This window comes from Parafrankia sp. FMc2 (assembly GCF_041008525.1).
GTDB lineage: Bacteria > Actinomycetota > Actinomycetes > Frankiales > Frankiaceae > Parafrankia.
Window position 1 is genome coordinate 1 of record NZ_JBFLUG010000070.1, and the last position, 41,510, is coordinate 41,510.

The 41,510-nt window shown below is 70.7% G+C and carries 36 protein-coding genes and 1 pseudogene; 22 read left to right on the plus strand and 15 right to left on the minus strand.

From position 1 onward, the window contains the following. Positions 1-105 precede the first annotated feature (105 nt). Positions 106-240, minus strand: coding sequence for a hypothetical protein (locus AB1460_RS22125; RefSeq protein WP_368963785.1), 135 nt, complete (start codon positions 238-240; stop codon positions 106-108). Between the two features lie 527 nt (positions 241-767). Between AB1460_RS22125 and AB1460_RS22130 the strand changes: the two genes are divergently transcribed. Next, the gene (locus AB1460_RS22130) at positions 768-1,364 is read left to right on the plus strand and encodes a hypothetical protein (RefSeq protein WP_368963787.1); all 597 of its coding nucleotides are present in this window, start codon (positions 768-770) and stop codon (positions 1,362-1,364) included. 77 nt (positions 1,365-1,441) lie between these two features. Here the strand turns inward: AB1460_RS22130 and AB1460_RS22135 are convergent, their stop codons facing one another. Continuing rightward, the gene (locus AB1460_RS22135) at positions 1,442-2,857 is read right to left on the minus strand and encodes a sensor histidine kinase (protein WP_368963789.1); all 1,416 of its coding nucleotides are present in this window, start codon (positions 2,855-2,857) and stop codon (positions 1,442-1,444) included. A 325-nt stretch (positions 2,858-3,182) separates the two neighbouring features. Here AB1460_RS22135 and AB1460_RS22140 point away from each other — a divergent pair, with 325 nt between their 5' ends. Next, positions 3,183-4,724: a LysM peptidoglycan-binding domain-containing protein gene (locus tag AB1460_RS22140; protein ID WP_368963791.1), complete on the plus strand. Its 1,542-nt coding sequence runs from the start codon at positions 3,183-3,185 to the stop codon at positions 4,722-4,724. A 57-nt stretch (positions 4,725-4,781) separates the two neighbouring features. On the opposite strand, the gene AB1460_RS22145 is transcribed toward AB1460_RS22140, so the two are convergent. From AB1460_RS22145 to AB1460_RS22155, 3 genes are all read right to left on the minus strand, one after another. Next, complete coding sequence (locus AB1460_RS22145) at positions 4,782-5,471, minus strand: histidine phosphatase family protein (protein ID WP_368963842.1); 690 nt, start codon at positions 5,469-5,471, stop codon at positions 4,782-4,784. Between the two features lie 85 nt (positions 5,472-5,556). After that, positions 5,557-5,751 carry a hypothetical protein gene (locus tag AB1460_RS22150; RefSeq protein WP_368963793.1) on the minus strand — a complete coding sequence of 65 codons (195 nt, stop codon included), beginning with the start codon at positions 5,749-5,751 and terminating at the stop codon, positions 5,557-5,559. A 235-nt stretch (positions 5,752-5,986) separates the two neighbouring features. Further along, positions 5,987-7,111, minus strand: coding sequence for a serine/threonine-protein kinase (locus AB1460_RS22155; RefSeq protein WP_368963795.1), 1,125 nt, complete (start codon positions 7,109-7,111; stop codon positions 5,987-5,989). A 372-nt stretch (positions 7,112-7,483) separates the two neighbouring features. Between AB1460_RS22155 and AB1460_RS22160 the strand changes: the two are divergent. The 7 genes and pseudogenes from AB1460_RS22160 to AB1460_RS22190 form a co-directional block, all read left to right on the plus strand. After that, positions 7,484-7,636 (plus strand): annotated as a pseudogene (locus AB1460_RS22160) (TetR family transcriptional regulator); the annotation flags it as partial. Positions 7,637-7,840: 204 nt separating this feature from the next. Beyond that, a complete protein-coding gene (locus AB1460_RS22165) occupies positions 7,841-8,566 on the plus strand; it encodes a Crp/Fnr family transcriptional regulator (RefSeq protein ID WP_368963797.1) in 726 nt (241 codons plus the stop codon). A gap of 207 nt (positions 8,567-8,773) precedes the next feature. Beyond that, entirely contained in the window at positions 8,774-9,709 is a 936-nt protein-coding gene (locus AB1460_RS22170) for a hypothetical protein (RefSeq protein WP_368963799.1), read from the plus strand. Between the two features lie 12 nt (positions 9,710-9,721). Beyond that, positions 9,722-12,169: a hypothetical protein gene (locus AB1460_RS22175; protein ID WP_368963801.1), complete on the plus strand. Its 2,448-nt coding sequence runs from the start codon at positions 9,722-9,724 to the stop codon at positions 12,167-12,169. Further along, on the plus strand, positions 12,166-13,005 hold the full coding sequence (locus AB1460_RS22180; RefSeq protein WP_368963803.1) for a hypothetical protein: 840 nt from the start codon (positions 12,166-12,168) through the stop codon (positions 13,003-13,005). The genes AB1460_RS22175 and AB1460_RS22180 overlap by 4 nt, the downstream gene beginning before the upstream one ends. Positions 13,006-13,181: 176 nt before the next feature. Continuing rightward, positions 13,182-14,495, plus strand: a complete 1,314-nt coding sequence (locus AB1460_RS22185; protein WP_368963805.1) for an OmpA family protein — start codon at positions 13,182-13,184, stop codon at positions 14,493-14,495. After that, positions 14,495-16,447, plus strand: coding sequence for a 2'-5' RNA ligase family protein (locus AB1460_RS22190; protein WP_368963807.1), 1,953 nt, complete (start codon positions 14,495-14,497; stop codon positions 16,445-16,447). The genes AB1460_RS22185 and AB1460_RS22190 overlap by 1 nt, the downstream gene beginning before the upstream one ends. Before the next feature lie 171 nt (positions 16,448-16,618). On the opposite strand, the gene AB1460_RS22195 is transcribed toward AB1460_RS22190, so the two are convergent. Continuing rightward, positions 16,619-17,434 carry a mycofactocin-coupled SDR family oxidoreductase gene (locus tag AB1460_RS22195; protein ID WP_368963809.1) on the minus strand — a complete coding sequence of 272 codons (816 nt, stop codon included), beginning with the start codon at positions 17,432-17,434 and terminating at the stop codon, positions 16,619-16,621. Positions 17,435-17,641: 207 nt separating this feature from the next. On the opposite strand from AB1460_RS22195, the gene AB1460_RS22200 reads away from it, so the two are divergent. After that, the gene (locus AB1460_RS22200) at positions 17,642-18,244 is read left to right on the plus strand and encodes a TetR/AcrR family transcriptional regulator (protein ID WP_368963811.1); all 603 of its coding nucleotides are present in this window, start codon (positions 17,642-17,644) and stop codon (positions 18,242-18,244) included. A 294-nt stretch (positions 18,245-18,538) separates the two neighbouring features. Continuing rightward, positions 18,539-19,117: a hypothetical protein gene (locus AB1460_RS22205; RefSeq protein WP_368963813.1), complete on the plus strand. Its 579-nt coding sequence runs from the start codon at positions 18,539-18,541 to the stop codon at positions 19,115-19,117. A 19-nt stretch (positions 19,118-19,136) separates the two neighbouring features. Here AB1460_RS22205 and AB1460_RS22210 read toward each other — a convergent pair whose 3' ends face one another. Next, positions 19,137-20,588, minus strand: coding sequence for a sugar porter family MFS transporter (locus tag AB1460_RS22210; protein WP_368963815.1), 1,452 nt, complete (start codon positions 20,586-20,588; stop codon positions 19,137-19,139). A 191-nt stretch (positions 20,589-20,779) separates the two neighbouring features. On the opposite strand from AB1460_RS22210, the gene AB1460_RS22215 reads away from it, so the two are divergent. Continuing rightward, positions 20,780-21,127, plus strand: coding sequence for a VOC family protein (locus AB1460_RS22215; protein ID WP_368963816.1), 348 nt, complete (start codon positions 20,780-20,782; stop codon positions 21,125-21,127). Positions 21,128-21,131: 4 nt separating this feature from the next. Here the strand turns inward: AB1460_RS22215 and AB1460_RS22220 are convergent, their stop codons facing one another. Then, positions 21,132-21,533 (minus strand): MmcQ/YjbR family DNA-binding protein, encoded by a 402-nt coding sequence (locus AB1460_RS22220; protein ID WP_368963817.1) that lies wholly within the window; start codon positions 21,531-21,533, stop codon positions 21,132-21,134. Between the two features lie 120 nt (positions 21,534-21,653). Continuing rightward, the gene (locus AB1460_RS22225; protein ID WP_368963819.1) at positions 21,654-21,794 is read right to left on the minus strand and encodes a hypothetical protein; all 141 of its coding nucleotides are present in this window, start codon (positions 21,792-21,794) and stop codon (positions 21,654-21,656) included. A gap of 401 nt (positions 21,795-22,195) precedes the next feature. Here AB1460_RS22225 and AB1460_RS22230 point away from each other — a divergent pair, with 401 nt between their 5' ends. Then, on the plus strand, positions 22,196-22,597 hold the full coding sequence (locus AB1460_RS22230) for an MmcQ/YjbR family DNA-binding protein (RefSeq protein ID WP_368963820.1): 402 nt from the start codon (positions 22,196-22,198) through the stop codon (positions 22,595-22,597). 64 nt (positions 22,598-22,661) lie between these two features. Here the strand turns inward: AB1460_RS22230 and AB1460_RS22235 are convergent, their stop codons facing one another. Beyond that, complete coding sequence (locus AB1460_RS22235; protein WP_368963822.1) at positions 22,662-24,608, minus strand: RecQ family ATP-dependent DNA helicase; 1,947 nt, start codon at positions 24,606-24,608, stop codon at positions 22,662-22,664. A 307-nt stretch (positions 24,609-24,915) separates the two neighbouring features. On the opposite strand from AB1460_RS22235, the gene AB1460_RS22240 reads away from it, so the two are divergent. The 4 genes from AB1460_RS22240 (at position 24,916) to AB1460_RS22255 (ending at position 32,026) form a co-directional block, all read left to right on the plus strand. Then, entirely contained in the window at positions 24,916-26,121 is a 1,206-nt protein-coding gene (locus AB1460_RS22240; RefSeq protein WP_368963823.1) for an amidohydrolase family protein, read from the plus strand. Positions 26,122-27,008: 887 nt separating this feature from the next. Next, on the plus strand, positions 27,009-28,151 hold the full coding sequence (locus AB1460_RS22245; RefSeq protein WP_368963825.1) for an ABC transporter substrate-binding protein: 1,143 nt from the start codon (positions 27,009-27,011) through the stop codon (positions 28,149-28,151). A 138-nt stretch (positions 28,152-28,289) separates the two neighbouring features. Further along, entirely contained in the window at positions 28,290-31,310 is a 3,021-nt protein-coding gene (locus AB1460_RS22250) for an ABC transporter permease subunit (RefSeq protein ID WP_368963827.1), read from the plus strand. Beyond that, on the plus strand, positions 31,307-32,026 hold the full coding sequence (locus AB1460_RS22255) for an ABC transporter ATP-binding protein (protein ID WP_368963828.1): 720 nt from the start codon (positions 31,307-31,309) through the stop codon (positions 32,024-32,026). The genes AB1460_RS22250 and AB1460_RS22255 overlap by 4 nt, the downstream gene beginning before the upstream one ends. An 82-nt stretch (positions 32,027-32,108) precedes the next feature. Here the strand turns inward: AB1460_RS22255 and AB1460_RS22260 are convergent, their stop codons facing one another. Next, positions 32,109-32,324 (minus strand): 2TM domain-containing protein, encoded by a 216-nt coding sequence (locus tag AB1460_RS22260; protein ID WP_368963829.1) that lies wholly within the window; start codon positions 32,322-32,324, stop codon positions 32,109-32,111. Positions 32,325-32,490: 166 nt separating this feature from the next. Here AB1460_RS22260 and AB1460_RS22265 point away from each other — a divergent pair, with 166 nt between their 5' ends. From AB1460_RS22265 to AB1460_RS22275, 3 genes are all read left to right on the plus strand, one after another. Beyond that, positions 32,491-33,297 (plus strand): alpha/beta fold hydrolase, encoded by an 807-nt coding sequence (locus tag AB1460_RS22265; RefSeq protein ID WP_368963830.1) that lies wholly within the window; start codon positions 32,491-32,493, stop codon positions 33,295-33,297. 13 nt (positions 33,298-33,310) lie between these two features. After that, positions 33,311-34,552, plus strand: coding sequence for an MFS transporter (locus tag AB1460_RS22270; RefSeq protein ID WP_368963832.1), 1,242 nt, complete (start codon positions 33,311-33,313; stop codon positions 34,550-34,552). 211 nt (positions 34,553-34,763) lie between these two features. Then, complete coding sequence (locus AB1460_RS22275; protein ID WP_420497339.1) at positions 34,764-35,984, plus strand: MFS transporter; 1,221 nt, start codon at positions 34,764-34,766, stop codon at positions 35,982-35,984. Positions 35,985-36,004: 20 nt separating this feature from the next. Here AB1460_RS22275 and AB1460_RS22280 read toward each other — a convergent pair whose 3' ends face one another. Beyond that, complete coding sequence (locus AB1460_RS22280) at positions 36,005-37,222, minus strand: CaiB/BaiF CoA transferase family protein (protein ID WP_368963835.1); 1,218 nt, start codon at positions 37,220-37,222, stop codon at positions 36,005-36,007. Between the two features lie 156 nt (positions 37,223-37,378). Beyond that, positions 37,379-37,912: a hypothetical protein gene (locus AB1460_RS22285; protein ID WP_368963837.1), complete on the minus strand. Its 534-nt coding sequence runs from the start codon at positions 37,910-37,912 to the stop codon at positions 37,379-37,381. A gap of 517 nt (positions 37,913-38,429) precedes the next feature. On the opposite strand from AB1460_RS22285, the gene AB1460_RS22290 reads away from it, so the two are divergent. Next, on the plus strand, positions 38,430-39,953 hold the full coding sequence (locus tag AB1460_RS22290) for a catalase (RefSeq protein WP_368963838.1): 1,524 nt from the start codon (positions 38,430-38,432) through the stop codon (positions 39,951-39,953). 250 nt (positions 39,954-40,203) lie between these two features. Further along, on the plus strand, positions 40,204-40,677 hold the full coding sequence (locus AB1460_RS22295) for a hypothetical protein (protein WP_368963843.1): 474 nt from the start codon (positions 40,204-40,206) through the stop codon (positions 40,675-40,677). Here the strand turns inward: AB1460_RS22295 and AB1460_RS22300 are convergent. After that, complete coding sequence (locus tag AB1460_RS22300) at positions 40,600-41,100, minus strand: DUF2254 family protein (RefSeq protein ID WP_368963839.1); 501 nt, start codon at positions 41,098-41,100, stop codon at positions 40,600-40,602. The genes AB1460_RS22295 and AB1460_RS22300 overlap by 78 nt on opposite strands. Beyond that, positions 41,097-41,510, minus strand: a 414-nt coding sequence (locus AB1460_RS22305) for a YidH family protein (RefSeq protein ID WP_368963841.1), incomplete at its 5' end; no start/stop codon positions are given. The genes AB1460_RS22305 and AB1460_RS22300, both read right to left, overlap by 4 nt.

The following is a 41,510-nucleotide window of genomic DNA, read 5'->3' on the forward strand; positions in this document are numbered from 1 at the left end:
TAGGAACCTCGATCATCCCGTGGGCGCCGCGTCCGCCTGTTCCCGGGCCGTTCTCACCGCGACGCCGTAGCCGCTACCAGCCCGCGACGCCAGCCGACACGCCGATCACGACTTTGTCGCAGCCCTGCCGGCGCCCGTCTCCGTCTTCACGATCGGCATCGTCAGGACCAGCTCCAACGGACGGAAGTCGAGGCGTGTGGTGCCGCCCTCGGAGTAGGCGACGACTCCGTTCCGCGCCATGATCTCGATCGTCGCCCGGTTGAAGCGGAAGACCTCGTAGGCGACGGGTGCCGGCGGAGGAGAGGTATCCGCGCTGGCGGCGTGGCGACCAGCACCGCGACGGCCAGGAAACCGGCGAGCAGACCGGTGAACGGTGCAAACAGGCGACGTAATTTCATGGATCCCTCCAGGGGCTTCCGGTCGCGCCGGAGAAAGCACGAACCCGTCACATGGACGCCATCCCCGGAAATATCCCTGAAAGATCTCTGTCCGGCCACTTCTAGCGGCATGAACAGGTCGGACATTCGCTGCCGTCGTCTCCGTCGCCGAGGAGACGTGTATGCGCCGATAGAGATCGGATCGCGTCTTCGGCGATGAACCTCCATGTCCCGGTACGAGGCCCGTGTTCCGATGAAGCGGACGTTACCTTCTGGCCGGGAACAAAGCCACGAGGGTGCCGGGTAATAAGTCCTGACAATCAGTGTCCGTCGACCTGGTGATGCCGTGGCAAGCGTTCCCTTGACTCGCAGAAGGGAACATTCATGAAAATGTGGACACGACGTGCGGCCAGGTATGCCGCCGTTCTCGCTGTCGCCGGGGGTGTGGCGATCGCGACGACCACGCCCGCCTCCGCGGCAACACCCAACACGGCCGTCGGAATCCAGGCGGCGGGAATCCTCCCCCTCGGGCCGCTCGTGGTCAGCACCTTCCCGGGCACCTCTCCCGTCATTCTGACGGGCGTCGATCTCCCACCGTTGCTCACCGTCGGCGCCGTCGGTGCCGAAACGGGCCCGACCACCGCCCACGCCGCGGTCGCCGGACTGTCCGTCTCCCTGCCGACCCTGGCCAGCGTTACCGTCGGCGCGGTCGAGTCGTCCTGCGCCTACGACCCGTCCACCGGCGACGTCACCGGCGAGACCGACGTCGCGAACGGGACCATCAAGCTCCTCGGCATCGAGACCGTGCTCGAGGCGGACCCGGCCCCGAACACGACCGTGACCCTCCCCGCCGGGCTGGGCTCGCTGACCCTGAACCAGCAGACGGTCGAGGCTGACGGCACTCTCGCCGTCAACGCGATAGCGATCGATCTCCTTGGACTCGAACACATCGTCATCGCGAGGTCGGTCTGCAACGACGCACCCTGACCTGACGACGACCTGATCCGGGGCCGTGCGTGCTGCTTTCTCCCCGACCGCGGGAGTGCGCACGGCCCCGGGCCGGGTCAGCTGCGTCGCGCCTCGACGCGGGTGGTCGGGAGGCGGACGTGGAGGGTGGTGTGCCCGGGGCGGCAGGCGGCGATGGTGATGGTGCCGCCGTGGCGTTCGGTGACGATGCGGCGGGCGATGTCGAGGCCGAGGCCGGTGCCCTGACCGACGCCCCTGGTCGTGAAGAACGCCTCGAACGCCCGGGCCGCGACCTCGGGGGGCATGCCGTGGCCCGTGTCGGTGATGTCGACGAGAACGGCGCCTTGTTCGGCGCGGGTGGTGAGAGTGAGGGTGCCGGTGCCGTTCATGGCATCGATGGCGTTGTCGATCAGATTCGTCCAGACCTGGTTGAGCTCGCCCGCGTGCACCTGGATACGGGGCACATCGGGAGCGTAGTCACGCACGACCGCGACGCCGGTGCCGAGGCGGTGCCCGAGGACCGCCACCGTGCTGTCGAGGCCGTCGGTGAGGTCGACGAGCTGCAGTGAGCCCCGGTCCATCTGCGAATAGGACGTGATGGCGGTGACCAGCCCGGAGATGCGGCGGGTCGCTTCGCCGAGCTCCGCCAGAATGCCGGTGGTGGCCAGGGTGCCGGCGATCCACTGCAGACCCGCCTGGAGCACCGGCCCGTCACCGAGCACGCCCGCTGCCCGGTCACACCAGGCGACGTCCACCCCCGCGGTGGCGAGCGGTGTCGCGATCGCCCACTCGTCCTCGACGCCATGGTCGGCGAGCCAGGCCGAGAGATCGTCCTCGAGGTCGGCCATGGCCAGCGGGGACAGGGACGCCGCGGGGGGTCTGATCTCGGCGCGCAGCGCGTCGAGCTCGGCGAACCGGTCGGCGGTGGGCCCGGCGAGCCCCCCTGACGCAAGCCGGGTGACGGCGCCCAGCACCGTCTGGAAGGCCTCCGTCACATCGCCGACGGCGCGGGTGGCGGCCGCCGCCGGGTTGTTGATCTCGTGCGCGAGGCCGGCGGCGAGGGTGCCGAGGGCGGCGAGCGACTCACGCTGGCGGGCCGTCGCCTCGATGGACCGCGCTGTCCCGTACACGCCCCGGATGAGATGGCTGCCGAACGGGAACCAGGAGTCGACCCGGGCCCGCAGGACGTCGGCGGGCACCCGGAGCACCCGGCCCGGCGCCGCACCCCGCCCGGTCGCCAGGTACACGCCCTGCTCGTCCCACGCCCGGAAGCCGCCGGCCCACCGGCCCGGCGCGTCCATCCGGCCGACCACGGACGGTTCACCGCCGAGCTGACGCACCAGGTCGATGGCCCCCTCGACCAGCACCCACCAGAAGTCCGCGGGATCACCCTCGCGGAACAGCTCGACACCCGGCTCGATCCGGACCTCACTGTCGCCGGCGGCAAGCTCCGCGAGCTGCTCGCCGGACAGGCCGGCAAACAGGTCGAGTTCACGAAGATCCTCGACCCGCATCAGATCGCCTCCCGCCAGCGGTGGCCCGCACCCGCGCACCCGCGAGCCCCACCCCCGGGCACCGGGCTCGGGGTGTGCCCACGAGCGAACCTATCGGCCTCCACCTGCCCGTGGACCAGGATGGACGGCCCAGCACCGGTGCCGAGCGGACCATCGCCCGGCCGCATCCACGCGGAAGGCGCGCCGGTATCCCACGTAATCGCGCCATTCACCTTGAACCGACATGCGTCACTCATCGGGTTCGAGGATTCGTCATCCTCGCTGCCGGTTTCGTGTAAATGTTGCGACGCCTGGCCCGCATGCCCCCGATGGATAGGTGTCGATCATGTCGCAACGAACCGGTACCAGGCTGCTGACGGCGGACGAGACCGCGACCGTCCGCGCGCTGCTGGGACTCCCGCTCCCGCCCGAGGTCGAGCCCGAGCCCGAGCCCACCAAACCCGAACCCGCCGCCGCCGCCGCGAAGGTCGTAAAGGCCGCGAAGGACAATCGCCATGCCTGGAAGGAGGCTCATCCGACGCAGGCGGCGCGGGAGGAGTTCGCCGGCGACCTCCGGATCGCGCTCAAAGCGGCCATCGACGCCAAGGAAGCCAGTATCAGCCGCAAGGAGAACGCTCGGGTCATCGACCTGAGCCACCTTCTCCCGGCCGCGGCGGCAGCAAAGGAGGTCGTCGACGAGTTCTTCGCGGAGTGGGTCGGGAACGCCCTTGTCCCCGCGGAGCTCGCTGCCACCAGGAGGAACTTCACGTTCACGGTCGGCGGCGATGCACCGACCATCGTCTCGATGGCCGACACGGCCACCCGGCGACGACTCGGCCGCATGACGGAGCCGGTCAACATGGTCGACTACCTGATGGGCACCGACGTGGTGCGGGCCCTGGCCGAGAAGCATTTCTTCCACTACCAGAACGGGACACCCGAGGAGAGGGATTTCTACCAGAAGTCGGTCGTCGAACCGTTCGTCGCGGACCACAGCGCAGCGCTCCTGCGCTACGAGGCCAGCGAGATGTCGATGTCCGATCCGAACACGGTCCGCATCTTCATCACGCCCTGGGTTCTCGACTGGGCCGCGGAGGAGGCCGAGACGGAGTCGATGGCCGTGGCGGCGAAGAAGTGGGACACGTTCGTCCTCCTGATCCACGAGTACATCCACGTCCTGCAGCACCCCCTGCTGCCGACGGCAACCCAGCGCAGTGTCGTCGTCCGCGAGGGATTCTGTGAGTATCTGGCGGTCAAGGTGACGCGTCACGTCGGCTCCTTCTCCGACGAGAGGATCCAGGATCTGAACAGGCGGATCACCGGTCAGGAGCACCACCGGCCCTCCCGCGCCTGGCTTCCCGACTACAGCCCGACTGCCGACTACGCGCCGCTCGTGAAGCGCGTCACCGAGGCGATGGGGACCGTCGGTGAGAACGCGATCCACGCGGCCTTCTTCCAGGGCCATACCGAGTTCCTCGGTACCGCCGTCAGCCATGCCGGGGAGCGGTATCCGATGCCGCCCGTCACCATGGGCCCCGACGGGGCGCGACGGCTGCCCTTCCCCGTGACCAGCGGACGCCGTGGCCACGACTGGATCAGCCGCGGAACCGGCATCCCGGCGGAGACGTTCGCGAAGCTCAACGCCGACGTCGCCCTCGACGAGGCCAAAAGCTTCGTTCCCGACGGGATGGATCTCCAGATCAGTGTGCCGGGATTCCGGGCGCATCGGGTTCTTGGCCTTGCCGACGGCGTCGGCGAGACCTGGGAGCAGATCGCCCGCCAGAACGGCACCACCGTCGACGAGCTCATGCGCATCAACGACCTGGGCGGCAACATTCCGGCCATCGACGACCTGCAGCTGGAGTGGGTACTGGTCCAGGACAGCTGACCGGCACGGGTGACCGGCGAGGGCCCTGACCCGGGACGAGGGCTCTGACCCGGGCGGCTACCCGGCCTCGCCGGCCTCGGAGACGGCCTCGCGCACCGGAGCACCGGTGACGTCGTGCGCGGCGACGTCAGGAAGGACGGCCGCGCCCAGCGGATCGCCGTGCCACTGCGTGAGGTTCCAGCCGGCCGAGAGGTCGCCTTCGAGGGTGACCAGACCGGTGTTCGAGAGCCAACGGTCCTCCACGGAGCCGACCCCGTCGACCCGCAGGCCGACCCACGCCCGGATCGCGGCACCATGACTGACGACCACGACGGTGCCGCGCTCGTCATGCGCCGCCGCGACCTTCGCGATCGCGGCGTCGTAGCCGGCGACGAACGCGCGGCCGTTCTGCCCACCCGGCATCGTGCGGTCCAGATCGCCGTGGAGCCAGTCGGTGATGACGTCGAGATACGTCGCGATGGATGCCTTGTCGCTGCGCAGCTCGAGATCACCCGCACCGATCTCCTCGACGCCCTCCTCGACGCCGATCGCCAGCCCACGGGCCTCGGCGAGGGGAGCCGCGGTGAGCTGGGCGCGGGTCAGGACCGAGGCGTAGATCGCCGAGATCGCCTCACCGCGGAGGGCGTCGGGGAGAGCCCGTGCCTGAGCGTGACCGAGGGCGGTCAGCCCGGCTCCCGGTCGCCCGGTGTCGAGGGCGCCGGCGACGTTGGAGGGGGTCTGGCCGTGACGGAGCAGCATGAGGCGCATCGCGGCCAAGTCTAGCGTTCGGCGTTCGTCCAGATGTTCGACGGCGGTCGGCCCACAGCCCGGAGCGCTGCGCAGTGGGCGGGGATCAGCGGGAGCGCAGCGCCTTCGGCCCCCCTCGCTGACCGGCCCAGGGCGGACGCCCAGGGCCCTTGCCGTCGGCGGCGGTCGGCGAGGGGCCGCCGACCTCGTCCGACTCGCAGGCGTCATCCGAGGCCGCCCCGTCGGTTCCGGATCCGGCGCAGTTCGATGCCGAGGCGCCGACGACCGGCTGACCTGTCACGGCTGCGGCCCCTTGCGCGCTGGTTGCGGCGCTCCCGGTGGTGGGCGCAGACGCAGCCCCGCCGGAGGATCCGGCATCCGGCCCGACCGTGGACTCGCCCTCGGGCGCGGCGGCGTCGGGCGGGGCGGCGTCGGGCGGGGCGGTTGTGCCGGCCGACGGGTGGGACGTCGGCGGCGAGGAGGGCATGACCCCTGGAACGGTGCCGTGGGCGACCGCGGGGGGGTGAACTGCCGTTTCAGGGTCGGATGCCGCCAGCAGGCTGGTCGCGGCGGCGAGGGCGACGAGTGTCCCGGCGACGGGTACCAGCGCACGGCGACGCCTGCGGCCGCCCGCATCCCCAGCGCCGTGTGCGGTGGCCCGCTCGGCCGGGGGGGGAGGCGGTGAGTCCGTCGGGAACGGTGTCGAGGCCCACGATCGAGAACCGTGCGGACGGCCGGGGGGAGGATGGTGCCGAGGAACCGGCGGGGGAGGACCGCCGGGGCGGCGGAGCCTGGGCCAGACGCTCTGCGGGCGGCTCTGCTGGCTGTGCCATGAGCGCTGTCGTTGGTCCGCCTGGGGGCGAGGCGGTGGATAACTCGTCGAGGAGGCGGCTCGCGCTCGGACGGCAGTCGGGCTGCTTGCGTACTGTCGCGGCGACCACTGTTCGCAGGTGTCGTGGGAGAGCCGTCAGGTCGGGCTCGGCATGGACCGTCCGGTAAAGGAGGGAATCAAGCGGACCGTCGCCGAACGGGGCCCTCCCGGTGGCCGCATAGGCGAGGGTGAGCCCCAGAGCGAAGATGTCCGCGGCGGGTCCGGGGCGGCCGGCTGTGCCGAGAAGCTCCGGGGCCATGTAGCCGACGCTGCCGAGAACCACCCCGGTCGCGGTGACGGTGCCGGGGAGCCCGGCGGCAATGCCGAAGTCGATGACCTTTGCGCCGTCGGGGGCCAGCATGACGTTGCCCGGTTTCAGGTCGCGGTGCACCACTCCGGTCTGATGGATGGCGACCAGTGCCGAGGCCAGCTCGATCGCCAGTTTCCGCAGGTGGTCCGCCGGCAGTGGGCCGTGCCTGGCGACCACCGTCAGCAGGTCGGATCCCGGGATGTATTCCGAGGCCAGCCATGGCTGCTCCGCCTGGGGGTCGGCATCGAGCAGCCGCGCCACCCGCGGGCTGTCGATCGCCGCTGCCGCGGCCACCTCCCTGCTGAAGCGTCGGACGAAGTCCGGATCGTCGGCGTACTCGTCCCGCAGGACCTTCACGGCTGCCTGCCGGCCCGCGGCGTCCACTCCCAGATAGACCACACCCATCCCGCCGCGGCCCAGCCGCGCGGCGAGGTGGAACGGGCCGATGGATGCAGGATCTCCGTGGCGCAGCGCCTTCACCGATGCCCCAGCCTCTCGACGTCACCGCGCCCACCCCGAGCGCGCCCGTCTTACATGCCCGCAGGTCCACGCCGTATCCTCCGCGAGGTCCCGCTTTCGGGGAACGTCCTACGCGCGCTGGGACTGGACGAGACCCTGAGCGAGGCCAGAAGCAGCGGGAGCCCGGAGTAGAGCGGTCGACGCCGGTCGGCCTGGCTGTGGCCTGGCTCCTGTCGTGATTCGAGTCGTCCCTGTGGATCGTCGTCGCCCAAAACGGCTTTCTGCGCCGCCAGCCAGTCGGAACCGTCGATGTCGAGTGCGTGGCGCAGGTAGGCCCAGGTGAGCCGCTGGATCAGGGCGACTCGCTCGGGGTTCTCGTCCGCCGCCTCCCCGGCGGCCGCTTCCGGCGAGATCCAGTCCGATCTGGGCGCCTACGAGCTCATGCGTGGCGTGGGCGGCATCTGCATCGGCGCGGGCAGGAACCCCCGCTACGACGCACGCCGACTGGTCGCGCTCCTCGTCGCAGGCCTACGCCGGCACCCGTGACCACCATGTGTCCGACGTGGGACCGATGGGAGGCGGCGGATCCGCGCTCGTGCTGACGTGCTCGGCCGCCGCCGTGGAATCGGCTCCGCTGCTGTCGAAGGACGATGTGGTCTTTCTATGGTCCGCAAACGGCTGGTTCGGGGTTTGTGGTGCTTTTGCGGGGCTATGCTGTGTGTCTCGAAAGGCTGACGATCGGGGGACGTCGTGCCGAACGCTGGGCTGCAGCATTGGCCGCCGCGTACTTTTCTTGGCCGGTTGACCGGTCCGGCCGCCGAAGAGGCGGTCCGGCTGGGCTGGCTCTGCAGCTTCATCTCCGGTGAGTACTTGCTCCGAGACAGCGAACCGACCGATCACGTGCTTCTTCTGCTCGACGGTGTGGTCAAGGTCTTCGGGGTTTCCGGTGACCGGGACGTCCTGATCGGCCTGCGCGTGGGCGGAGACGTCGTCGGTGACCTTGCCGCGCTCGACGGGCAGCGGCGGGCGGCGACCATCGTGGCCGGTAGCCAGGTGGCGGCGCGCCGCATGCCCGCAGCCGACTGGCGTGGCTTCCTGGATCGCATGCTGGGCGCTCGCGAGGCTTACACCCGACTTCTCGCGGACAGGCTGCGGGCCGCCGTCCAACGGCAGGTGGATCTCGGTGGCTGCCGGCTCCCGGTGAGGGTGGCTCGCATTCTCACCGAGCTCGGTCGACGGCACGGCGTCCGGACCGAGACGGGCCTGGAGATCGACATGGCCATCACCCAACCCGATCTCGCGTCCGCGGCCGGATGCAGCGAATCCGCGCTGCGGACGGTTCTTGGTCGGCTGCGGCGAGCGGGTGTTCTGTCCACCGAGTACCGGCGCCTCGTCATCCTCGATCCCGAGGGGCTGCGGCGGCTGGCCAATGGCGTGGACGAACCCGACCTGACAGAGACCCAGTACTTTCTGTAGCCGCCTGTATCGCGCGAAAGTCGGTGACCGCGCCCGGTAGGTGTCGGATCTGCTCTCGGTGGAATTCGCGCGCGTGCGTCGTCGCAGTTTAGGTGGTCCCCGTACCGGTCCACCTGTCTGCTTTCCGACTCTTGGATCCGCCAGATCAGGCGGATGAGGTCGCCTGCGCATCTATTTGATTTCGCTCACCAGCTGGGAAGGAACCTGATGAACGATCAGCACCTGCTGCCCTACTCCGTCCTGGCATGCGACATCGCGAACTCCAGCGATCATCGCGTGGCCGACCAGCTTCAACTCCGTGCGGACTTCCGCACCATCATCACCGGCTGCCTGGCCCGCCTTGGCATCGATCCGGCGCCTCCGGGCCTCAGCGACGAGGGCGACGGCACCCTCGGCCTGCTCCCCGCCCATGTACCGCGAGACGTCCTGGTCGCGGAGCTGCCCCGGGAGCTGGCCATCGCTCTCGGACAGCGCAACGCCGACCGGTTGCCCGCCTACCAGCTGCGGGTGCGCCTGGCGCTGCACCATGGCCTTGCCATGGCGTCAGGGGGCGGCTGGGTCGGTCACCCGGTGAACACCGCCGCCCGCATCGTCAACGCGCAGGCCGGACGGCTGCTGCTGTCCAAGGTTCCCTCCGCCCACCTCGTCCTCCTGCTCTCCGAGGCGATGTACACCGACACCGTCGCCGAGCAGTTGCGGGGGTTGCAGCCGGACGACTTCGCCGAGATGAGTATCGGCCCGAACGAGAAGGGCACAGGCATGCCGATCCGGGTCTGCCTGTGGGGAACGAGGCGTTCCGCGCCGTCTGCGGAGATCCTCGCGGCCGTCATGCGTGAGACCGGCGCGGCTGAGGCGCCGGCCAGTCCGGAGGCGCCGGCCAGTCCGGAGGCGCCGGCCAGTCCGGAGGCGCCGGCCAGTCCGGAGGCGCCAGCCAGTCCGGAGGCGCCGGCCAGTCCGGAGGCGCCGGCCAGTCCGGAGGCACCAGCCAGTCCGGAGGCACCAGGCGGCCCAGGTGGCTCCGAGGCCCCGGAATCGGCGGAACCCGGGATCGGCCGGGGCATCCAGATCACTGGCGGCGCAGTCGCCTTTGGCACCAGGAGCCAGGTGATCACCGGGTCTGTGGGCACGATCAACAACTACTGATGGCGGGCTTCGATGACGACACCGACAGCCGGCGAGGCGTCCGGCGAAGGAACCGTGGACCCCGGCCCGGCGAGTGGCGGCGATCAGCGCGAGGCAGGCCGCGGGCCGGAGGATCGGAGCGACCCTCGGTCCGACCGATCTGAGGCGGCGGCAGGCCAGGACGGCCACGCGGACAAGCACGGGCGACAGGCTGACCAGGGCGGCGAGGGCTCTCGGAACAGCGAGAACACGCAGACCGAGGAGGAAAGCGACTACGACGTCGACGGAAACCGCCGGCTGCGCGCTGAGGCCGAGCGCGGCTTCCGCAGCCTGCACGGCACCATCGGCCTGGGTGATCATTCGATCACGATCGGGGGGTCGGTCGGGACCATCGTCCTCGACGGTGGTCGTCGGGTCGGACCGCGTGCGCGTGCGATCGGAGCGCGTGTTGTCGCTCAGCTCAACGCGACTCTGGTCGAGACGGTCGCACCGCCCGACACCGTCAGCAGCCGGGCCCGGCTGGTGGACCGTCTGCGTCTCAGCCCGGTTGCGTTGCTGGCGGGTCCGGAGGGTTCGGGGCGCACCAGCCTCGCGCTGTGCGCGCTGGCCGAGGCACTGCCGGAGGGCGCCGGCACGGCGGTCTTCGACCCCGGCTCGGACCAGGCCGAGCTGACCCCGTCTGATGTGCGCTCCGGTTTCGGCTACGTCCTCGACGTCACCGCCGCCGTCCGCCGGGACGGGTTCGATCTGCAGGTCAGCCGCTTGACCCAGCTCGCGCGGAGCCAGGGGGTGTGGTTCGTGCTCATCGTCGATGCCACCGCCACCGCGCTGACGGGCGGCGAGCCGGTCGCCCACCGCATGCCTGACCAGGTCGAGGTCCTGCGGTCGCTGCTCGACAGGCGTTTCGGTTGCCCTGCCACGAAGATCGACACGTTGCCGGCGGGTGTGTACGCCGCCGTGGCCGGCGTGTCGATGGCCCGGGTGGTACGCGTGGCGGCCCTGGTCGCTGCGGCGCTGCGGGCCGACCAGCCGGCCGATCGCTTCCTCGACGAGCAGGTTCGTCAGAGGGTCAATGACCTGCTGAGAAAGCCTCTGGACGGGATCGCCGAGGACGATCTTCCCCGGCCCGCCGAACCCGCGCGGCTCTTCCGGCGGGCGTTCCTCGTCGCACTCGCGGTCTGCAATGACATGCCGCTCGTCCGGATCATCCGGGCTGCCGACCGGCTGCGTGACGCCCTCGCGGCCGGCCGGCCGGGTACATGGGGCGGGACGTCGTTCACCGAGCCGACCAAGGCGCTGCTGGACTGGGCCGAGGCGATCGTGGTCCGCGGCGACGGCGACGACGGCGACGCCGGCGAGAAGACCGGTGACGGCGACGGCGTCGGCGGCGTCGACCGTGGGGACTGGGGGCCTGACGGGGGGACGGAACGTGGCGGCGACGCCGGCCGGGTGCGTTTCCGTAACCCGGCCATGGCGGGTGCCATCGTCGATCTGGTCTGGGAGGAGCACCATCTGGCTCGGCAGGCGATGCTGGCCTGGCTCTGCGAGCTGGCTGTCGTCGGTGCGCACGGCGGTGAGCCACCGCAGGTGCGGCTGCGGGCCGCGATCGCGGTCGGTCGGCTGGCCACCCACGACTTCGACCTGATCATGGACGAGGCTGTCGAACAGTGGATCCGCCGGGGCAGCCAGTCCGGGCAGCAGGCCGCAGCGTGGGCGGTCGACGCGATGATCGGCTACCCGCGCATCGCCGACCGGGCCTGGGCACACGTTCGCCGGTGGAGCGCCCGAGGGGCGCTCTGGCGGATGACGGCGCTGCGGGCCTACGCGAGCAGGGCGGGCTCACGGCGCACGGGGGAGGCGCTGGACGTGGTTCGGCGCAGCGCAGCACTTCCCCTGGGAGGCCGGGAGTGGGCCCGGATACCGGCGCTCGCCGTTGTCGCGATGAACGAGGTGGCCTCCGCCGGCGGGATCGAGCAGGTCTTCGACCTCCTTACCAGGTGGGTGGAGGAGATCGAGGGCACCCGGCAGCGGGCGGAGCGCCTGCGGGCGCGCGGCTGGGGCGAGATCGGGGTGCGGATGCCCAGCACCACCGTGCTCTACGCGGCCGGTTGCCTGTTGTTCCTCGCCTCCGACGACGGCCCGGACGGCACTCGGTGGGCGCTGGCCGAGCACGTCGGCGCCGACCCCGGATGTCTGGCGACCCATGACGAGCTGTGGCGCCTGTTGTTGACCGCCACAGGCCTGGCGGCGCACGGCTGGCCGCTGCTGCGGACCTGGTGTGAGGAGGCGGACACGAAACCGGAACGGGCCAGTGTCACCACCGCCCTGATCACTCGCCTGCACACCGCGGACGACGCGCTTGCCAGACCGCTGCGCTTCTACGCCGATCTGTGGCGGCAGGCATGGCGGGAGTCCGGCGAACACCCCGCCGCGTGGGACCTGATCGACAAGATCTTCGGACCGATGGGAGAGCAGCGATGAGCGCCGGACCGGAAGAGCAGGGATCGATGCGCCGGCTGCGGGCGTGGTTCGGGGGGGATTCCGATCCACGACCGGACATGGAGTACGTCATCGTGGGCGAGGCCTTCCAGACGCCCAGCAAGGGCGAGGCCTTTGCCTTCAGCGTCGTCATCCGCACCGCCTGGCAGGACGGGCAGCGCGCGGTGGAGAGGATCAGAAAGCGGGCCGGCCTCTACGCGAGCCTGGTCGACGAGCAGGTCACCGTGGTGACCAGGTGCGTGCTGCGAAGCTACCCGCCGAACCTGGCCGCGGAGGCGGAGACCCACCTCAACGCGAAGTTGGAGCAGCTCGCCCGGGCCGGTCTGCCGGACACGACCCTGACCTGGCGCGCGCGGGCCGAGGTCGCGGTGGCCGCCGAGGTACAGACCCTGCAACAGGCGGCCTGGACGAGGGCACTGGAACAGGGCGCGCTGCACGAGTACTCGCAGCAGATCGTCACGAACTACACCGAGCTGGCCACGAAGTGGCGGCAGCTCCTGGTCGCGCTCGGCGTCCACGAGTTCGACGCCGATCAGCCGCCGGCCCCCTACCTCACCCGCCACCTGCTGCGGCTCGCCGCGCAGCCGCAGGAGGCTCCGAACATCGTCGACCGACTCGCCGAACAGCGTGAGTCCAAGGACCGCGACCTGCTCAACGCGGTGGCGCAGGCGGTCAGCAACACCGCGAACGTCGACCTGCTTGAATTCGAGCTGGCCCACAACTCGGCGCTGAGCCGGCTGATGGAGTGGGCCGGTCTGCCGGTCAACGACTGGTCGAACCCGTCGCCGTCGCGGCCGACCTCGGCCGGTCGACCGTGAGCCCGGCCGGAGACCGGCGGCCACCACCGGCGGGCCGTCCCAGGCCGAGGCCGCGCACCCAGGCCCGGCCGCGTCCCCAACCGAGATCCCGGCCGGTTCCACGGCCGGCCCCGCCGCGGGGGCTCCCATCCGCGGGGCTCCCTTCCACGTCGGCAGGGCGGGTGAACGTGCCGAGGGTGGGCCTGCCGATGGCCGGGCAGCCACGGCCGCGTGGTCCACGACCGCGGGTGCTGTTCGCGGCGATTGCGCTTGTCGCGCTCGGCGCCGGCCTGTTCTTCGGCTGTCGGCAGGAGGAGCGCCCCTCCGGGCAGCCGGCGGCGGATGCCTGCGTCGGTGTGCAGCGGAAGCCGGCGCCCGGCTCGGGAGCCGGGATCACCACGCTGCTGGTCGACCGCTCCGCGAGCGTGCGCGGGGCTGAGGGCGTGAACTTCGCCGCGGCGCCCGAACTGGATGCCGAGATCCGTGCGGCGGCCGGGCGCGGCGACACGATCACCATCTCGGGCTTCGACGGCTCCGCGACAACGACTGCCTGGGCCACTGTCGCCATCCCGGACCGGGCGAACGAGCAGGAAAGGCTCGAGACGCAGGTGGGAGCGCTGCGCTGTGCCCGGCAGCTGCTGGCCCAAGCGGCTGCGGAGCCGGCTCGGGCCGCGGGCAGCGACGTTCTGGGCGGGCTGTCCGCGGCGGCCGGGCAGCTGGCCGTGGCCGGGACGGGGCAGCGACACGTCGTCGTCGCCACGGACGGGCTCGCCAACACCGGCTGCGCGAACCTGTTGGAGTCCCCTGTGGGTGGGGACACCGCGCCGACCGTCGACCAGTGCCGTTCGGGTGGCCAGTTGCCCGACCTCACCGGAGCCCAGGTGACCATGCTGGGGATCGGTCATCCGGCTGGCGACCAGCCGATACCGGGCACCGCCCAGCTCGGTTGGGTCACCTCCCTCTGGAAGGCGCTGTGTGGCGCGGCCACCGCCGACCCGCGGACCTGTGACATCCACAGTGTCGTTGACGCCCCGGCAGGCGGCGCCGGCGCGACGCGTGCGCCGGAGCGCACGCCGGGCGTCGAGGACCCCGGCGTCACCTTCCCGCAGGTGGAGGAGCGGCGCGCATCCGGGACCATGGTCGTCGCCCTCCCGGACCGGATGCTTTTCGCCACCAACTCCACCGAGCTGCTCGGCATCGCGGACGAGGCGCTCGCCGAGGTGAGGCGGCGGGTGCGCGAGACGTCGGGGAAGGTCATCCAGGTCGTCGGACACACCGACTCGCGGGGTACCGACGCGCACAACGACCTCCTCTCACTCGGCCGGGCGCAGCGGGTCACAGACGCGTTGCGGGCCTCGGGAATCCCGGTCGGCGAGGTCGTCGGGCAGGGCAGAGGACACCCGGATCCGGCCTGCGGCCCCGAGCGGCGTCCCGACGGGAGCGCCGACCTGACCGCGATGAGCTGCAACCGCCGGGTCGAGATCGTCATCTCCCTGGGTGAGGCGGACTGATGAGCGTGACCGGGCAGTTCTCCCTTGAACCACGACCATGGGCACTGTGCGCGGCTTCGCCCCAGTGCCCGACTCCCGGGGGCACGCCGTGCCGGTGCCTGGCGGACTTCCTGACCAAGGACGCCGAGGACGACCCGCAGGGCACCGCGCAGCTCCTGGCCTTCCGGGAGAGCGCCGAGGTGGTGGGCACGGCCCGTCCCAACCTGGAGCAGGCGCTACGGAACCTGCTCGGCGTGGCGACGGCGACCGAGGCGGCCCTGCGGGAGCTCGCCTCCTTCATACGCCGACGGCAGATCGTCGCGGCCCGCGGCCAGGTGGCCCGAGTCGAGGCCCGTTACGCCGATGACGGCCCGTACGACCGGCGCCGACACCTGCACACGCCGCGCTGGCTGCCCCTCCCGGCGATCTCGATGATCATGACGCTGCTGGTGTCACTGTTCGAGGTCTGGTTCCTGGGGCAGTTCTTCCGCTACCTGACCGGGGTCGGCGGTTCTCCGTCCTCTGTGCACTACTGGCTGTCATACCTTCCGGGTGTGGGGCTGGCCGTGCTGCTCTACTGGTCCGGCCATCTCCTCGCCGAACCGGTCGCGGTGTGGCGCAGGCGGCGTGCGGGCTGGACGGACACCGGACGACCGCGGCCGGAGTGGTGGATCCCGCTTACGCTCGCGGGTGCTGTGCTGGCGACGATCGGCACTGTCGCATGGGCCCGCGCCGACTTCCTGAGCCGGACGAACTCGCTGGCCGACGAGCTCGCCGGTGTCAGCGCGGGAGGCGGCGGTGGTGGCCGGTTTCTGTCCGTGGTGGCTGTCGTCCTGCTCGTCATGCTCAGTGCCAGCACCATCGTCATGAAGGTGGCCATCTACAACCCCGACGCCCAGAGCGCCACTGAGGCCGCCATCGAGCTCGCCACCACGGAGGAGGAGTACCGCCAGCTGCGAGCCGCGGCAGAGTACGCGCTCACCGCCCATCAGGATGCCTGGATCCACCTGCGCGGGCTGGTCTGGGCAACGTACAGCGAGATCGACGACCTCTGGTCCATGGCAGGGCTCCGCTTTCCGGACCTGCTTCCACCTGTCGCCCAGCGGCCGGAGCCCGAGCCCCCCGACGCCGAGATCAGCATCAGTCTGCTCCGGCACACGCCTCGCACTCCGCCGGCGTTCGGCTATCTGCTGCACGCCGCGCACACCCTTGGCCCCTGCTCGCCGGCGCCCGCCGCCGAGCGTCTGGAGCATCTGGTCGCCCTCGCGGACAGTCAGTGGCAGGAACGGATTCTTCCGGCGACCGGTGACCCCGCCACCGACGACTGGCACCTCTTCAGCACCCTCGACGTCCTCACCAGCCACAGGAACCGTCCGGGGAGGACCGTGGGCCGGGGTGCCTACCAGTGGGTTCTCACCTTCGAGGATGAGCCGGAGCTGGGCGAACTCGTCGAGCACTGCCAGGGCCGCCTGGCACTGTCGGGGCTCGACCCGGTGCCGGTCGGCGAGCTGCGGCTTACCCTTGCGCAGCTCGCCTTCACCGACGACATCGACGCCGCCTACGTGGACGAGGCCGTCGCCAACGCCCGGCGTGCGCTTGCCGACGTCGAATCGTTCACGCTGCTCCTCGGACCGCCGACGGGTAGCCCGGATGCCGTCCGGCTGACCGCCGAGCCGCGGGAGGCGTTGCTGGCACTGAACGACCGCGTTCTCGACGCGGGGCCTGCCGGCACGCCGGACATGAGCGATGTCGACGTGTACGACCCGCACGTCGACATCGCGTACGCGAACCGCACGCTCGACGCCCGCCCGGTGGTGGAGGTCGTCGCGGCGCTGCGGGAACTACCGCGGGTCGAGGTCGGGGTGCGGGAGATCGCTCTCGTGAAGCTGCCTGAGCAGAGCGGCGACCATCGCCGCGGTGTCATCCACCACGAGGTTGTCGCCCGAATTCCCCTCGGCCGCGTGTTCGGCTGACCAGGTGTACGCGCCTGGGTGGTGACCGGGCGGGAGGAGGCAGGCCGGCGGACGGGCGGCCGGTCTGCCACCTGTCCGCCGGGCCACCTGTCCGCCGGGCCACCTGTCCGCCGGGCCGCCGGGCCGTGCTGGTCCGCAAGGACCCGCGCTGTCGTCCGCGGCGTGGGCGGGTTACCGCTTGTTCAGCAGGCCCGCGTCGACGGGGACGACCGTGCCGGTGACGTACCGTGCGTCGTCCGACACCAGCCAGGCGACGGCGTTGGCGATGTCCTCCGGCTCCACCAGATCGACGGGCATCGCGTTGGTGAGCGCGCTGGCCAGCTGCGGGGCGAGCTCGAGGATCTTCGCCAGGTTCCCGTCACCGGCCATGGGCGTGCGGACCGCGGTCGGCGCGACGCTGTTCACCCGGATGTTGTACGGAGCGAGGAAGTTCGCCCACGACCGCATGAGGCCGACGACCCCGTGCTTGGCCGCGGTGTAGCCGAGGAACCCGGCGGTGGGGATGCCGACGCCGACCAGGCCGCCCGTGGAGCTGGTCAGCACGATCGAGCCGCCCTGGTTCAGCTCCAGCAGCTGCGGGATCGCGACCCGACCGGTGTTCCACACCCCGGTGAGGTTGACGGCGACGACGTCCTCCCACTGCTCGTCGTCCGTGGCCACGCCGCCGGCGCCGATCCCGGCGTTGGCGACGACGATCTGGACCGGGCCGAGTTCGGTCACGCCTTCCTGGAACGCCTTCTCCAGCCCGGCGAAGTCCCGGACGTCCGCCTGCCTCGCGACGACCCGCCGGCCCAGGGCCTCGACGTCCTTCGCCGTCTGCTCGAGGTCAGCGAGCGTGGGCATCGGGTAGGCGACCGACCGGACCGGACCACAGAGGTCGATCGCGATGATGTCGGCGCCGTCCTGCGCTAACCGCAGTGCGTGGGCGCGGCCCTGTCCGCGGGCGGCCCCGGTGATGAAGGCGACCTTGCCGTCGAGCTTTCCCATCAGTTCTCCCTGAGGTGACGTGACGTCAGATGGCATGGCATGGCATGGCATGGCCATGCGCATGGCGTGGTGGTGGCGGTGGCAGTGGTCGTCGGGATTGCGCCACAGTCCCGCCGCGAGCGTGGAGCCTGCCTTCGAGCCGGGCGTCCGCCATCATGGGACGTCTTCAGGCGTTCGGACCCGGCGCCGTCTACCGGAGGAAGGTGCATGGCCGAGCCCCGTCGACGCCGGGCGGCGACACTGGAGAAGGTGAGTCGCCTCCTCGACGCGACCGAGGAGCTCATGTTGAGCGAGGGCTACGCCGCGGTCAGCTCCCGCAGCGTGGCCGCCCGCGTCGACATCACGGCTCCGCTCCTGCACTACTACTTCCCGACGATCGACGATCTGTTCGTGGCGGTCCTGCGGCGGCGCGCGGAGCAGATGCTCGCGCGGACCAGGGCGGCGCTGTCCTCACCCCACCCGCTGCGTGCCTGGTGGGAGCTGGTCTCCGACCCGCGCGGAACGGGGCTGATCGTGGAGTTCGTGGCGGCGGCGAACCACCGGCCGGCGCTGCGGACGGAAGTCGGCCTGGTGGCCCGGGAACTGCGGCGGCTGCAGATGGAGGCCCTGGCCTCGATCCTCGGCGAGTACGGACTCGACCCGGAGGACTTCCCGCCCGCCCTCGTCGCCGCCGCGGTGCAGGGGCTCGCGTTCGCCGTCGTGGCCGACCGGGCTGCCGGCCACGACACCGCGCACGAGCAGGCCGCCGATGCGATGGCCCGCCTCGTCGCCCGCCTGGAGGACCGCCGGGAGCGCCGTCCGGCCCAGTGAAACCACCCTGCCCAGCGAAACCACCACGGCCGTCGTCCGCCTGCGGCGGCACGAGACCCTGGGGGAAAGATGCCACACTGCCGCACAGCAGCTGCCGCAAGGCGGACCCCTGCCGATGGCATGGTGGCGGCGGTCCTCGTCGTCCTGATGTCACTCACGGCCTGTGACAGGTCCGACGAGCCGCACCAGACATCTGCGCCGGCTGCGAACGGCATCACATCTGCGCCGGCTGCGAACGACATCGCAGGTTCGGGCTCGGCATGCGGAGCCATGGCAAGGTGCACACCCGCCGCCATGGCGGACGTCGACGGTGACGGCGCCGACGACGAGATCGCCCTCGGGCAGGTGAACACCGGACAGCGGCTTCTCCGGGTCCTTCTCGCCGACGGTTCTGCCGTGGAGTATCCGATCGACACGGTGACGTCGACCGCCGTCACCAGACCCTGGCACGGAGCCGCGACGGTGGACGGGATCCCCGGAGCAGAAATCGTGCTGCTGACTGATCTCGGGGCGCACACCATGTGGTTCACGGTGTTGACCTACCGCGACGGCCGGCTGGCCGAGCTCGACCGGCCGTCCGCCGCGGCGGGACAGACCGGGGGATGGGTCGTCGACAGCGCGGATTCGGGCTGGCTCGGCTACACCTGCGGACGATCGGGCCCGGCGTCGACTCTGCTGGTCACCTCCGCCCAGCGGATCGACGGGCCCTCCGGTACCGAGGGCTACGACGAGACGAGCGTGCTTTTCGGCTGGGCGGGTTCGGACTGGCAGGAGATCTCCCGAGAGACCAGGGCCTACGGAGACGCGGACCCCGACACCCACCGACTGGCCGGCTGGAACTGCGAGGGTCTCCCTCGCTTCGCACGCGAGTAGCGCCCACGCCCCGGCGCGGTCAGTGGGCGTGCCGGTGATGGTGCCGTGAACGGGCACGTGCCGGAGCGACGTCCTGCTCGGCCTGCTCGGGGCTCATGTTCAGATCGGCCTCGATCTCGGGCAGTGAGCGCCCGCGGGTCTCCGGCACCCGCAGCCACATGAACGCCAGTGAGGCGAGCGCGATCGCCGCGTACAGCCAGAACGTGGGCCCGCGCCCGATCGCGTCGAGCAGCGTCAGGTAGCTGATCGCCACCACGAAGTTCGCCAGCCAGTTCGCGATCCCCGCCACGGACATCGCGGCGCCGCGGATCCGCAGCGGATAGATCTCGGAGATCAGCAGCCAGAACACCGGCCCGAGCCCGATGGCGAACGAGCCGATGTAGACGCACAGCGCCACGATCGCCAGCATCGCCCGGGTGGAGCTGACGGTGCCCGGCTGGCCGACGAAGACCGCGCCGAGCACGACCAGGCCGAGCGTCATACCGGCCGTTCCGACCAGCAGCAGCGCCCGGCGGCCGACCTTGTCCAGCAGGGCGATGGCGAGCACGGTGAGCGCGACGTTGATGACGCCAACGATGACGGTGCCGCCGATCGCGGCGTGCTCGCCCAGCCCCGCCGACTCCAGCAGGGTCGGGGCATAGTAGATCACCGTGTTGACGCCGGTGATCTGCTGGATCACGGCGAGCGCCAGGCCGACGACCAGCGCCGGCCGGACCGCCCGGCTCAGGACGTCCCGGGTGCCTGCCCGTTCCGCCGAGACGTCGCGCAGCTCCCGGATCTCGCCCTCGATGTCGTCCCCGGCGTCGCGGGCGCGGGCCAGGACCCGGCGTGCCTCCTCGTCCCGGTCCTTCTCGACGAGCCAGGCGGGGCTCTCGGGCTGGCGCAGCATGCCCAGGCCGAGGAGCACCGACGGGACGAGCGCGATGGCGATCATCCAGCGCCAGTGGCCGGACGAGGTGAGGAAGTAGGCGATGAGCTGGCTGGCCAGGATGCCGATGGTGATCGACAGCTGGTTCAGTGACACCAGGGCGCCGCGGACATCCGGCGGCGCGATCTCACCGATGTACAGCGGCACGACCACCGACGCCGACCCGACCCCCAGCCCGATGACCACGCGGAACGTGACCAGGGAGATGGCCTCCGGGGCGAGCGAGGCTCCCAGGATGCCGACGACGAAGACCACCGCGGTGATCAGGATCAGGCGCCGCCGCCCCAGCCGGTCGGACAGCCGGCCGGCGAGCAGCGCACCCGCCGCCGCACCGAGCAGCAGCGACGATGTGATGACGCCCTTGAGGAACGGGCTGTCCCAGTCGAAGTCCTGGGCGATCAGGGGCAGGGCGCCGCCGATCACGCCGGTGTCATAGCCGAACAGCAGACCACCGAGCCCGGCGAACAGTGCCGCTCTCGTCACGAACGGGTTCCGCCCGCGCCCCGCCGTCCTCTGCCACGCCGTGGCGACTCCGTTCGTCATCACAACCTCCGGGCCTGCCTCCGAGGAACGGACCCAGACGTACCCACGCCTCGCCCCGGAGTGCCCCGAAGCTTCCAGACCGCCGGAAACAGGCGACGGTACCGGGTGACATCGGCACCGACCTGGGCAGGAACAGCACACCTGACGTGTGCCGCGCGTGCATGTTCGCCGACCCCGAGCGGAGTGATCCCGTGCCCGTGACCAAGGTCCTGTCCGTTGTCCCCGTGGCTGACTTCGCGGCGTCCACCGCCTGGTACGAGCGGTTCTTCGGCCGGCCCGCCGACGCGCTCCCGATGCCGGGGCTGGCGGACTGGCACGTCACGGAGGACGCCTGGGTGCAGGTCTTCCGCGATGCGGACCGCGCCGGGCAGTCGGCCCTGAACTTCGCCGTCGACGATCTCGGGGCGGAAACCGCGATCCTGGCCGGCCGCGGTGTCAGGGTGGGTGAGGCCACCACGACGACCAAGAACGCGAAGCTGGCGTCGGTAGCCGATCCCGACGGCAACACCATCACGCTGATCGAGAACCCGTCGGTCTGAGTGATCAGCCCCGTGCGGTGGTGCGGCCTGCCAGGAACTGGGCGGCGAGGCGTTTCGGGGCACGGGTGAGCCAGGCCTCGACGAGGATCTCCTGGAGGTCCGCGACGGTGATCCGGTCCAGCCGGGCCAGCACGGCGGGATAGCCGTCGAAGTGCGGCGTCGTGAAGAACACTCCTGGGTCGTCGGCGAGCAGTGCCTCCCGGACGCCGATGTCCGCCACCCTGACACCGAGGATCGGCCCGCCCGGGGCGGCATCGCCGAGCGCGGCGAGGTCCGCCCGGCGCAGCGGCCGTTCCCAGACAAAGTTCTTCGCCCGCACCCGCCACGAACGCTGGCCGTACGACAGCCCTTCGTCCGTCTCCGGCAACGCGAGCGCGAGCCGCCGGACGTCATCCCAGGTCGCCATGCCCTGCACCGTAGCGTCGGGACCGACGCCGCGACCGCCCCGACGACATCGGCACGCCGCCGCCCGCCGCCCGCCGCTCGCAGGCGGCGCTGTGATCGGCTTCGCGGCGCTGGCGCGGCATCACACGCCCGTGCACAGGGCATGGTCGACCAGATCCCACGCCGCCTGGCGGACGGGCGGTTCGGCGGTGATGTTGACCGAGACGACGGCTGACGTCGCGCCGTTGTCGCTGACCGCCCCCACCGTGCTGAACCCGGGCACGTCGCCGCCATGCGTCCAGACGCCTCCGCCGCAGCTCAGCGGCCTCCAGCCGAGGCCGAGGCCGTACCTGCCGCCCGCCGACTCGCCCGTTGCCGTTGCCGTTGCCGGCGACGACACCGGGCAGCCGCCGCTCGACCGGGTCGTCCCGGCTCGCCCGTTTCCAGGCGCGTCACCGACCGTAGGAAGGGTGGCTCGGCCGCACGATCCGGTTTCCAGCCGGTTCCTGGTGCGGATTTCCGCAGGGTCCCGCTGCGGGCAGCCCGGGCAGCCCGGGCAGCGGGAGAACGGAGGCTGGCGAGGGAGCCCGGTGGGTGCCGGCTGGGGTTGCGTACCATCCTCGGGCGATGCGGAACCGCTCGGAGGTATGCGCCACCCGATGGCGCTGACAGGGAGGGGTCTCGGTGGCTGACGCCGATGACGTGCGTCGGTTGGCGCTGGGTCTGCCGAACGTCGTGGAGGTCGAGAGCGAAGGCTTTGACTTCCGGGTGGGGGACAGGGGATTCGTCTGGTCCTATCCCGAGCGCACGCCGGGAAAGCCGCGGGTGATCCGGACCGACATCGCGGTGCTGTACGTCGGCGACGAGGCGGAGAAACAGGCGCTCCTGCTCGGCGAGCCCGACCTCTTCTTCACCGCCCCGGGCTATGGCGGCACGCCCCTCGTGATGGTGCGCCTGGCGAGGCTGAAGGTCGACCGCCTGCGGGAGCTCGTCACCGACGCGTGGCGGATGCGTGCCCCGGAACCGCTCGTCGGCAGCCTCGACGGGGCTGGCGCCGACGACTCGTCCGACATCAGCTTCGGCTGAACCCGGTACAGGGCGGGCAGTCCGGCGAGAGTACCGACGCCGGCTATGGGCTATGGGCTACGGGTTACGGACCATGGGTCACGGATCCCGGTTGCGAGGCCGTGGGCAGCAGTGGGACGACGAGCCCGCGGTTCAGCACGGCCTCGACCGCGAGGGTGCGGTAGCCCGCGTCGTCGAACAGGACGGTGAAGCGGTCACCGTCGACGCTGACAACCTGACCGGCGCCCCAGCGCTCGTGCCGCACCCGGGTGCCCGCCTCGAACGGCGCGGGCTGCCCGCCCTCACCCTCGGTGCTCCCGGCGGAAGCCCGGTCGCCGTCCGGCCCGGCGGCAGGCGCGTCCCGCCCGTCGCAGGTGTCGCAGGCGCCGCAGCCGGCCGGCTCGAAGCGGTCGACCGGCTCCCCGAAGTAGGACAGCAGGAACCGCCGGCGGCAGCCGCGGGTTTCGGCGTAGCCCCGGATCATGTCGACACGGGAGCGGTCGAACGTCCGCCGCACCTCGGCCCGTTCCATCGCCCTCGCCACCGCGACCTCTGGTTCGGGTGCGTCCGGAGGGGCCGCCACCGTGCCGTCGCCGCGTACCGTCAGGGCGCCGGCCTCCGCGAGCGGGTCGACCAGACGGGCCAGTGCCGAGTCACGCAGCCCGGCCTCCCTGGCCAGGCGTGGCATCGTGACCGGTTCCTCGGCGTGCGCGATCAGGACGGCGACCCGGCGCAGGTCCGCCGGATCGGGTGGGCCGGCGACGAGGAAGCGCCGCAGGCCCAGGTCCTGCGGCCGGAAGAACAGGCAGGCCAGCGCCGGCTGGCCGTCCCGGCCGGCCCGGCCGATCTCCTGCATGTAGGAGTCGACGGAGTCGGGGACGTCGGCGTGCGCGACGAAGCGGACGTCCGGCTTGTCGATGCCCATCCCGAACGCGGTGGTGGCGACGATGACCTCGCAGCGGCCGGCGTGGAAGTCCTCCTCCGTCTCCCGGCGCAGACCGGCGGCGAGCCCGGCATGGTAGGGCCGGGCGTGCAGGCCGAGGTCGGCGAGCTCCGTGGCGATCTCCTCGGTGGCTCGCCGGGTCGCCGCGTAGACGATGCCGGGTTTGGCCTGTGTCGCCGCGTACTCGACGAGTGCCGCGCGCTTGTCGCCGTCCTCGACGAAGGTGCGAACGGCCAGGTGGATGTTGGGCCGGTCGAACCCCTGCACGATCTCGGCCGGTTCCCGCATCCGCAGCCGTTCGGCGATCTCGCGGCGCACCGGTGGTGCGGCGGTCGCCGTGAGCGCGACCACCGTCGGATGGCCGAGATCCTCGATGACCTCACCCAGGCGCAGGTAGTCCGGTCGGAAGTCATGGCCCCACGCCGAGATGCAGTGTGCTTCGTCAATGACGATGAGCGACGGCGCAGCCTCTCGTAACAGCTTCCGGATGCGCGGCCTGGCGAGCTGCTCGGGTGCCAGGAACAGGAACTCGCTGTTGCCGCAGCGGATCGCGTCGAACGCCTCGGCGACGGCCTTGGCGCTGACCTGCGAGTTCGCCATCACTGCTGTGCTGTCGGAGGCAGGCGCGTCCGTCGACGGCGGCCCGTCGTGTGCACGGGCCTTGTCGAGCCGCGCGGTCAGCCCGCGCACCTGGTCCCGCTGCAGCGCGATCAGCGGTGAGACGACGACGGTCGGCCCCTCGAGTAACAGGGCAGGAATCTGGTAGACGGCCGACTTGCCCGCCCCGGTCGGCAGCACGCACAGCGTGTCACGACGCTCGAGGATCGCCCGCATCGCCGCGCGCTGGCCGGGCCGCAGAGCGTCGAAACCGAACGCCGCGGAGGCCACCGCGGAGAGCAGATCGTCTGCCTCGTCAGGCCCGCTGGGCTCGGCGAGCCCGTCAGGCCGGTCAGACCGGTCGGCGCCGTCTGGTCCCTCGGGCTCGGCAGCCGCGCCGAGGAGGCCGGACCCGTCGACGTCGACGTCGACGGGCGCCGTGGGAACGACCGGCGCTGACCCGCTGCCCGCCGCCGGCCCGCTGCCCGGCACTGGGTCGCTGCCCGGCGCCTTCGCCGGCTGCCGTGGAAGCACCCGACTGCCGGGCCGACGATCGAGGAGGCGACCGAAGGTCTCCCAGGGATGTGCCAGAAAAGTCCGCATTGCTCAGGCGTGTACCCCGGCGGACGCCCCTTCACGCGAAGGTTTCACGCGAAGGTCGTGTCCTCCGCCGGGCACGGCGCGGTACCGGGGCCCGGTCCGCGCCGGACAGGGGACCCGGGCCGGGATTGGGGCTAGGATCGAAGAGAGTAAGCGCTCGCGAACTAGCGCTGGCGCCGTCGACCATCAGGAGCGCACGATGCCGAGACCGACCTGGCAGCTGCTCGCGGACCCGGAACCGCAGGAGCGCAGCTTCTCGATCGTCTCGGTGGATGATCACCTCACCGAGCCCCCCGACGTCTTCGCCCGGCGGTTCCCGGCGAGGCTTCGTGACCAGGCGCCTCAGGTGATCACGACGCCGGACGGGTCGGAGGCCTGGCTCTACCGCGACCGGCTCTACCGCGACAACGGGATGAGTGTCGTCGCCGGGCGCCCCAAGTCCGAGTGGAACCTCGACCCGCTGAACTTCGACGAGATGCGCCGGTCCGCCTGGGACGTCCACGCCCGCGTGCGGGACATGGATCTCGACGGCGTCTGGGCATCGCTGTGCTTCCCGTCCGGGGCGTGGGGCTTCACCGGCCGGGTGCTGTCGATGAACCGGGACGAGGAGGTCGGCCTCGCCGCGGTCCGGGCGTGGAACAGCTGGATGCTGGAGGAGTGGCACGGCGCCTACCCGGAGCGCTTCATCCCGATGCAGCTGCCCTGGTTCCGGGACCCGAAGGTCGCCGCGCAGGAGATCCGCCGCAACGCCGAGCTCGGCTTCACGTCGGTGTCGTTCCTCGAGTCACCGCACCTGCTGAAGCTTCCGCCGATCACCGACCTGAAGCACTGGGAGCCGTTCTTCAGGGCCTGCGAGGAAACCGACACTGTCATCTCGCTGCACTGCGGCGCAAGCGGTTTCGTCCTCCAGGGCTCGCCCGGTGGCGGCCTCAACGTCCAGACATCGCTGTTCCCCGCCGGGGCGTTCTGCGCCGCCGTCGACTGGGTGTGGGCGGGCATTCCGGCCCTCTACCCGAATCTCAGGATCGCCCTGAGCGAGGGCGGCATCGGCTGGGTGCCGATGGCGATCAACCGCCTCGACTACGTCCTCGAGCATTCCGGTGGCGGCGGTACGCCGTGGGCATACGACGTCACACCGAGTGAGGCTCTGCGTCGCAACTTCTACTTCTGCATGCTGGACGACCCCGGCACGCTCGACCAGCGTCACCTGATCGGCATCGACCACATCCTGTTCGAGACGGACTTCCCGCACGCCGACTCGACCTGGCCGGGCTCCCAGGACCTGCTGCGCAAGCGCTTCGCGGACATCCCTCGGCACGAGGCCGTGATGATCGCCGGTGGCAATGCGGCCAGGCTGTTCCGGCACCCGCTGCCAGGCGGCGACTGGCCGGCGATCACTCCGTAACCCTGCGAGGACCGCGGGCGACGGTGGTGCCCAGGCTGGCTCCCGCAGGGCCGCGAGTGGCATCATCCCGCCCGGACCCGGACCCGGACCCGGACCCGGACCCGGACCCGGACCCGGACCCGGACCCGGTCCGCCGGGCCTGCAGACCCGCCGGACCGTGGAGACCGTAATCCGTCGGTAAGACCGACAACCGGCCGACCCGGGGAATTGATCTTCCGTTAAATGCATGTAGGTAGCAACCACATGCCTGGCCCCCGATCGCCGGCAAGATCTTCTATTGTCGGCGGAACTCCTCGATGAGCGGCGGCTGGATCTGGGTACTTGTTTTCCTTCCCGGGATCACTATCCTGAAGCGCCCGAGGCGAGCGGGAACGGGTCGCCCTCGGTATGGCACCGGCGGTGGGGTGTACAGACCGCTTTCGGGGTTCGACGGCGATCCTCGGCGGCAACGTGACCTCCGCGGCCAGAGGGGGATCTCGCGTGGTGCGTGCGCGATGCGGGCGGCGGACACGGTTGACGGTCCGATGGTCGGGTGATGCGGGCGGCTGGCCTGCGGCAGTTGATGATCTTGTCGGTATATGTTGACGTCGACGTCGAAGGTTGAGAGTATGCGCACACTCGTAGCGAGGGTGGGCCTGGCAAATCCAGGGCGGCCTCGCGGAAGCAACCTGCCCCGGCGAGGATGTCTTCGCGTGGCTGATAGCGCCACGGCCCAGATGATTCCGACAACTTTGAGGTGAAGGTATATGCGGTCCAGGGTTGTCCTCCCACGCGACCGGTCGACGCGGTCGCGGCGGCGGTCGGCTAGGGCGCTCTTAGCATGCCCGTTAGCCCTGCTCATGTTCGCTGCTGCGTGTAGTTCGGATGACGGAGATACGCCCACCACGGTGGACCCGACCGCGGCCGCCGACGCGCTCGGGCCGGTCGACAACGCCACCGGCGAGCCCGTCCTGATCGGGATCATCTCGGACGGGAAGTCCGCCGCCATCGACAACTCCGTGCAGTTCGCCGTCGCGGACGCCACGGTCAAGTACCTGAACGAGCACCGCGGCGGTATCGGCGGCCGGCCCGTCGAGATCGTGAAGTGCGAGACGCAGGCGGACCCGGCCAGGGGCGCCGACTGCGGGAACCAGATGGTGGAGAGAGACGTCGTCGCGGTTGCGGTCGGCGAGTCCGCGGTTGCCGAGGGTGTATGGCAGCCGTTGGCTGACGCGGACATACCGACGATGTTCTTCGGTGCCGGCAGCCCGGCGATTCTTTCGGACCCGACGAGCTTCACCGTGGGTGACCCGAACTTCGCGACGCTGCAGCTTCCCATCAACCTGGCGACGGACGAGGGCCTCGACAAGGTGACGTCGATCGTCATCGACGTGCCGGCCGCGCTGCACAGCGCGGAGGAGGTCGCCCCCGGCCTGATGCGGGAGGCCGGCCTCGAGTACGAGCTCATCCGGGTCGCCCCGGGCACGGCCGACATGACGCCGCAGCTGCAGGGTGTCGATCCCGGTGTCGTGTTCATCATCGGTAACGACTCGTTCTGCATCAGCGCGATCAACGGCCTGCAGGCGGTCGGGTACGACGGCAAGGTCAGCGCCATCTCGCAGTGCATCACGGACGCCACCCGCAAGGCGGTGCCCGGAAACGTGCTGGAGGGCATGGTCATCGGCGCCTCCGTCCCCGTCGGCGGGGACGATCCGTCCAGCCTCCTCTACAACGCGGTGATCGAGACCTACGGGAGTGACATCGACACCGGCTCCTCCGCGGGCCGGGGCATGTTCGTCACGTTCGCCGGCCTCGCGGCGTCACTTGAGGACATCTCGGGTGAGATCACCCCGGCTACCGTCACCGCCGCCATCAAGGCGATGCCGGAGAAGGAACTGCCCGGCGCCGCCGGCCTGAAGTTCCGGTGCAACGGCAAGGCCTACCCGGAATCCCCGGCATCCTGCGTGCGGGGTGGGTTGACGACGACTCTCGATGGCGACGGTCAGCCCAGCGAGTTCAAGGTGCTCGGGAACTCTTCGATCCCGGATTGATGATCGAGAACTGAACCGGCCGCCGAGGAATCTCCTCGGCGGCGGGTTCGGCACCTCCGCTCGGCGTCCCTCCCGCCGGAAGTGCCGAACCAGCCCCATGGCTCGCAGGAATGATCCGGAAGATGCCGGGAGATCGTCATGGAACATGTAGGTTCGCTGCTTCTCGGTCTCGGGAACGGCGGGGTATTCGCGGCGCTGGGTCTCGCCCTCGTACTGACCTATCGGAGCTCGGGAGTCATCAACTTCGCGACCGGGGCGGTCGCGCTTTACGTCGCCTATTCCTACGCGTTCTTACGTGATGGCGAACTACTCGTCCTGATACCCGGCCTGCCCGCGTCGGTCGAGATCGGCGGGTCGTGGCCGCTGGCACCGGCGGCTGCGCTGTCACTGCTGTTCGGGGCACTCCTGGGCGCGTTGCTGTACGTGGCGGTGTTCCGACCGCTGCGTGAGGCTCCCCAGCTGGCCCGGGCGGTGGCGTCGCTGGGTGTTCTGGTGGTCATCCAGTCGGTCATGGCGATCCGGCTCGGCACCTCACCGGTCAGCGTCGAGGCGATCTTCCCGGCGGAACGGTGGGACTTCGGTGGCGCGAGGGTGCTGTCCGACCGGTTCTATCTGGTCGTCGCCGTGGTGGCCCTGACGCTGGTGCTGGCCGCCGTCTACCGCTTCACCCGGTTCGGGCTGCTGACGAGGGCGGTGGCGGAGTCCCAGACCGGTGCCTACGTCAGCGGTGTGTCCCCGGACCGGATCGCCCTGTTCAACTGGATGATCAGTGGTGTGACGGCTGGTGCGGCCGGCATCCTGATCGCACCGCTGAGCCCGCTGTCCCCGACCACCTACACGCTGTTCGTGGTGCCGGCGCTCGCCGCCGCGGTGGTCGGCGGTTTCAAGAGCCTGGTGCCGACGGTGGTCGCCGGCATCGCCATCGGCATGGTCCAGTCGGAGGCCGCCGCGCTGGCCGCCGATGGCGCGTCCTGGCTGCCGAGGAGCGGCTCGCAGGAACTCGTTCCGCTGGTGGTGATCCTGCTGGCCCTGCTCGTCACCGGACGGGGCCTGGCGGTCCGGGGCGGACTGGTCCGGCAGCCGCTGGGTCGGGCCCCCCGGCCACGGTCCCTGCTGATGCCCACGATTCTCGGTACCGGCGTGGGTGTGCTCGGCCTGCTGGTCACCAGCGGGACCTGGCGCAGCGCGGTCATCGGAACGTTCATCGCCGCGATCATCGGTCTGTCGCTCGTCGTCGTGACCGGCTACGCCGGGCAGGTGTCACTGGCCCAGCTCGCGCTGGCCGGCAGCGCCGCCTTCACACTGAGTGGCCTCACCCAGAGCTGGCACATCCCGTTCCCGTTCGCGCCACTGCTGGCCGCGCTCGTGGCGACGGTGCTGGGTGTGGTGATCGGACTACCCGCGCTGCGACTGAAGGGTCTGACTCTCGGCATCGTCACCCTCGCGCTGGCCTACACGATCGAAGCCGTGTGGTTCCGCAACACGCAGATCGTCGACAGCCAGGGGGCCCGGGTCACCCAGCCGGAGATCTTCGGTCTTGACCTCAGCATCGGCACCGGCCATGCTTTCCCACGGATTCCCTTCGGCCTGCTCTGCCTGGGGGTCCTGGTGGCCGTGGCCTGGGGTGTCGCCCGGCTGCGCACCAGCTCGCTGGGCTCGGCCATGCTCGCTGTCCGCGCGAACGAGCAGTCGGCCGCCGGCATCGGCATCAACGTCGTCGCCGTCAAGGTCGCCAGTTTCGCCATCGCGTCCTTCATCGCGGGCCTGGGTGGAAGCCTGCTGGCCTACCGGCGTGATGTCGTCACCTTCGACTCGTTCACGGCGCTCGGCGGGCTCGCCCTGCTGTCGACCGCGTACCTCGCCGGCGTCACCTCCGTCTACGGCGGCATCCTCGCCGGAGTGATGGCGTCCTCCGGCATCACCTTCATCGCGATGGACCGCTGGGTCCATCTCGGCGACTGGTTCCCGGTCATCACCGGTGTCGCCCTCCTCGTCGCCCTCATCGGCCACCCGGAAGGCCTCGCCAGCGGTGGCCACCAGCTCGCCGACCGCATCGACCGACTACGCCATCGCCGTCGGCCGGCTCCAAGCTCGGCGGACGGGACCAGGGCGATCACGCCCGAGTCCGCAACTCCCGCCGCGGCGGCCACCGGCACCTCCGCGGGCACCGGCACCTCCGCGGCCACCGCCACCGACCAGGCAGCGGCCCCGGCCGCGGTACCCGCGCAACCGGGGGCCACGGTGCTCGACGTCACCGGGCTCACGGTTCGTTACGGCGGCGTGACGGCTGTCTCCGAGGTCTCGCTGCGGGTTGCCGCCGGCCAGATCGTCGGTCTGATCGGACCGAACGGCGCCGGCAAGACCAGCGTGATCGACGCGACGACCGGGTTCACCCGGGCCTCAGGCACCATCAAGCTCGGCGGCGACAACGTCGAGGGACTCCCGACGCACACCCGGGTACGGCGCGGCCTCGCCCGCACGTTCCAGTCCCTGGAGCTCTACGACGACCTCACCGTCGAGGAGAACGTCCGCGCGGCGTTGTTCGGCGCGAGCGCCGACGAACGCCACCGCGCCCTGGCGGCCGCACTCGACCTCGTCGGCCTTGCCGACCGGGCCGACCGGCACGCCGACGAACTGAGCCAGGGCGAACGCCAGCTGGTCTCCATCGCCCGGGCCTGCGCGACCAAGCCCCGGGCCCTGCTCCTCGACGAACCGGCCGCCGGGCTCGACACCACCGAGACGGTGTGGCTCGGCGAGCGCATCCGCTCGATCAGTCGCACGGGAGTGGGAATCGTTCTCGTCGACCACGACGTCTCCCTCGTGCTGTCGGTGTGCGACTACATCTACGTCCTCGACTTCGGCAAGGTGATCGCCGAGGGCGACCCGGCAGCGATCCGTGCCGACCGCGCGGTCGCCGACGCCTACCTGGGCTCCGTGCACGACTCCTCGGTCGACGCGGCACCGCCGGCGGGCGATGTGGAGGACGTCGAGGAGACGTCCCCGGGCATCGTGGCGCCGGCGCCACTGACGAAGGGAGCAGGGGAGACATCCGCGGAGGCGGCGGCGCAGGTGCCACCGTCGAAGGCGGAGACGACGACCCCCCCCACCGCGGAGGCCGCTCCGGCCGCCGCGACCACATCCTCGGCGGTGACCACATGACCACCCGGCTGGAATGTGCCGACCTCAGCGGCGGGAGAGGCAGCACCACCGCCTTCCGGAACCTCGACCTCACGGTTGAGGCCAGCTCCGTACTGGCGCTGCTGGGACCGAACGGCGCCGGCAAGACGACGCTGCTGCTGACCCTGGCCGGCCTGCTGCCGGCACAGAAGGGCACCGTCAGCGTCGACGGGAAGCGGCTGCGTAACGGCCGACCCGCCACGGCGAACGCGGCCGGCGTGGTACTCGTCCCCGACAACCGCTGCCTGTTCACCTCGCTGTCCGTCGAGGAGAACATCAAGGTCGCGGCCCGTCGCAACGGCCCGAAGGCGAAAAGCCTCCTCGAGACCTTTCCGGCGCTCGAGAAGCGGTGGCACCTGCCGGCGGGGGCGCTCTCCGGCGGCGAACAGCAGATGCTGGTCATGGCGCGGGCCCTGATCCAGCAGCCCCGGGTGCTGCTGATCGACGAGCTCAGCATGGGTCTGGCCCCCCTGATCGTCGAGGACCTGTTCAGCACCGTCAGCCGCATCGCCGCCGACCATCAGTGCGCGGTGATCCTGGTCGAGCAGCACGTCAACCTCGCCCTCGAGGTCGCCGACACCGCAGCCGTCCTCAACCGGGGCAGCATCGTGCTGCGGGGATCGGCCAGCGAACTGGCCGCCGCCCCCGAACTCCTGGAAGGCGCCTACCTCGGCATCAGCGAGGAGGAGGCTGCGTAGGCAGTCGCCTCACCCGGCCCGGCCCGGCCTCGCCCCGATCCCGCAACCGCGGGATCGGGGCGAGGCCGGCGGTCGTTGTCACCTACCGCCTGGCCTTCGACCTGGCCGGCGGGTAGTCCGCCCAGATGTGAAAACCCAGTCCGATTCCCCAGGCCAGTATCGACCACAGCGGCCAGAAGAAATGGTCCGGGGTTGTGAGGGCCCACACCAGGACCTGGGCGAGATTGGCCAGCAAATAGCAGGAAACGTGAATCCGAAGGCCCCACGCAAGCTGGCCTTCGGTTTTGTTCGCTCTCATTGTCGCAGGTTAGATCGACGTACTTGATGGCGACTGAACTTTCTGTGAATCCGCTGTCGGCGTGCATCCGGAATCGTTTAGTGCCCGTCAAGTGCCCGGTTCTACGCTGATCCCCGATCGCAGCTGCCAGCTGCGGGAACAGCGGAAACCGGAAGGGTCAACACCGATGATGAGCACCCGTCGAACACTGCTGGTCGGATCCACCGCGGCGGCCGCCGCGACCGCGACCGCGGCCGTGCTCGGATCGACTGCGGCGCAGGCACACACCCGGCCTGACGACAGGCAGAAACCCACCGTGGTTCTCGTCCACGGCCAGTTCGCCGACGCCTCCGGCTGGAACGACGTCGCCGCCCGGCTCATCCGCGACGGCTACCCGGTCGTCGCCCCGCCGAACCCACTGCGCGGCGTTGCCGCCGACTCCGCCTACCTGGCCAGCTTTCTCGCCACCCTGAGCGGCCCGCTCGTCCTCGCCGCGCACTCCTACGGCGGAATCGTCGTGACGAATGCCGCGACCGGCAACGCCAACGTGACGGCCCTGGTCTACGTGGCCGCGTTCGTGCCCGATCAGGGCGAGACGCTGCTGGGCCTGCAGACGAAGTACCCGGGAAGCAGGCTCGGTGAGGCGGCGCTGGACTTCCGTCCCTACAGCGGGGGCGTCGACGGGTACATCAGGAAGGAGGTCTTCCGCGATGTGTTCGCCGGCGACGTCCCGAAGGCGACCACCGACCTGATGTGGGCCGGCCAGCGGCCGAGCGACGTGCGCACGCTGCAGGAGCCGTCCGGGGCCCCGGCCTGGAAGACCATCCCCTCCTGGTACCTCGTCGCCCGCAACGACAACGTCCTTCCCGCCGCGGCGCAGCGGTTCATGGCACAGCGGGCCGGCGCGCGCACCGTCGAGGCCCATGCCTCGCACGTCGCGATGATCTCGCAGCCCGGGGCGACGGTCGACCTCATCAGGCGCGCCGCGCGCTGACGAAGGCGGGACGATGCATCAGCGCGCATTCGAAGGCCAGTGCACCGCCGAGGAAGGGCGGCACACGACCGCGGACACGCCCATCAGGAATCCGACCCCGACATTGTTCGCACTGGCGCTCGGTACCTTCGCGATCGGCACCGGCGAGTTCGGCAGCAACGGCATCATCCAGCTGTTCGCATCCGATCTGGACGTGTCGATCCCGGTCGCGACGCATGCGATCACCGCGTACGCCCTCGGCGTGGTGATCGGCTCGCCGGCGATCATTCTGCTTGCCGCCCGAGTCAACAGACGCACTCTGCTGCTCGGCCTGATCGTGCTTTTCCTGCTCGGTAACGGGCTCTCCGCCGTGGCGCCGGACATCGCGCTGCTGGTCGTCTTCCGGTTCGTCGCCGGCAGCGTGCAGGGTGCGTTCTTCGGCGCCGGGGCCGTCGTCGCCGCGTATGTGTACGGCCCGGGCAGGGGCGGCAGGGCGTTCGCGACGGTGATGGGCGGGCTCACCGTCGCGACCATCGCCGGGTCGCCGCTCGGCACCCTCATCGGCCAGAACGCCGGCTGGCGGGCCATGTACTGGACCGTGGTCGCCCTCGGCCTGATCGCCGGCGCCGCCCTGGTGACCTGGCTGCCGCGCACCGACGACCTGCGGGGCGGCTCCGTCACGAACGAGCTCGGTGGCCTGCGCCAGCGCAACGTCTGGGTGATGGTCGTCGTCGCGGCGCTCGGCATCTCGAGCATCTTCGCCGTCTACACGTTCGTCGGTCCGTTCGTCACCGACGCGGCGCGGCAGGACAGGTCTTTCATCCCCCTCGCGCTCGCCGTCTTCGGGCTCGGTATGGCGGTGGGGAACCATCTCGGCGGACGTGCCGCCGACCGGTACGAGAACCGTGGCCTGATCTGGGGCTATGGCGGTGTTCTCGGGCTCCTGGTGCTGATCGGCGTGGCCGGCGACAATCTGGTGGTTCTGCTGCCCTGCCTGTTCGGCGTCGGCGCAACAATGATGTTCGCGATCCCTACCATCCAGGTCCGGCTGACCGGCTTCGCGCCAGGTGCCCCAACTCTGATGGGGGCACTGAACCTGGCCGCCCTGAACCTGGCCAACTCACTCGGCGCGATCGGCGGGGCGGTCACCCTCGACGCCGGCTGGGGAACCCTGTCCACCGTCTGGGCCGGCTTCGTCCTCACCGCGGCCGGTCTGCTTCTGTACGCCACCACCATCGCCCGAATCAGGGCGGCGCCGATGGCCGCTCCAGCCTGAGCGGATCGGCAGCCTGAGCGGATCGGAGCCCGAGTAGCTCGCCCGCCGCGGCCAGCTTCTGCCGAACCCCAGGTAGAGGCCGTCTGGTCGTGGCGCGGACGGGGGGGGTGGGCCTCGCGTCGGAGGGTCCGGCGGCAATAGCGTGCGGGTGGTGAACCGGCCATCCGCCCCGTCGCCGCCGCCCGCCGAGCCCTCCTCCGCCGGCCACGGCATGGGGGGTGGGGCGCTGGGGCGGGCCGGCGGGCTCGCCGCCGTGGCCTACGCGTTCACCCTCGCCATGGCCAGCACTACTCTGCCGACCCCGCTCTATCCGGGCTACCGCGCCGAGTTCGGGTTCTCGCAGCTGACCATCACGATCATCTTCGCCACCTACGCGGTCGGGGTGATCATCGCGTTGCTGGCCTTCGGCCGGCTGTCCGACCGGGTCGGCCGGCGCCCCGTCCTGCTGGCGGGTCTGGGTGCCGCGGTGGCGAGCGCGCTGATGTTCCTGTTCGCCGGTGGGCTGCCCGCGCTGCTGGCAGGTCGGCTGCTCTCCGGCCTGTCCGCGGGGATCTTCACCGGGACCGCGACAGCCACCCTCGTCGACCTCGCCCCACCGCGGAACGCGGGCCGGGCCACCCTCGTGCCCACGATCGCGAACATGGGCGGTCTGGGCCTGGGCCCGCTGCTCGCCGGCATCATCGCCCGCTATGGTCCGGACCCGCTGCAGCTGACCTACGTCATCAACCTCGCCCTGCTGGTTCCGGCGGTGCTGGGCGTGCTGTTGGCCCCCGAGACGGTGTCCCGGCCTGCCCGGCCTGCCCGGCCTGCCCGGCCTGCCCGGCCTGCCCGGCTGCTCTCGCGGCCGCGGGTGCCGCCCGCCGCCCGGGCGGTGTTCGTGCGGGCGGCCCTCGCCGGTTTCGCCGGTTTCGCCGTCCTCGGCCTGTTCACCGCGGTCGGCCCGGCCTTCCTCGCCCAGACGCTGGACGAGCACAACCCGCTGCTCACCGGTCTGGTCGTCGCCGCCGTGTTCGCCGGCTCGGCGCTCGGCCAGGTGCTCGCCCGCCGCACCGGGCACGCCGTCGGGCTGCCGGCCGGCTGCGCGGCGCTCGTGGTCGGCGTCGCGCTGGTCGGCGGCGCGATCGCCGCCCCGTCCCTTCCGCTGCTCGTCGCGGGTGGCGTGGTGGCTGGCACCGGGCAGGGCCTCAGCTTCGCCTCGGGCCTCGGTGGGCTGCTGGCCGCCGCGCCGCCACCCGCCCGTGCCGAGACCTCGTCGGCCTTCTTCGTCGTCGCCTATGTCGCGATCTCGCTGCCGGTCGTCGGTGTCGGGGTGCTGGCCGAACTGACGACGCTGCGCCTCGCCGGGCTCGTGTTCGTCACCGTCGTCGGTCTGCTCGCCCTGACGGCGCTCGCCCTGCTGCGGCGAGGCCGCGGCGCCGCCGGGGCCTCCTGACCGGCCGGAACCGACAGCGCTCAGGTGCAGGCGCCGTCGATCTTCATCTGGAGGATCTCCTCCTCGGTCCGGCCGAGCTCACGCAGCAGATCGTCGGTGTGCTCGGCGAACAGCGGGCCCCGCCGGGTCTCCGGCGGCGTCTCGTCGAACTGGACCGGATTGGTCACCAGCCGCCGCTGGTTTCCGGCGACGTCGACCACCGGGACGAGGTAGCCGTTGGCGGACATCTGCGGGTCGTCGAGAATGTCGAGAGGGCCCTGGACCGGCGCCCACTGGCCCTGCAGAGTCTGCAGATGCTCCACCCAGAACGCATACGACTGGGCCCTGAAGGCCTCGGCAACCAGCGCGCCGGCCGCGGGACCGTTGGCCATCAGCTTCTCGGCGGTGTTGAACCGCTCGTCATCAATGAGTTCGTCGAGGCCGAGATGCCGGCAGAGGTCGGGGAAGTACCGGAACGACTGCATGATGGTCAGGTTGATCCAGCGCCCGTCGGACGTCTTGTAGCTGCCGACAGTCGGATTGCTGATCCGGCTCATCATGTCGTTGATGCGCTCGCCCGGGTTGTCTGGGCCCAGGAGATCGGCGTTGCCCACCTCCAGCGCGAACGCCCAGGCACCCACGCTCATCAGCGACACGTCGACGACGCTCGGCTCCCCGGTCTGGGCCCGACCGACCAGCGCCGCGGCGATGCCACCGGCGATCGCCATGCCGCCCGTCGTGTCGCCGTACGCGCCGGCAGGCATCGTGATCAGGCGGTCGCTGTCGGTCGGGGTGACGCCCCAGGCGCTCCCCATCCGGCACCAGAACGAGGATCCGTCGAACCCGCCCCGCTCGGCCCACGGGCCGCGCTGCCCGTGGGCGCTGCCGCGGACGTAGACGATGTTCGGATTCGCCTTGCGGATGTCCTCGACGTCCAGCCGCAGGCGCCGGCGTGCATCGGGCAGGAAGTTGGTCAGGAACACGTCGGCGTCGCGGCAGAGATCCATCAGGACCTCGTACGCGGCCGGCTGCTCCAGGGCGAGCCCGATACTCTTCTTGCCGCGGTTGGGATGGTCCATCACCGGGTGCCACGAGTCGGCCCTGGGCTGACTGCGCATTCCTCGCTGGGCGTCACCCATCTCGGCATGTTCGACCTTGATGACCTCGGCACCCCACTCGGTCAGCACCGCGCCGGCGGCGGGAGTGAAGGTGAACTGGGCAACCTCGACCATCTTGATGCCGGTGAGTGGTTTGTGCACGGTTCCTGCGCTTTCTCTCGACGCCCGAACGCGGTGAACTTCTCGGTGCTCACAACCCGATATTCAGGCCCACTTTTTAGACTGAGTCTAACTATGGGTCGAGAGCTGTCAAGGTCGGAACCATGATCCGCCGCTGCTCCCCGCTGCTCCCCGCCGTCAGGCCAGGGTGGCCTCGTTGCAGACGGAGGTGCCGACGATCACGTTCTGGGGACCGCCGAGCAGGCTGATCGACAGCGCGTCGACCGTCAGGGTGCCGTCCGCCGCGACGGTCCGCTGGGTGAGGGTCACCGTGCCCAGGCCGCCGGCCAGGTTCAGGGTCGTGCCCGGGGCCGGGTCCGGCTCGATCGGTGTCTCCGTTCCGAGCGGCACGAGCGCTCCGTCCGGGATGTCGGCGTCGCCGCTGACCGCTCCGGTGGAGGGGCCGTAGGAGCAGGTCGACTCGAGGACACCCACGTTGGGGGCAAGGAGCGTCGACGGGGCGACGGAGAGGCTGCTGACCGACGCGCGTGCGCTGGTGGCAAGGGGGCTGAGGGGGATGAGCCCGGTCGCCTGGAGGCCGACTGCTGTGTTCGGTGCCGCCGCGGAGGCGGGCGACAGGTGCGCGAGTGTCAGGCCGCCGACGGCGGCGAGAACATCAGCGCACCGGGCCGCGCGTTGTGTCCAGATTTTCGTGAAGGCTCCCTTCCGCACGTGTCAGGAACGGTCCACCACGGCAGGAGAGGGTCGACCGAAAGCATTTTCGGGGCCTACGTCGAGAACTGTCGTGACTTTGTTCCCGGGCAGAAGGTAGCGTGCGTCCGACCAGAACAAGGGCCTCCTGTCACGGGGTGGAGTTTCATCGCCGAAGGCCAGAAAATGCCTTGAACCTGTGACAGGGCACGACATCGGGACCACGCGTCGGCGGGAACCGGGCCCGGATCCCGCACCCGGAACGCCGGATGGGGCTGGGTGCCGGTGCAGGTGAGGGCGGATGGGGCCGATCGGTCGGGGCTGGGGTGTGTGTGGCGGCGGTAGACGGGTAGGCGGAGTGAGCGGCACTGTCCGCGGGTCCGGTCTGGTCTGCGTCTGCGCAGGTCACCGGTCCGGACGACGCGCGCCTGGCCACCGCCTGGCTCGGCGGGCGGCGGCGGGCCCTCCAGCCGGAGTCGGGGGACGGGCGGTGGGTTCGACCCGAGAATCGTGATGGCGGCAGGATGAGGAGTTTGCGGTGACAACACAGGAGCGTCGTCCGACTACCACCGATGCTGGGATCCCCGTCGCCAGCGACGAACATTCGCTGAGTGTCGGCCCGGACGGTCCGCTGCTGCTCCAGGACCATTATCTGATCGAGCAGATGGCGAACTTCAACCGGGAACGCATTCCGGAGCGCCAACCGCATGCCAAGGGCGGCGGAGCGTTCGGGGCGTTCGAGGTGACGCAGGATGTCAGTGCCTTCACGCGGGCGGCGGTGTTCCAGCCGGGGGCGACCACAGACGTGCTGATCCGGTTCTCCACCGTGGCGGGGGAGCGGGGCAGCCCGGACACCTGGCGTGACCCGCGCGGGTTCGCGGTGAAGTTCTACACGCCCGACGGCAACCTGGACATCGTCGGCAACAACACGCCGGTGTTCTTCGTCAGGGACCCGATGAAGTTCCAGCACTTCATCCGGTCGCAGAAGCGCCGCTCGGACAACAACCTGCGCGACCACGACATGCAGTGGGATTTCTGGACGCTCTCACCGGAATCCGCCCACCAGGTGACCTGGCTGATGGGGGACCGCGGCATCCCGCGGACCTGGCGGCACATGAACGGCTACTCCAGCCACACCTACATGTGGATCAACGCGGCGGGTGAGCGCTTCTGGGTGAAGTACCACTTCAAGACCGACCAGGGTGTCGAGTGCTTCACGCAGGACGAAGCCGACCAGATGGCCGCGATCGACACCGACTACCACCAGCGTGACCTGTACGAGCACATCCGCGACGGGGAGTTCCCGAGCTGGACGCTCAAGATGCAGATCATGCCGTTCGACGAGGCGAAGTCCTACCGCTTCAACCCGTTCGACCTGACCAAGGTGTGGCCGCACAGCGACTACCCGTTGCAGGAGGTCGGCCGCCTCACGCTGAACCGGAACATCTCGGACTACCACACCGAGATGGAGCAGGCCGCCTTCGAGCCGAACAACCTCGTCGCCGGCACCGGTCTGTCGCCGGACAAGATGCTGCTGGCCCGCGGGTTCAGTTACGCCGACGCCCACCGCGCCCGGCTCGGGGTGAACTACAAGCAGATCCCGGTGAACTCGGCGAAGGTGCCTGTCCACAGCTATTCCAAGGACGGCGCGATGCGGGTACAGAACGTCTCCGACCCGGTGTACGCGCCGAACTCCTACGGCGGCCCGGCGGCGCAGCCGGAACTGACCGACGACGGTGGCCACTGGTACGCCGACGGCGAGATGGTCCGGACCGCGTACACCCCGCGCCGTGACGACGATGACTGGGGCCAGGCCGGCACGATGGTCCGGGAGGTCCTCGACGACGCGGCCCGCGCCCGGCTCGTCGAGAACATCGCCGGCCACCTGCTCAACGGCGTGAGCGAGCCGGTTCTGCTGCGTGCGTTCCAGTACTGGCGCAACGTCGACAAGGACCTCGGTGGCCACGTCGAGGAGATGGTGCGCGCGAAGCAGTCCGAGGTCGACCCGAAGGCCGCGAAGCAGGCCAACCCGGCGCGTTCCAGCGCTCAGGCGAAGGCCTGACACCGTCCCGAAAGCCCGTGTTTCGTGTGCGCCCCAGGCCTCGGAAGGCCTGGGGCCCGGGGCGCACAGCCTGGTCATGCCCGTCCAGCCACATGGCGCGGTTCCCCGGGTACGGAAACCGTGACGGTCTGCGTCCAGCACGCGGGCGGCGTGTGCTGGATCATCGACGATCTACGTGCTATCTCCATGGTCAACTCTGTGCTGGACCACCTCCGGATGGCCCGCTACCGGAAGAATCATCCGGCTGACGATGTATCCCCTCGTCGGCCGGGAACGTCACGGTGATCCAGCCGCGCCGTCGCTGGCCGACCGGATCCTCGACGACGGAGCCGACGCGTTCGTGGATCCTCCCATCGGCTGGGACCTCCACACCTATGTGACCGAGGCGCTGAGCAGCGGGTGGCCGGAGGCGCTGCGAAGCGAAGCCGACCGGGCACGCGACCGTTGGTTGACCGGCTACGTCGACCATCTCGCGACCCGCGAGGCCCCGGCGCTCGGCGTCGTCCGTGACCCGTTGCGGCTGCGCAGGTACCTCCAGGCGATCGCCGCCAACACCGCCGGAGTGCCGGCCCACAAGCTGCTCTACGACTCGGCGGGCATCGGCCGCGAAGCCGCTCGCCGATCGCGCGGGCCAGCCCGCCGCCGGTCACGGCCTCCCGGAGGGAACCGAGCAGGTAGGGCAGGGCGACCGCGTCGAGGAGGACGAACGCCACAGCGATGGTGACCGTCGCGCGGGGGATGCGTTCGGAGTTGATCTGGCTGAGCGCGGTGAGAGCGTAGAGGGCCGTGCCGACGAGCAGCGCGAACGCGGCCGTGTAACGGCCCATTGACGCAGCGCGCCGACCAGGCGCGGGGACATGCCCTGCACCGTCTGCACCACCACGGTGATCGCGGTGACGATGAACCCCGAGAGCGTGATCATGGCTCCGGCGATCGCCGCCAGCGTGGCCTGGGCGGTGGACGCCTGGTACTCGAGCCCGATCCGGGGCAGGCGCGGTTCCCAGTGCGGGACCGCCCAGCCCAGGACCGTCCCGCCGGCGATGATCGCGCCCGCGACGACGCGGGTGCGCCAGCGGTGCCCCAGCCCGCGGTAGCGCTGCCGCGGCGGCCGGCACCACTCGTACTCCGGCGCGGGGCTGTCCGTCATCGTGCCGCGAGGACGAGGAGCAGGAGGGCGATCAGGATGGTCGTGGCGATGACCAGGCTGACGATCGTCGGGCCGGCCACGCTCGTCCCGGTGGTGAAGGACCCTTCGTCGATCTCACGGTTGACGCGGCGGTAACGGCCGGTCGCGTACCAGAGTCCGGCCCCGCCGAGGAGGGCGAGGATCGCCCCCGCCGCCAGCGACGGCGCGGTCGTGACGTCGTCGAACGCGGCGAAGGCGAGCCCGAGTGCCATCACGTTGACGGACGTGCGCAACCACGCCAGGAACGTCCGTTCGTTGGCAAGGTGATCGCGGGCCCGCGAGCCGGCGGCCGCCCCGCCCGCGTTGCTCGGCCCGCCGGCCGGGGCTGGAGCGGCAGGATCCTGCGGCTGTCGCTTATACACATCCGCGCC

Bases quoted from the DNA above. Each gene is read 5' to 3' on its own strand.
- AB1460_RS22275 (WP_420497339.1), top strand. From the start codon at position 34,764: ATGGGGGGTGGGGCGCTGGGGCGGGCCGGCGGGCTCGCCGCCGTGGCC.
- AB1460_RS22270 (WP_368963832.1), top strand. From the start codon at position 33,311: ATGCATCAGCGCGCATTCGAAGGCCAGTGCACCGCCGAGGAAGGGCGG.
- AB1460_RS22135 (WP_368963789.1), bottom strand. From the start codon at position 2,857: ATGCGGGTCGAGGATCTTCGTGAACTCGACCTGTTTGCCGGCCTGTCC.
- AB1460_RS22125 (WP_368963785.1), bottom strand. From the start codon at position 240: ATGGCGCGGAACGGAGTCGTCGCCTACTCCGAGGGCGGCACCACACGC.
- AB1460_RS22190 (WP_368963807.1), top strand. From the start codon at position 14,495: ATGAGCGTGACCGGGCAGTTCTCCCTTGAACCACGACCATGGGCACTG.
- AB1460_RS22255 (WP_368963828.1), top strand. From the start codon at position 31,307: ATGACCACCCGGCTGGAATGTGCCGACCTCAGCGGCGGGAGAGGCAGC.
- AB1460_RS22240 (WP_368963823.1), top strand. From the start codon at position 24,916: ATGCCGAGACCGACCTGGCAGCTGCTCGCGGACCCGGAACCGCAGGAG.
- AB1460_RS22220 (WP_368963817.1), bottom strand. From the start codon at position 21,533: ATGGCGACCTGGGATGACGTCCGGCGGCTCGCGCTCGCGTTGCCGGAG.
- AB1460_RS22295 (WP_368963843.1), top strand. From the start codon at position 40,204: ATGTATCCCCTCGTCGGCCGGGAACGTCACGGTGATCCAGCCGCGCCG.
- AB1460_RS22200 (WP_368963811.1), top strand. From the start codon at position 17,642: ATGGCCGAGCCCCGTCGACGCCGGGCGGCGACACTGGAGAAGGTGAGT.
- AB1460_RS22210 (WP_368963815.1), bottom strand. From the start codon at position 20,588: ATGACGAACGGAGTCGCCACGGCGTGGCAGAGGACGGCGGGGCGCGGG.
- AB1460_RS22170 (WP_368963799.1), top strand. From the start codon at position 8,774: ATGAACGATCAGCACCTGCTGCCCTACTCCGTCCTGGCATGCGACATC.
- AB1460_RS22300 (WP_368963839.1), bottom strand. From the start codon at position 41,100: ATGACGGACAGCCCCGCGCCGGAGTACGAGTGGTGCCGGCCGCCGCGG.
- AB1460_RS22180 (WP_368963803.1), top strand. From the start codon at position 12,166: ATGAGCGCCGGACCGGAAGAGCAGGGATCGATGCGCCGGCTGCGGGCG.
- AB1460_RS22175 (WP_368963801.1), top strand. From the start codon at position 9,722: ATGACGACACCGACAGCCGGCGAGGCGTCCGGCGAAGGAACCGTGGAC.
- AB1460_RS22195 (WP_368963809.1), bottom strand. From the start codon at position 17,434: ATGGGAAAGCTCGACGGCAAGGTCGCCTTCATCACCGGGGCCGCCCGC.
- AB1460_RS22265 (WP_368963830.1), top strand. From the start codon at position 32,491: ATGATGAGCACCCGTCGAACACTGCTGGTCGGATCCACCGCGGCGGCC.
- AB1460_RS22130 (WP_368963787.1), top strand. From the start codon at position 768: ATGTGGACACGACGTGCGGCCAGGTATGCCGCCGTTCTCGCTGTCGCC.
- AB1460_RS22205 (WP_368963813.1), top strand. From the start codon at position 18,539: ATGGCGGACGTCGACGGTGACGGCGCCGACGACGAGATCGCCCTCGGG.
- AB1460_RS22145 (WP_368963842.1), bottom strand. From the start codon at position 5,471: ATGCGCCTCATGCTGCTCCGTCACGGCCAGACCCCCTCCAACGTCGCC.
- AB1460_RS22250 (WP_368963827.1), top strand. From the start codon at position 28,290: ATGGAACATGTAGGTTCGCTGCTTCTCGGTCTCGGGAACGGCGGGGTA.
- AB1460_RS22260 (WP_368963829.1), bottom strand. From the start codon at position 32,324: ATGAGAGCGAACAAAACCGAAGGCCAGCTTGCGTGGGGCCTTCGGATT.
- AB1460_RS22140 (WP_368963791.1), top strand. From the start codon at position 3,183: ATGTCGCAACGAACCGGTACCAGGCTGCTGACGGCGGACGAGACCGCG.